At 72.7% G+C, this 56,797-nt stretch carries 44 protein-coding genes, 2 tRNA genes, 1 pseudogene and 1 riboswitch; of the genes and pseudogenes, 24 read left to right on the plus strand and 23 right to left on the minus strand.

Annotated elements, in window-relative coordinates; genetic code table 11:
- Positions 1-154: 154 nt before the first annotated feature.
- Complete coding sequence (locus tag ACIBG6_RS34270) at positions 155-1,363, minus strand: acyl-CoA dehydrogenase family protein (protein WP_384147023.1); 1,209 nt, start codon at positions 1,361-1,363, stop codon at positions 155-157.
- Positions 1,364-1,942: 579 nt separating this feature from the next.
- Here ACIBG6_RS34270 and ACIBG6_RS34275 point away from each other — a divergent pair.
- A tRNA-Pro gene (locus ACIBG6_RS34275) sits at positions 1,943-2,016 on the plus strand.
- A 256-nt stretch (positions 2,017-2,272) separates the two neighbouring features.
- Here ACIBG6_RS34275 and ACIBG6_RS34280 read toward each other — a convergent pair.
- Positions 2,273-3,223 carry a glycoside hydrolase family 16 protein gene (locus ACIBG6_RS34280; protein WP_399226617.1) on the minus strand — a complete coding sequence of 317 codons (951 nt, stop codon included), beginning with the start codon at positions 3,221-3,223 and terminating at the stop codon, positions 2,273-2,275.
- Between the two features lie 365 nt (positions 3,224-3,588).
- Positions 3,589-3,882, minus strand: coding sequence for a hypothetical protein (locus tag ACIBG6_RS34285; RefSeq protein ID WP_399226618.1), 294 nt, complete (start codon positions 3,880-3,882; stop codon positions 3,589-3,591).
- Between the two features lie 150 nt (positions 3,883-4,032).
- Between ACIBG6_RS34285 and ACIBG6_RS34290 the strand changes: the two genes are divergently transcribed.
- A complete protein-coding gene (locus ACIBG6_RS34290) occupies positions 4,033-6,120 on the plus strand; it encodes a bifunctional polysaccharide deacetylase/glycosyltransferase family 2 protein (RefSeq protein WP_399226810.1) in 2,088 nt (695 codons plus the stop codon).
- A gap of 2 nt (positions 6,121-6,122) precedes the next feature.
- Positions 6,123-7,382 carry an acyltransferase gene (locus tag ACIBG6_RS34295; protein ID WP_399226620.1) on the plus strand — a complete coding sequence of 420 codons (1,260 nt, stop codon included), beginning with the start codon at positions 6,123-6,125 and terminating at the stop codon, positions 7,380-7,382.
- Between the two features lie 29 nt (positions 7,383-7,411).
- On the opposite strand, the gene ACIBG6_RS34300 is transcribed toward ACIBG6_RS34295, so the two are convergent.
- Positions 7,412-7,894, minus strand: coding sequence for a MarR family winged helix-turn-helix transcriptional regulator (locus ACIBG6_RS34300; protein WP_399226811.1), 483 nt, complete (start codon positions 7,892-7,894; stop codon positions 7,412-7,414).
- Here ACIBG6_RS34300 and ACIBG6_RS34305 point away from each other — a divergent pair.
- The 3 genes and pseudogenes from ACIBG6_RS34305 to ACIBG6_RS34315 all read left to right on the plus strand — a co-directional run.
- Positions 7,863-8,543 (plus strand): annotated as a pseudogene (locus tag ACIBG6_RS34305) (3-phenylpropionate dioxygenase); the annotation flags it as partial. The gene ACIBG6_RS34300 and the pseudogene ACIBG6_RS34305 sit on opposite strands and share 32 nt — an antisense overlap.
- An 82-nt stretch (positions 8,544-8,625) precedes the next feature.
- Positions 8,626-8,850, plus strand: a complete 225-nt coding sequence (locus ACIBG6_RS34310; RefSeq protein WP_399226622.1) for a DUF6458 family protein — start codon at positions 8,626-8,628, stop codon at positions 8,848-8,850.
- 62 nt (positions 8,851-8,912) lie between these two features.
- Complete coding sequence (locus tag ACIBG6_RS34315; protein WP_399226623.1) at positions 8,913-9,287, plus strand: PRC-barrel domain containing protein; 375 nt, start codon at positions 8,913-8,915, stop codon at positions 9,285-9,287.
- An 82-nt stretch (positions 9,288-9,369) separates the two neighbouring features.
- On the opposite strand, the gene ACIBG6_RS34320 is transcribed toward ACIBG6_RS34315, so the two are convergent.
- Entirely contained in the window at positions 9,370-11,085 is a 1,716-nt protein-coding gene (locus tag ACIBG6_RS34320; RefSeq protein WP_399226624.1) for an ABC transporter ATP-binding protein, read from the minus strand.
- The gene (locus ACIBG6_RS34325) at positions 11,082-12,908 is read right to left on the minus strand and encodes an ABC transporter ATP-binding protein (protein ID WP_399226813.1); all 1,827 of its coding nucleotides are present in this window, start codon (positions 12,906-12,908) and stop codon (positions 11,082-11,084) included. The genes ACIBG6_RS34320 and ACIBG6_RS34325 overlap by 4 nt, the downstream gene beginning before the upstream one ends.
- 144 nt (positions 12,909-13,052) lie before the next feature.
- Between ACIBG6_RS34325 and ACIBG6_RS34330 the strand changes: the two genes are divergently transcribed.
- Positions 13,053-13,736, plus strand: a complete 684-nt coding sequence (locus ACIBG6_RS34330; protein ID WP_399226625.1) for a TetR/AcrR family transcriptional regulator — start codon at positions 13,053-13,055, stop codon at positions 13,734-13,736.
- A gap of 31 nt (positions 13,737-13,767) precedes the next feature.
- Here the strand turns inward: ACIBG6_RS34330 and ACIBG6_RS34335 are convergent, their stop codons facing one another.
- The 3 genes from ACIBG6_RS34335 to ACIBG6_RS34345 all read right to left on the minus strand — a co-directional run bounded on the left by ACIBG6_RS34335 (position 13,768) and on the right by ACIBG6_RS34345 (position 16,617).
- Positions 13,768-14,463: a type 1 glutamine amidotransferase domain-containing protein gene (locus ACIBG6_RS34335; protein WP_399226626.1), complete on the minus strand. Its 696-nt coding sequence runs from the start codon at positions 14,461-14,463 to the stop codon at positions 13,768-13,770.
- Positions 14,464-14,543: 80 nt separating this feature from the next.
- Positions 14,544-15,200 carry a hypothetical protein gene (locus tag ACIBG6_RS34340; RefSeq protein ID WP_399226627.1) on the minus strand — a complete coding sequence of 219 codons (657 nt, stop codon included), beginning with the start codon at positions 15,198-15,200 and terminating at the stop codon, positions 14,544-14,546.
- A gap of 103 nt (positions 15,201-15,303) precedes the next feature.
- Complete coding sequence (locus ACIBG6_RS34345; RefSeq protein ID WP_399226628.1) at positions 15,304-16,617, minus strand: MFS transporter; 1,314 nt, start codon at positions 16,615-16,617, stop codon at positions 15,304-15,306.
- Positions 16,618-16,788: 171 nt separating this feature from the next.
- Between ACIBG6_RS34345 and ACIBG6_RS34350 the strand changes: the two genes are divergently transcribed.
- The 9 genes from ACIBG6_RS34350 to ACIBG6_RS34390 all read left to right on the plus strand — a co-directional run bounded on the left by ACIBG6_RS34350 (position 16,789) and on the right by ACIBG6_RS34390 (position 25,294).
- On the plus strand, positions 16,789-17,826 hold the full coding sequence (locus tag ACIBG6_RS34350; protein ID WP_399226629.1) for an ABC transporter substrate-binding protein: 1,038 nt from the start codon (positions 16,789-16,791) through the stop codon (positions 17,824-17,826).
- Complete coding sequence (locus ACIBG6_RS34355) at positions 17,816-18,976, plus strand: FecCD family ABC transporter permease (RefSeq protein WP_399226630.1); 1,161 nt, start codon at positions 17,816-17,818, stop codon at positions 18,974-18,976. Before ACIBG6_RS34350 ends, ACIBG6_RS34355 begins: the two co-directional genes overlap by 11 nt.
- On the plus strand, positions 18,973-19,776 hold the full coding sequence (locus ACIBG6_RS34360; RefSeq protein ID WP_399226631.1) for an ABC transporter ATP-binding protein: 804 nt from the start codon (positions 18,973-18,975) through the stop codon (positions 19,774-19,776). Before ACIBG6_RS34355 ends, ACIBG6_RS34360 begins: the two co-directional genes overlap by 4 nt.
- 11 nt (positions 19,777-19,787) lie before the next feature.
- Complete coding sequence (locus ACIBG6_RS34365) at positions 19,788-20,669, plus strand: Rossmann-like domain-containing protein (protein WP_399226632.1); 882 nt, start codon at positions 19,788-19,790, stop codon at positions 20,667-20,669.
- Positions 20,666-21,685, plus strand: a complete 1,020-nt coding sequence (locus ACIBG6_RS34370) for a GHMP kinase (RefSeq protein WP_399226633.1) — start codon at positions 20,666-20,668, stop codon at positions 21,683-21,685. The genes ACIBG6_RS34365 and ACIBG6_RS34370 overlap by 4 nt, the downstream gene beginning before the upstream one ends.
- Entirely contained in the window at positions 21,606-22,619 is a 1,014-nt protein-coding gene (locus ACIBG6_RS34375; protein ID WP_399226634.1) for a pyridoxal-phosphate dependent enzyme, read from the plus strand. Before ACIBG6_RS34370 ends, ACIBG6_RS34375 begins: the two co-directional genes overlap by 80 nt.
- A gap of 144 nt (positions 22,620-22,763) precedes the next feature.
- Positions 22,764-23,042, plus strand: coding sequence for a polyprenyl synthetase (locus tag ACIBG6_RS34380; RefSeq protein ID WP_399226635.1), 279 nt, complete (start codon positions 22,764-22,766; stop codon positions 23,040-23,042).
- A complete protein-coding gene (locus ACIBG6_RS34385; RefSeq protein WP_399226637.1) occupies positions 23,032-24,084 on the plus strand; it encodes a polyprenyl synthetase family protein in 1,053 nt (350 codons plus the stop codon). Before ACIBG6_RS34380 ends, ACIBG6_RS34385 begins: the two co-directional genes overlap by 11 nt.
- Positions 24,085-24,130: 46 nt before the next feature.
- Entirely contained in the window at positions 24,131-25,294 is a 1,164-nt protein-coding gene (locus ACIBG6_RS34390; RefSeq protein ID WP_399226638.1) for an oxygenase MpaB family protein, read from the plus strand.
- 94 nt (positions 25,295-25,388) lie between these two features.
- Here the strand turns inward: ACIBG6_RS34390 and metE are convergent, their stop codons facing one another.
- The 3 genes from metE to ACIBG6_RS34405 all read right to left on the minus strand — a co-directional run bounded on the left by metE (position 25,389) and on the right by ACIBG6_RS34405 (position 29,738).
- Positions 25,389-27,707, minus strand: coding sequence for a 5-methyltetrahydropteroyltriglutamate--homocysteine S-methyltransferase (gene metE / locus ACIBG6_RS34395; protein ID WP_399226639.1), 2,319 nt, complete (start codon positions 27,705-27,707; stop codon positions 25,389-25,391).
- Between the two features lie 187 nt (positions 27,708-27,894).
- Positions 27,895-28,044, minus strand: a riboswitch (cobalamin riboswitch).
- Between the two features lie 131 nt (positions 28,045-28,175).
- A complete protein-coding gene (locus ACIBG6_RS34400) occupies positions 28,176-29,081 on the minus strand; it encodes a hypothetical protein (RefSeq protein WP_399226640.1) in 906 nt (301 codons plus the stop codon).
- A gap of 186 nt (positions 29,082-29,267) precedes the next feature.
- On the minus strand, positions 29,268-29,738 hold the full coding sequence (locus ACIBG6_RS34405) for an Lrp/AsnC family transcriptional regulator (RefSeq protein WP_399226641.1): 471 nt from the start codon (positions 29,736-29,738) through the stop codon (positions 29,268-29,270).
- A gap of 94 nt (positions 29,739-29,832) precedes the next feature.
- On the opposite strand from ACIBG6_RS34405, the gene ACIBG6_RS34410 reads away from it, so the two are divergent.
- The 3 genes from ACIBG6_RS34410 (at position 29,833) to ACIBG6_RS34420 (ending at position 31,958) form a co-directional block, all read left to right on the plus strand.
- Positions 29,833-30,681: an LLM class flavin-dependent oxidoreductase gene (locus ACIBG6_RS34410; protein ID WP_399226642.1), complete on the plus strand. Its 849-nt coding sequence runs from the start codon at positions 29,833-29,835 to the stop codon at positions 30,679-30,681.
- Between the two features lie 13 nt (positions 30,682-30,694).
- The gene (locus ACIBG6_RS34415; RefSeq protein WP_317601043.1) at positions 30,695-31,123 is read left to right on the plus strand and encodes a nucleoside deaminase; all 429 of its coding nucleotides are present in this window, start codon (positions 30,695-30,697) and stop codon (positions 31,121-31,123) included.
- Positions 31,124-31,271: 148 nt separating this feature from the next.
- Positions 31,272-31,958, plus strand: coding sequence for a 1,4-alpha-glucan branching protein (locus ACIBG6_RS34420; protein WP_399226643.1), 687 nt, complete (start codon positions 31,272-31,274; stop codon positions 31,956-31,958).
- Here the strand turns inward: ACIBG6_RS34420 and ACIBG6_RS34425 are convergent.
- The 3 genes from ACIBG6_RS34425 to ACIBG6_RS34435 form a co-directional block, all read right to left on the minus strand.
- Entirely contained in the window at positions 31,955-33,052 is a 1,098-nt protein-coding gene (locus ACIBG6_RS34425; protein WP_399226644.1) for a trypsin-like serine peptidase, read from the minus strand. The genes ACIBG6_RS34420 and ACIBG6_RS34425 overlap by 4 nt on opposite strands.
- 15 nt (positions 33,053-33,067) lie before the next feature.
- Positions 33,068-38,758 carry a trypsin-like peptidase domain-containing protein gene (locus ACIBG6_RS34430; protein ID WP_399226645.1) on the minus strand — a complete coding sequence of 1,897 codons (5,691 nt, stop codon included), beginning with the start codon at positions 38,756-38,758 and terminating at the stop codon, positions 33,068-33,070.
- A 160-nt stretch (positions 38,759-38,918) separates the two neighbouring features.
- Positions 38,919-39,800 carry a DNA/RNA non-specific endonuclease gene (locus ACIBG6_RS34435; protein ID WP_399226646.1) on the minus strand — a complete coding sequence of 294 codons (882 nt, stop codon included), beginning with the start codon at positions 39,798-39,800 and terminating at the stop codon, positions 38,919-38,921.
- A 116-nt stretch (positions 39,801-39,916) separates the two neighbouring features.
- On the opposite strand from ACIBG6_RS34435, the gene ACIBG6_RS34440 reads away from it, so the two are divergent.
- Positions 39,917-40,723, plus strand: coding sequence for a caspase domain-containing protein (locus ACIBG6_RS34440; protein ID WP_399226647.1), 807 nt, complete (start codon positions 39,917-39,919; stop codon positions 40,721-40,723).
- Positions 40,724-40,797: 74 nt separating this feature from the next.
- Here ACIBG6_RS34440 and ACIBG6_RS34445 read toward each other — a convergent pair whose 3' ends face one another.
- The 7 genes from ACIBG6_RS34445 to ACIBG6_RS34475 all read right to left on the minus strand — a co-directional run bounded on the left by ACIBG6_RS34445 (position 40,798) and on the right by ACIBG6_RS34475 (position 51,742).
- Positions 40,798-43,914 carry an AAA family ATPase gene (locus ACIBG6_RS34445; protein ID WP_399226648.1) on the minus strand — a complete coding sequence of 1,039 codons (3,117 nt, stop codon included), beginning with the start codon at positions 43,912-43,914 and terminating at the stop codon, positions 40,798-40,800.
- Between the two features lie 225 nt (positions 43,915-44,139).
- Positions 44,140-45,840, minus strand: a complete 1,701-nt coding sequence (locus tag ACIBG6_RS34450; RefSeq protein ID WP_399226814.1) for a S8 family serine peptidase — start codon at positions 45,838-45,840, stop codon at positions 44,140-44,142.
- Between the two features lie 686 nt (positions 45,841-46,526).
- A complete protein-coding gene (locus ACIBG6_RS34455) occupies positions 46,527-47,393 on the minus strand; it encodes a GNAT family N-acetyltransferase (RefSeq protein WP_399226649.1) in 867 nt (288 codons plus the stop codon).
- Between the two features lie 350 nt (positions 47,394-47,743).
- Complete coding sequence (locus ACIBG6_RS34460; protein WP_399226650.1) at positions 47,744-48,649, minus strand: hypothetical protein; 906 nt, start codon at positions 48,647-48,649, stop codon at positions 47,744-47,746.
- On the minus strand, positions 48,646-49,659 hold the full coding sequence (locus tag ACIBG6_RS34465) for an SPFH domain-containing protein (RefSeq protein WP_399226651.1): 1,014 nt from the start codon (positions 49,657-49,659) through the stop codon (positions 48,646-48,648). Before ACIBG6_RS34465 ends, ACIBG6_RS34460 begins: the two co-directional genes overlap by 4 nt.
- 68 nt (positions 49,660-49,727) lie before the next feature.
- The gene (locus tag ACIBG6_RS34470; protein WP_399226652.1) at positions 49,728-50,831 is read right to left on the minus strand and encodes a DMT family transporter; all 1,104 of its coding nucleotides are present in this window, start codon (positions 50,829-50,831) and stop codon (positions 49,728-49,730) included.
- Positions 50,828-51,742 (minus strand): phosphatase PAP2 family protein, encoded by a 915-nt coding sequence (locus ACIBG6_RS34475; protein WP_399226653.1) that lies wholly within the window; start codon positions 51,740-51,742, stop codon positions 50,828-50,830. The genes ACIBG6_RS34470 and ACIBG6_RS34475 overlap by 4 nt, the downstream gene beginning before the upstream one ends.
- Positions 51,743-51,893: 151 nt before the next feature.
- Here ACIBG6_RS34475 and ACIBG6_RS34480 point away from each other — a divergent pair, with 151 nt between their 5' ends.
- Positions 51,894-52,496 carry a TetR/AcrR family transcriptional regulator gene (locus ACIBG6_RS34480; protein WP_399226654.1) on the plus strand — a complete coding sequence of 201 codons (603 nt, stop codon included), beginning with the start codon at positions 51,894-51,896 and terminating at the stop codon, positions 52,494-52,496.
- Positions 52,497-52,525: 29 nt separating this feature from the next.
- Complete coding sequence (locus ACIBG6_RS34485) at positions 52,526-52,915, plus strand: DUF488 domain-containing protein (RefSeq protein WP_399226655.1); 390 nt, start codon at positions 52,526-52,528, stop codon at positions 52,913-52,915.
- A 6-nt stretch (positions 52,916-52,921) separates the two neighbouring features.
- Here the strand turns inward: ACIBG6_RS34485 and ACIBG6_RS34490 are convergent, their stop codons facing one another.
- A complete protein-coding gene (locus ACIBG6_RS34490; protein ID WP_399226656.1) occupies positions 52,922-53,491 on the minus strand; it encodes a DUF309 domain-containing protein in 570 nt (189 codons plus the stop codon).
- A gap of 213 nt (positions 53,492-53,704) precedes the next feature.
- Here ACIBG6_RS34490 and ACIBG6_RS34495 point away from each other — a divergent pair, with 213 nt between their 5' ends.
- Positions 53,705-56,395, plus strand: coding sequence for an ATP-binding protein (locus ACIBG6_RS34495; protein WP_399226815.1), 2,691 nt, complete (start codon positions 53,705-53,707; stop codon positions 56,393-56,395).
- 53 nt (positions 56,396-56,448) lie between these two features.
- Positions 56,449-56,522 (plus strand) — tRNA-Pro (locus ACIBG6_RS34500).
- Positions 56,523-56,797 lie beyond the last annotated feature (275 nt).

Below are 56,797 nucleotides of genomic sequence, written 5' to 3' on the forward strand. Positions count from 1 at the left end.
CGCCGACCACCCCCGGCCGGCCGCCGGGCTGGTGATGAGCCCCCGGGGGGGCCCGCCCCCGGCCCCGGGGGTCAGCCGGCGGGGGCCCCGGGGCCGGGGGGGGCCCGCGGGGGGGCCCCCCGGCCGTCTTCCGTGGCTGCTCAGCCGTGCCCACTCAGGCGTGCACCGGTTCGAGCTCCGGGGTGCGGACCAGCTCGGAGAGCCGCTCCGACCAACTTCCCTTGTCCTGGCCGAGGGCGACCTCGGCCAGGCGCAGGAGCTGGATGTCGGAGGTGCCGGCCGGGGCGAAGATGTGGTGCGCGTCCCGGAGGTACCGCTCGATCGCCCGGTCCGTGAAGAGGCCGGCGGCGGCGTGGATCTCCATGGCGTTGCGTCCGGAGTCGATCGCCGACTCGACGTTGACGAGCTTCGCGTTCATCAGCTCGGCGTCGCAGGACATGCCCTGGTCGAGCAGGTGCACGGCGTGGTACGCGGCGAGCCGGGCCGTCATCAGCCGGGACTGCATCTGGCCCAGCTTCAGCTTCACCGTGGGCAGGTCGTGGAGCGGCTTGCCGTACCGGATGCGCTCGGAGGCGAACCGGGTGGTCTCCTCCAGGATCGCCTGGTGGATGCCGAGCGAGACGGCGGTGAGGTTGGCCCGCCCGTACAGCACGCTGGAGGAGTACGCGACGGCGAGGCCGTCGCCCTCGTCGCCGAGGCGGTTGGACGCCGGTACGCGGCAGTTCTCGAAGATCAGCTCGCCGAAGCTGAAGCCGTGGAGCCCCATGGCGGGCTGCTGCGGACCGGTCCTGAACCCGGGGCGATCGGATTCGACCAGGAAGGCCGTGAGCCCCTTCGAACCGGGACCGGTCCTGACCACGACGCCGTGCAGATCGCCCACGTGGCTGTTGCCGACGAAGACCTTGCTGCCGTTGAGGATGTAGTCGTCGCCGTCCCGGACCGCGCTGGCGCTCATGCCGAGGACGTGACCGCCGGACTCGGGCTCGGTGACCGCGATGGTCGGCAGGCACTCACCGGCGGCGACGGCCGGGAGCCAGGTCTTGCGCTGCTCGTCGCTGCCGAAGTGGACGATCTTGGCGGTGCCCAGCTGCGAGGCCTGGACCATGGCGCCCATCGCGCCGCTGACCCGGGAGAGCTCCTCGATGATGATCGTCTTGGCAAGATGGCCGGCGCCCATACCGCCGTATTCCTGGCTGATTGTCGCGCCTAGCCAGCCCTGCTCGGCGATGAGCCGGGAGAGCTCGTGATGGACTGTCCGAGATGCTTCCATCTCGGCTATCCGTGGCCGAACCTCACGCTCTGCGAAGTCCCGGACCGTCTCCCTGAGCTGATGATGCAGTCGACTGCTGAAGTAGCCGTCCATTCGAGTCCTCCCCTGCGAAACGCCTGCTCGCCGAGTCGATCGAGCAGGTGGTGCATCGGCAGTGGTCCCGTCCCGAACAGGCCGACCTCTTCATGGTGTTGATCTTTCCGGGACGGAGCAATATCGCCACGACTTTTGTCCGAAACAGGAGCTGTTGACGATTGAATCTGACTGTGTTTCGTGTGGTCTTGGCCCCCTTCCGTCGATCCGGAGTCCATTCCCCGTGGGCATCTTTCTGCCACATGCCAACGGCAACGGATCCAGGGGCATATGGCCATGAGGCTCCCGAGGTGTCCACATGAGCCCCTTCTTCACCATAGGAGCGGCATTCCGGAACCCTCCCCACCCCGTCCCTGCCCCGAGAACACGGGCCTCGCCCCCGCCCTCCCCACTCCGGGAGCCCTCGCCACGGGCGTGCGGGCGCACTGAGGGGCGCGCGGAAGCGTTACGGAGAGTGAGCGCCGCACCCCCAGCGCGTATCCCCGCCCGGGCGCCGGAAAGGGTTCGTGACCACCGTCGAAAGTGCGGTATCGTTCTCATGCGCGTTCGGCCCGGGGAAACCCCAGGTCAGACGGGCATCGGGACGTGGCGCAGCTTGGTAGCGCACTTGACTGGGGGTCAAGGGGTCGCAGGTTCAAATCCTGTCGTCCCGACTCGAAAGAGTCGCAGGTCAGGGGCCGTTTCAGAGAAATCTGAAGCGGCCCCTTGATCGTTTTTGGGGACCATGTGGGGACCAGCGCACTTGACCGACCGGAGCGCACTTCGACTGGATCACGTTGCGCTCCGGGGGACCCGTACCTCCACGCCCCACTCGGCGGGCACGTCACGGGTGAAGTCCGCCGGCGGTCCCCCAGGTGGTAGGTGATCTCCCCGTTCTGTGAGCAGCACGTTGAGGGGCGGCGGGTGGGGTCAGGGCTTCGGGACGGTGTTGACGTAGTCGGTGTCGGCGCTGTGGAAGCCGTCCACCGTCTTCTGGACGTCCGCCTGGGAGACGGCCTCGTCGGCCTTGTAGTAGACCCAGTCGACCTTCATGTCCCAGATGCGCGGGCCACCGGTGAAGGGGAGGTCGATGAACCAGTTGCTGAAGTGGATGTCCATCCGCTCGCGCGGGACGTACTTGCCGGAACTGGTGAAGAGCTCCTTGCCGTCCAGCGAGTAGGTGACCTTTCCGTCCAGGGCGGTGATCATCATGGTGTGCCAGCCCTCGAGGCGCCGCTTGAGGGTGTTGTGGACCCGGTCCGGCGGGTCGGCCCTGTACCAGCTGACGTTGTCGAGCTGCGGACCCACCGAACCCCAGCCGCCGTTCGGCAGGTACTCGAAGTCGAGTTCGCTGTAGTTCTCCGAGGAGTCCGAGGGGGAGATCGGGAAGAAGGTCTGGACGACGTGGTCGCCGTCGCGTCCGTTCGTGGGCTTGTCGCTGAGGTGGACCCGGGCGGCGAAGGTTCCCTCGAAGAAGTTCCGGCTCGTGGTGTGCACCTCGACCTGCGTGGTGCCCTGCTCGGTGCCGTCGGTGGAGGAGCGCAGTCGTAGGACCTTGCCCCCCTCGGCCGTCGGGTCGGAGGGGAAGGCGGCGCCGTCGGCGCTCCAGGTGCTCTTGATCCCCGGGCCGCCCCCGCCGGTACGGATCTCCCAGCCGTGCGCGGCGAGGGAAGGGTCGTCGGCGCCGGTGTAGTTGAAGTTGTCGAACAGGGTTCCCGGCGGTCCGGTGGGCGTCGGCGAGGCGTCCCGCGCGGGCCCGGCGTCGTCGGCGCCCCCGCCGGTCGCGGGGGAGGCGGAACACGCGGCGAGTACGCACAGGAGGGCGGGCAGCGTGAGCGCGGTCCACGTTCGGCGACGAGAGGTGCGGCGGGGCTGGCTCACACAGGCTCCTTGGGGCGTAGAGGCGGTGACTGGACACGCCCGTTGCATGCGGAACGATCGCTGATCGCATGAATCGAGCGGTCATCCTAGCGAAGGATTCAAGCCATCCCGCCTCGTGTTCGCGACCCGGTCACCCGAGGGGCGGGAAGCGCCCGTTGATGTACCGATCCGGTTACGACACCCGATCGGACTGCGTCAAATACGCACATCGCACACCAATCGATTCAGGCCATGCGCTACGGTCCGCTCTACGCTCCAGCGGTCTCCACACCCTGCACAAAAAGGCCACGAACAATGCGCCAAGTCGCCACATCCTCCGGGCGCGGATCGGTCCACTCGGCACAGCCCGGCGTGGCCGAATCGCGTCACGGGGAGCCTGCTCCGGCACCGGTGTTCGTCGACCAGTCGGGTCTGCGCAGCCGTCTGCTGCGGCGCTTCGGCTGGCCGGTCTCCGTGGTCGGCGCGATCCTGGCGGCCGCCATGGGCGGCAGCCTGATCGGTATGCAGTCGGACGCCCCGGTGATGGGGATACCGCCGAAGCCCTCGTACTTGCCCGCCGGGGGCCCCTTGTCACCCTCCTGGCCGTAGAGGGCGCGGTCTGCGACACCCCACCCGAAAAGTTCGGCCATCGCGCCGAACATCGCGACATTCCATGACATACCGCGACCATCATGCCGCCCGGAGCAACGCCCGCGGGCCGGCCGAGCGCGCCTGATCGTCCGCACCACCCGTCTCCAGGAGCGCCCTTGTCCCGCCACCAGCGTCGTCGGCAGTCCCTGCTGAGGCCGCGCCGACTGGCTGCGCCGCCGCTGCGCTTCTTCATGCCGCTGTCCCTGCTGGCCTGCTTGCTCGCGCTCCTCGTCCTGCGCGGCCTCGCCACCAACGAGGCGTTCCACGACACCCGGATCGCGACCTCGGTCGACAAGACGACCGTGCCGGAGAACCTGCTCAAGGGCGGCCCGATCATCGACGCGCGCGGCACCAAGAACGAGCACCCGGTGAGCTATCGGATCCCCAACCACACCGTGGTCCTGAGCTTCGACGACGGCCCCTCGCCGGAGTGGACGCCGAAGATCCTGGACGTGCTCGCGGCCCACGACGTCCGCGCAGTCTTCTTCGTGACCGGCGCGATGACCACGCGCCACCCGGAGCTGATCCGGCAGATCGTCGCGGGCGGCCACGAGATCGGCGTGCACAGCTTCACCCATCCCGATCTGGCGTACCAGTCCCACGCCCGGATCAGCTGGGAGCTGGCGCAGACGCAGCTGGCGCTGGCCGGCGTCGCGGGCGTCCACAGCGCGCTGTTCCGCCCGCCGTACTCCTCCGACGCCTCGGCGCTCGACGACTGGAACTACCCGGTGATCAAGTACGTGGGTTCCCACGGCTACCTCACCGCGTTCATCGACCGCGACACCCACGACTGGAAGCGTCCCGGCGTCGACGCGATCGTCAAGGCGGCGATGCCGCGCAAGCCCGGCGCGGGCGAGCTGATCCTGCTGCACGACGCGGGTGGCGACCGCACCGAGACCATCGCCGCGCTCGAGCAGATCATCGTGAAGCTGCGGGGCGAGGGGTACCGCTTCACCACCGTCTCCGAGGCGCTCGGCGCCACCAACGCCACCGTGCCGGTGCACGGCTACCAGCTGTGGGCGGGCAAGTGCTTCATCTGGGCCAGCGAGGCCGCCGTGCTCACCCTGCCGGTGCTGGTCGCGCTGCTGGCCGTCGTCGGCTTCCTCAACTTCGGCCGGTTCGCGCTGATGCTCGTCCTCGCGCCGCTCCACGCTCGGCGCTCCCGGCGGCGGGACGCGTGGGGACCACCCGTCACCGAGCCGGTCACCGTCCTCGTCCCGGCCTACAACGAGCGCGAGTGCATCGCGAACACCCTCAACTCCCTGATCGCCAGTGACCATCCGATCGAAGTGATCGTCATCGACGACGGCTCCACGGACGGCACCGCGGACATCGTCGAGGAGATGAATCTGCCGTTCGTCCGGCTGATCCGCAAGGTCAACGGCGGCAAGTCCAGCGCGCTCAACACCGGCATAGCGGCCGCGTCGCACGACATCATCGTGATGATGGACGGCGACACCGTCTTCGAGCCGTCCACCGTGCGCGAGCTGGTCCAGCCCTTCGGCGACCGGGGGATCGGCGCGGTCGCGGGCAACGCCAAGGTCGGCAACCGCGACAGCCTGATCGGCGCCTGGCAGCACATCGAGTACGTCCTCGGCCACAACCTGGACCGCCGGATGTACGACATGCTCAACGTCATCCCGACCATCCCCGGCGCGGTCGGCGCCTTCCGCAAGGAGGCCCTGCGGCGGGTCGGCGGGATGAGCGACGACACCCTCGCCGAGGACACCGACATCACCATGGCGGTGCTCTGCGACGGCTGGCGGATCGTCTACGCCGAGCGCGCCCGCGCCTGGACCGAGGCCCCCGCCAGCATCCAGCAGCTCTGGTCCCAGCGGTACCGCTGGAGCTACGGCAGCATGCAGGCGATGTGGAAGCACCGGCGCGCCGTGACCTCCCGGGGTCCGGCCGGGCGCTTCGGCCGGATCGGGCTGCCCCTCGTCGTGCTGTTCGGCGTGGTCGCCCCGCTGCTCGCGCCGCTGGTCGACATGTTCCTGCTGTACGGCGTGCTGTTCGCGGACGCCCCGATCACGCTCGCCAGCTGGGGCGGCTTCATCCTGCTCCAGGCCGTGCTGTCCTGGTACGCCTTCCGGCTCGACGGCGAGAAGCCCCTGCATCTGATCAGCCTGCCGATCCAGCAACTGGTCTACCGGCAGCTGATGTACATCGTCCTGTTGCAGTCCACGATCACGGCGCTGACCGGTGGCCGACTGCGCTGGCAGAAGCTCCGGCGCACCGGCGAGGTCGCCGCACCGGTGGAGGCCTGACCATGACCGCATCCTTCGAGTTCGGGGGAACCCAGGACACCGTCCGGCTGAGGATCCCCGCCGCTCTGCGACGGGAGTCCCAGCCGGAGCCGGAGCCGTCGACACCGTCCCCGCGCAAGGGCGGCCGAGACCGCTATCTCGACCTGCTGCGCGCGCTGGCGCTGGTCCGTGTGGTGATCTACCACAACTTCGGCTGGTTCTGGCTGCCCGTCGTCTTCCCCTCGATGGGCGTGATGTTCGCGCTGGCCGGGTCGCTGATGGCACGCTCGCTCAGCCGTCCCGCCCTGGGCGTCATCCGGGGCCGTCTGCGTCGGCTGCTGCCGCCGATGTGGCTGTTCGGCGCGGTCGTGCTCACCCTCGAGATCGTCGACGGCTGGGGGCCCGAGGCCGAGGGGCATCCCCACTGGTGGTGGGGCAAGCTGCTGTTCTGGCTCGTGCCGCTGAGCACTCCGCCGTACGCCGAATCACTGAACGGTTTCGACCATCTTGTGGGGCAGGGCTGGGCGGTGCAGGTCACAGTCCCGCTCTGGTACCTCCGCGCGTACCTCTGGTACGTCCTGCTCTCACCGTTGATGCTGTGGGCGCTGCGGCGGATGCCGGTGGTGACGCTGTCCGTCCCCCTCGCGGTGACGGTCGTGATGAACACGTTCTTCATCGACCAGGAGTTCCTCTACGGCCGGGTCTGGGAGAACCTCAGCGACTTCGCCATGTTCGGCTCCTGCTGGATCCTCGGCATGGCTCACCAGGAGGGCCTGCTCAAGAAGATCCCGCAGTACGTCGTGCCGTCCGTCGCGCCGCTGATCATGGTGGCCGGCTGGTGGTACCTGCAGACCCGACCGGTCGATCCGACCGTGCCCACCGACATCGAGAGCTGGCCGATAGCGCAGGCCCTGTGGTCCTTCGGCTTCGTCGCCATGCTGCTCCACGTCAGTCCCTCCTGGGAACAGTGGCCCCGACCGCTGGAACGCTGGAACGGCCTGATCAGCCTGCTCAACACACGTGCTGTCAGCGTCTACCTCTGGCACCAGGCCGCGTTGGTGGCCGCCATCCCGCTGATCGACCCCCTCTGGTCCGTCGGCTTCTTCTACGAGCACTTCCAGTGGCTGCTGACCAGCCAGTGGTTTCCGCTGATGGTGGCGATCCCACTGACCGGCCTCCTGGTGCTGACCTTCGGCTGGGTCGAGGACGTGGCCGCGAAGCGCTCTCCGCGGCTCTTCCCGTACCCGCGTCGCGTGCGGGGCAGGCGCCGGGCCGGCGCCTGACGCGTTTTCGGGCGCCCGTCCGTGAGCCTCTACTCGGTGGGGGAGGCGGGCTTGTCGTCGGAGTCGAGGATGGACTCCTCCAGCTTGCGCAGCAGTCGTGCGAGCTGTCGGCGTTCCGAGGGAGACATGCCGTCGAGCATCCGGCGCTCGTTGTCGAGGTGCTCGGCGAACACGGTGTCCACCGTGGCGAGGCCCTTGTCGGTGAGGCGCGAGTAGACGACCCGGCGGTCGTCGGCGTCCCGTTCGCGGACGATGAGGCCGTCCTTCTCCAGGCGGTCGATGCGCAGGGTCACGCCGGCCGAGGACACCAGACCGGAGTCGGCGAGCTGCCCCGCGGTCAGCCGGTGAGGGTGCCCCGCCCGCCGCAGCGCGGTGAGCACGTCGAAGCCGGCCACGGACAGGCCGTGCCGCTCGATCGACGCCGTGAGCCGGGTGCTGTAGCGCAGGAAGGAGCGGTGGAGGCGGGCGAGGACCTCCAGGTCGCCGCCCGTACGCGAGGTCGGCGGCGCGATCCTCGCCTGGTTCGGCGACGAGGAACACTCCGAGCCGGCCGAGCTCACGCTCCCGGATCCGCTGACGGACCCGGCGGTGGACGCGTTCCTCTGCTACGCCGAGTGGAACGTGCCGTGGCGGTACGCCGTGGAGAACCTGCTCGACCCCATGCACGGTGCCTTCCTCCACCACGAGTCGCACACCATGTTCGCCGGCGACACGACCGCCAAGTTCCGCATCCGGGAGACCGACCGCGGCTACTTCTTCGAGAAGACCGACCAGCGGGGCGTCAACTTCGACTGGGTTGAGCTGTGCCGTACGGGCGTCGACTGGGTCGACCTGTCCATCCCGTACCCGCCGTCGGCCGGCCCGGGCGGACCGTTCGGGATCGTGGGCATGGTCTGCCCCGTCGACGAGCAGCGTTCCGGCGTCTTCTTCTGGCGCTACCGCCGTGTCGAGGACTGGCAGCGCGCGTCGTGGCGCTTCCTGTACAAGACGCTGATCGAGAAGCGGCACTGGGAGGTCCTGGAGCAGGACCGCGTGATGCTGGAGGCCATGCCGGCCGACGCCGACCAGCGGGAGAACCTCTACCAGCACGACCTCGGCGTGGTCCGCCTGCGCCGGCTGTACCGGTCGGAGGCCGAGGCGCAGTCCTCGGCCGGTGCTTGAGCGCGCGTCACTGACGAGCCGACATGATCCCTGGAGACCCGGGTAGCCGGACACTGTCCAACCCGTACGGGAGGGAGCAACCATGGGTCTGGGACTGTTCATCATCATGATCGCCGTCGGCGCCGTCCTCACCTTCGCGACGGACTGGGAGCTCGAATCGGTGGACCTCGATCTGGTCGGTCTGATCCTGATGGCGGTCGGCCTCCTCGGAACCGCCGTCTACACGAGTGTTCTTCGCCGCCGCCGGATGGTGGTCCCGCCCGTGGCACCCACGGTCACCGACGGCGACCGGCGTGACCTGCTCTGAGGTGGCACGCACGGTTCGGTGCCGCGACGTACACGACGCACAGCGACAGAGGAGTGACAGCGATGACCGATCACCTTTGGTCCTACAGCACGGAGTCCGGCCACCTGGCGGGCACCGACCTCACCGGATGGCGGGTCGAGGCGTCCGACGGTCACATCGGCAAGGTGGACAAGCACTCCGACGAGGTCGACGACGCCTATCTGGTCGTGGACACGGGCGTCTGGATCTTCGGCAAGGAGGTGCTGATACCGGCGAGCGCGGTGACCCGCGTCGATCTGGAGGAGCACACGGTCCACCTGGCCCTGTCCAAGGAACAGGTGAAGGACGCACCCGAGTTCGTCTCCGACAAGCACCTCGCCGACCGGCAGTACCGCGAGGAGATCAGCCAGTACTACCGAGCCGGCGGACCCTTCTCGGGCGGCATGCGCATCATCTGAGAAGTCATGCCCGCCCGGCCCACGCGCGTGGCCGGGGGTCAGTACGGACCCCCGGCCGGCGAGGCAACGGAAGCGACGCGACTCATTCAGTCGCTACCGGTGTCAGGGAGATGTTCCAGAAATCGGCGTAGCGGCCGCCGTGGCGCAGCAGCTCGTCGTGGGTGCCTTCCTCCACGATCCGGCCGCCGTCCAGGAAGACGACGCGATCGGCGCGTCGGACGGTGCGCATCCGATGCGCGACCATCACCACCGTCCGGCCCGCCATCAGGCGTTCGACGCCCTCATGGACGGCTACCTCGTTCACCGGGTCCAGTGCGGAGGTCACCTCGTCCAGGAGCACGATGGGCGCGTTCTTCAGCAGTGCTCGCGCGATCGAGACGCGCTGGCGTTCACCACCCGACAGCCTCGCGCCGCCCTCGCCGACAGGCGTCGACCATCCGTCGGGCAGCCGCTCGATCACCTCGTCCAGCCGCGCCGCCGTCGCTGCCGCCCGCACGTCCGCCTCGTCGGCGTCGGGGCGGCCGAGGCGTACGTTCTCCTCGATCGTGCCGTCGAAGAGGTAGACGTCCTGGAAGACGATGGCGAACTGCGCCATCAGCACCTCGGAGTCGATCGCGCGTACGTCGACACCTCCCACACGCACCGCGCCCGCGTCGACGTCGTAGAACCGCGCGAGCAACTGCAGCAACGTGCTCTTGCCGGAACCCGAGGGTCCGACCACGGCGAGTCGTTGTCCTTGCGGCAGGGACAACGACAGGTCGTCGATCACCGTGCGGTCGCCGTGGCGGAACGCGACGGATGCGAAGTCCAGGTCATGGCGGACCGGCTGGATCGGTTCGTCGGCTTCCGGCAGCGGCTCGGTGCGCAGTACCGTGTCGAGCCTCGCCAGTTCGTACCGTGCGCCCCGGATCTGGCCGGCGATGTCCGCCAGTGACAGCAGCGGGTCCGCGCAGCGGGCGGCCAGCACCAGGATCGCCAAGACCTCGGCCGCACCGATGTCCCCGCCGAGCACGAGGTAGGCGCCGAGGGCCAGCACGACGGTGTACGCCATCTGTACCGCGAGCGTCGACCCCACGACGCCGGGCAGCGCCGACAGCGTGGAACGACGGGACGCGCGCTGGACCTCCCGCAGCGAGTCGTCGAGTACCCGGAAGCGTTCGACGGTCCGGCCACCGGCGCGCAGCACCGGCTGGGCCTGGAGGTATTCGATGACCCGCCCGGTGGCCTCGTGGTCGCGTTCGTGTCGCTCCGCGTCGGTGGCGGCCATCGAGCGTCCCGTCCGGATCTGGACGGCCGCCACGATCGGTACGGCGGCCAACGCGGCCAGACCCATCCGCCAGTCGAAGGCCAGCATCACGACGACGATCGTCAGGGGGGTCACGCAGGCGGAGATGAACGGGGCCAACAGATGCGCGATCACGCCCATCGCCTGGAGGACGCCGCGGCCCGCCAGGACGGACACCTCTCCGAGGCGGCCCGCGTCGTACCAGCCGATGGGCAGTCGGGCCAGATGGTCGCCGAGACGGTGGTAGGTACCGCGCAGCAGCGTGGTCCCGGCATGGAATCCGGACCGGTCGCTGACATAGCGCAGGGCCGCGTAGACGGCGACCGCGGCCCCGAACGCGATCAGCCAGGGCCAGGCGTCTTCGGGCGTACTCCCGAACAGCGCACGCAGTACGGGAACCAGCAGTGCGCAGGACAACCCCTCGACGACCGCGGTCGTCGTCATCAGGACCACGGTGCGACGCACCGGCGGGGCGTACTCGTGGCCCAGCACGCGCAGCAGCATGCGAATCATCGGGGCTCGCCTCCTTGCGGTACGTCACCATGGGTTTCGGTCCGGTCATCGGCGAGAGCCGACTGTTGGGATCGCCAGAACGCGGCGAACTTTCCCTGCCGCGCCAGCAGTTCGGACGGCGTGCCGCGTTCGATGATCGACCCGTCGTCCAGCATCACGACGGTGTCGGCGTCGGCGATCGTCTCCAGGCGATGGGCGATGACCAGGACCGTCCGGTCACCCTCCAGCGTCGCCAATGCCCGGCGAACCGCCTGTTCGGTCTGCGGGTCCGCGAAGGCGGTCGCCTCGTCGAGCACGAGTACGGGCGCGTCGCCGATCAGTGCGCGGGCGAGCGCGACGCGCTGCGCCTCGCCACCCGACAGGCCGGCGTCCTCGCCGATCACCGACTCGTATCCGCGGGGCAGTTCGAGAATGCGCTCGTGGATGTTCGCCAGCCGGGCGGCGCGCACCACGGCGTCGAGGTCGGCGTGTGGCACTGCCAGCGCGATGTTGTCCGCGATCGACGCGCGCAGCAGGCGAACGTCCTGGAAGACGAAGGAGACCGTCCGGTAGAGCTGTCGGCTGCCGAGCTCACGCAGGTCGACACCGCCGAGGACGACGGAACCGTGGGTCGGGTCGAAGAACCGCGGCAACAGCTGGACCAGCGTGGACTTTCCGCTTCCGGACGGACCGACGATCGCGGTGGTGGTCCCCGGTTCGAGGACCAGATCGATCCCGCGCAGGACCTCGTGATCGGCTTCGTAGCCGAACCGGACATCACGCAGTTCCACCCGGTGACCCCGTGGTGCGACCGGGTGCGCGGGCTCCGGCAACGACTGCACCGCGAGTACGTCCCGGATCCGGCCGACCGCGCGCCGGGCGGCCTGGATGTCGTCGAAGCCGTGGCCGAGGGCCGCCACGGGTGCGGTCAGGCCCAGTCCGAGCAGCAGGAAGGGCAGCAGGTCGGCCGGAGCCATGCCACCGGTGGTGATCAGAGCCGTACCGCCGATCAGCACGACGAACAGGACGAACGGCGGCGACAGCGCCACCTGCATCCCGGCGGCGATCCCGGCGAGACCGCGCACCATCCGGAAGAAACTGCTGACGAAACCGTCCACCTCCGTGAGGAACCGACGGTGGGCGCGCCCGGACGCGCCGAACGCCTTGACCACGGAGATGCCCTGGACGAACTCGACGACGGAACTCGAGATCCGTCCCATGGCGGCGTCAAACTCCTCCTGCTCGCGCAGCCGGGTCGGGGTCATCATCAGGGGAACCAGCGCCACTGCCAGTACGACCGGGATCAGCGTGATCAGTGTGAGCCGCCACTCGATGGTGAACAGGTAGATCAGCGACGTCAGCGGAACCACGAAGGCGGAGACGAGCTCGCCGGGGGTGTGGGCGATGAACGGGTGGACGGCGCTGACGTCCTCACCCACCACCTTTGCCAGCTCGCCGGTCCGGCGCCGGAGGAACCAGCCGATCGGTACGCGCCCCAGCCGCGCGGCCAGTTGCCGGCGGAGCGTCAGTTGCACCTGGCCGTCGACGATGTGCCCGATGCCTGACGACGCGGCCGTGAACAGCAGCCGAAGGAACAGGCCGACGGCACCCGTGATCACGAGGAACCGGACATGACCGTGATCGATCGGGCCGGACGCCAGGAGCGTGCGCCCCAGTTCGACGACCGCCAGCAACGGCATCAGCCCCGCGAGGGCGCCGATGACCTGCAGGATCACCACGGCGGCGAAACTCCAGTAATAGGGGCGAAGCAGCCCGGCCGTGCTCTGCCCGGCCGCGGAATCCGCATCGGGTGGTGCTGTGGACTGCTCCCGGCTCTTCATCATCACGAACTCCGGTTTCCTCACTGCCCTTTGGGTTTTCGAACGTGTTCCGAAAGTAGCACGGGGCAGGGCGGCGTGAACATGAAGACCTCATCCGCATGCGCACCCGTTTCGAGGCGGAGGGCGGCGGGGCGGCATGATGGGACGATGTCCCGAGCGCCCGCACCGCACGGCCGCACCGGCCGGCCGCCCCTGACCTCCCGTGAGCAGATCCTGGTGGCCGCCCGCCGGCTCATCGATCAGCACGGCTGGGAGAGGCTGACGATCCGCGGCCTGGCCGCCGAGATCGGCGTCGGGGCGACCACCCTGTACCACCACATCCGGAACAAGGACGACCTGCTGCTCCTCCTGCTCCATCACCACATCGAGCAGGTGGGACGCCCCGAACTGCCCGGTGACCCGCGGGAGCGCATCGTCATGGCCGCCACCGCGCTGCACGACGCCCTCGCGGCCTGGCCGTGGGCGGCGGAAGTCCTCTCGGCCGACGGTTTCGTCGGTCTCCTCGACGAATCGGCGATGTGGATGGTCGAAGCCATCGTGGCCGGAGCCGACGACCACGGATGCACGCCCGAGCAGAGCGTCGACGTCTTCCGCAGCATCTGGTACTTCACCGTCGGCGAGGTCCTGGTCCGCGCCCACTCCGCGCGTCGGCAGGCCGAGGGCGCGCCCTTCGCCTACCGCGACGACCTGGACCCGTCCCAGGTGCCCCGCCTGGCCGCCATCGGCGTCCGATGGGCCGCGCTGGCCGCACGGGACATCTACCCTCAGGGACTTCGCACGTTCGTCGACGGGCTGCTCGCGCATGCCAGGCCAGAGGCCGTATCGGAGTGATCCGATACGGCCTCTGACCGTCCTTCGCGGGTCAGGTCAGCTTCTTGAGGACCTCGGCCGCGAGCGGGGCGGAGGAGGACGGGTTCTGGCCGGTGACGAGGTTGCGGTCGACGACGATGTTCGGCACCCACGGCTCGCCGACCTGCACGTCCACGCCGGCCTCGACGAGGCGGGTCTCCAGGAGCCACTTGGCCTTGTCCGCCAAGCCGGCCTGGGTCTCCTCGGCGTTGGTGAAGGCGGCGACCTTGTAGCCGGCGAAGGCGTTGGTGCCGTCCGCCCGTGTGGCGGCGAGCAGCGCGGCGGGGCCGTGGCAGACGACCGCGAGCGGCATGCCCGAGTCGAGCGCGTCGACCAGGATCCGGCCCGAGGTCGGGTCGACGGCGAGGTCCTCCATGGGGCCGTGGCCGCCGGGATAGAACACGGCCGCGTAGTCGTCGACGTCCACGTCCTCCAGCGTGATCGGGTTCTTGATCTCGGCGAGGGAGTCGAGGGTGGCGGCGATCTTGTCGGCGCCCTCCTGGCCACCGTTGACCTCGGGGGCGAGGCTGCCCCGGTCGACCGTGGGGACGACGCCGCCGGGGGTGGCCACGACGATCTCGTGGCCGGCGGCCTTGAACGCCTCGTACGGCGCGACGGCCTCCTCGGCCCAGAAGCCGGTGGGGTGCTTGGTGCCGTCGGCGAGCGTCCAGTGGTCGGCACCGGTCATCACGAGAAGGATCTTGGACATGTGGGGGCCTCCGAGGGTTCAGATCGTCGGTGAGGTCATGTCCTCACGCTATGCCCGCGGGGTTCCGCCTGCGACGTGGTTCACCGGGGCGCGGTGAGGCCCGCGAGGGCGAGTGCTCTGGCCACGGCCGGCCGGTCCCGCGGTTCGCCGTCCGGGTCGGTGGGGCGCAGCCGCTCCAGCAGGAGACCCGGCTCCAGCCGGTGTGCCTCGGCTTCGGCCAGAAGGGTGTCCGCGCTCGGCCCGTCGGTGGTGCCGTCGATGTGGTCGGACAGTTCGCTCAGCGTGCGGTCCCGGTCGACGAAGTCGCTCATGCCGCACTCCAGGCCGTCGTCGCCGAGGTCGTCGGGGTAGGGCGCGCGGGCCCAGGACCCGTTCTCGTACCAGTAGACGCAGCCCAGCTCGTAGCCCTTGAGCCGGTCGTGCAGTTCGTCGTACGGGAGCCAGTCCGGGCCGCCCGCCAGCATGTCGATCGGCGGCTCGTGCCACTTGACGCCGCTCGCCTCGTCCTCGCCGTAGAGCACGAACCGGCCCTCGCCCATCCGGGACATGGTCCACCAGGTGCAGCCGGCGTCGTCGTGGTGGAGCCCCTCGTCGTCGATCCAGCGGCCGGTGCGGTGGCCGCTCGCGCGCCCCTCCTCCCTCGTGGTCGCGCTCAGCGAGGCGAGCAGCGCCCACCGGGCCCACAGGGCCTCGCCCGCCGGAAGGTCCTCCGGCAGTCCCGGACGGTGAATGGTCATCCTTGCCCCCGTGTGTCGTCGTCCCGACTCGAGAGAGTCGTCGAACGGAGACCGTAGCGGAGGGGTCCGACACGATCTCCGTTCGATGCCTTCCGTCAGTCCGTCAGTCCGTCTTCGCCGGGGCCGGGGCCGGGGCCGTGCGTGCGAAGTGGCGGGCCGACGGTGTCAGCGCCGCCGCGGCCGGTACGAGGAAGCAGGCGGCGGCGCAGGCGCCGAGTACGGGCGTGACCCCGAAGGCGTCGATCGCCGGGGCGATCAGGGCCAGGCCGACCGGCGCGAGGCCGTAGGACACGAGGAAGTCCAGCGAGGAGACGCGGGCCAGCTTGTCCGGGGCGACCTCTCGCTGGGTGGCCGTGAACCAGGGCACGTTGAACAGCTCGATCCCGATCCCGGCGACGGCGTACGCGGCGACGACCACGAGCGGGTGCACCGGCAGCATCAGGCTCAGCGGCGCGACGCCGTACGCGGCAAGCCCGGCGAAGGCGGCCCAGCCCTGGGAGCGCGGGCGCCAGCGGGCGATGACGAGGGCGCCCGCGAGCGCGCCCACGGTGTACGCGGTCATGGCCGCGGCCAGCACCCACTGGGTGCCGTAGCGGTCCCTGCTGATCAGGGGCAGCGCGACGCTCGTGGCGGAGTAGCCGAGGGCGATGACCGCGACGAGCGCGGCGAGTCCGGCGAGGAACCACGGGTGGCGCCGCGCCTCGCGTATGCCCTCCAGGAACTCGGCGCGGAAACCGGCGCGCGGCGCGGGCTCGGCGTCCGGGTCCGGCGTCGCGGTCGGGTCCGGCGCGGCGTCCGGGTCCGCCGCGATGGCGGCGCCCTTGCCCGGGACGAGCGCGGCGACCAGCCAGAGCAGGCCGATGCCGAGCAGCAGCGTCCGGACGTCGAGGAAGGCGGCGAGCAGCGCGGTCAGGGCGGGGCCGGCGAGGGTGGAACCGCGTACGGCCATGGTCATGGCGGCGTTGGCCTGTTGGCGGCGCTCCGGGTCGACGGTCTCGGCGGTGAGCGCCTGGAACGCCGGGCGGCAGGCGCCCTGTCCGGCGCCCGCGAGGGCGGCGGCCGCCGTCATCAGCGCGAGCGAGCCGCCGAGCCCGGCGGCGAGGAGGGGCGCGGCCGTCGCCGCCGCGAGGGCCGACCAGAGGACGACCGCGCGGCGGGAGTGCCGGTCGGCGAGCACGCCGCCGACGGCGACGGCGGCGAGGAAGCCGGCGGTGCGCGCGGCGAGGACCAGGCCGAGGCCGGCGGCGCCGAGGTCGCGGTGCAGCACGGCGAGTCCGAGGACGAAGGGCAGGGCCCAGGTCGCGAGGCCGGAGGCCGTGGTGCCCGCCCACAGGCGCAGGAACGCGGTGTCGCGGAGGATCGAACGCGGGGGTGGGGTATCGGACTTGGCCGCTGTGGTCGCGGGTGTGGTCGCCACGGTGTGGGTGCTCCTTGGAGGCATGGGAGGAGGGCGGGGCGGTTCGGTGGACGCCCCCCGGGGTCATTAATGAAAATGAATACCATTACAGTACCCTTCGAACGCGGCACTCCTGCCCGGTGCACGACAACACCCATGCCTTATCCAGGCCCCCCGCAGACCGGAGATCCCATGCGCCACCCCACCCGCCGCCTCGGCATCGCCCTGACCGTCCTCCTTGCCACCGTGGGCTGCTCCACGGCGGGCGGCGACACCTCCACGCCGGACGCCAAGTCCACCGACCGGCCGTCCGCCGCTGCGGCCGCCGTCACCAGCTGCGGCCGCCAGGTGTCCTTCGCCGATGCCCCCAAGCGGGCCGTCGCCCTGGACCAGACCTCGACCGAGACCCTGCTCGCCCTCGGGCTCCAGGACCGGATGGCGGGAACGGCCAACCTCAAGACGAAGATCCCGGCCCGGTACGCGGCCGCGTACGCCACGATCCCCGTCATCGCCCCGAAGATCGCCACGGGCGAGCAACTGCGCGCCGCCACACCCGACTTCGTCGTCGCCGGCTCCGCGGACCTGTTCACCAAGGACCGGGCCGGCACCCGCGAGGAGCTGGACGCCCTCAAGGTCCCCACCTTCGTCAGCGCCGTGGACTGCCCGCAGCAGAACCCGTCCGGCACGACCCCCTTCGAGCTGCTCTTCTCCGACTACGAGAACCTCGGCAAGGTCTTCGGGGCCGAGGAGCGGGCCGGCAGACTCGCCGCCGACCAGCGGGCCACCGTCGCCAAGGCAGGGGCGAACGCCTCCAAGGCCCCGCAGGGCGCGGACCGGCCGACCGTCGTCTACCTCTACTCCGTCTTCAACGGCATGCCGTACGTGGCGGGCGGGACCGGCCTGCCCAGCGAGATGAGCCGGATCGTCGGCGCGAAGAACGCCTTCGACGACGTCGACGAGGACTGGCCGGAGGTCTCCTGGGAGGAAGTCGCCCGGCGCGACCCGGACTTCATCGTGATCGGCGACCTGTCCGAGCGCGGCCGGCCGGGCGACAGCGCCGCCGAGAAGCGCGCCTCGATGACCGGGCACCCGGTGATCTCCCGGCTGGCGGCGGTCCGCGACGACAAGATCCTCGAGGTGCCGGGCATCGAGCTGGACCCCTCCGTGCGCTCGGTGCACACCCTGGGACTGCTGGCGGACGGGATGAAGGACCTCGGGTATGCCCGCTGACCCGGTCGGCCGGAGCGGGAGGGGAGCGGCGGATCTCCTGCTGCCCGCGGCCCGCGGCCCGCGGACGGGTGATGACGGGGGCGGCTCGGTCGCCGCCCACCCGCCCGTCGCCGCCGGTCGGCCCGTCGCCGGCCGCCGGCCCGTGGCGGCCCGGGTGGTGCTCCTCCTTCTCGCCCTGGGCGTTCTCGTGGGCTCGGTGGCCGCCGCCGTACGCATCGGCACCGCCGACGTCAGCTGGACCGGCCTCGGCCGTGTCCTCGGCACCCATCTCGGCCTGGACGTCGAGCCGTTGCCCCCGCTCGTGGACTCCCTCGTCTGGGACCTGCGTCTGCCGCGCGTGTTGATGGCCGCCCTCGTCGGCGCCTCGCTCGCCGTCTGCGGCGCCGTGCTCCAGGCGGTCACCCGTAACGCGCTCGCCGACCCCTACCTGCTCGGCGTCTCCTCCGGCGCGTCGACAGGAGCCGTCACCGTAGTCGTCCTCGGAGTGGGCGCGAGCGCGCTCGGCGTCACCGGAGGCGCGCTCGTCGGCGCCCTGCTGTCCTTCGCGCTGCTCCTCCTGCTGCTCCGGCGCAGCGGGCTCGACTCCGTCCGCATCGTCCTCACCGGCGTGGTCGTCGGCCATCTCTTCACGGCCCTGACCTCCCTCGTCCTCATGGCCTCGGCGGACGCGGACACCACACGGGCCGTCACCCACTGGCTGCTGGGCTCGATGGCACCGGCCCGCTGGGACACCGTCGTGGTCTGCGCGATCGTTACGCCGCTGGGCCTCGCGGTGGCGTGGTTCTGCTCCACCGCCCTCGACGGGCTCTCCTTCGGAACCGACACCGCGGCCTCCCTGGGGATCGGCGTACGGCACACACGGATGCTGCTCCTCGTCGTCACGGCCGTGCTGACCGCGGTGGCGGTGGCCACTGTCGGAGCCATCGGCTTCGTCGGACTGATCGTCCCGCACGGGGTGCGGTTCCTGGTCGGGCCGCTGCACCGGGTCCTGCTGCCCTACGCGGCGCTCGCCGGAGCGGTGTTCCTGGTCTGGACGGACGCGCTGGCACGGATCGCCTTCGCGCCCCGCGAGGTTCCGGTGGGTGTCATCACCGCACTCCTCGGCGTACCGCTCTTCCTGCTCGTCCTGCGCAGGAGGGGGGAACTGTGAGGATCACCGCCGAAGCGCTCAGCTGGTCGGTGGGCGGCACGCGGGTCGTCCACGACGTCAGCGTGGACATCGCCCCCGGCGAGACCGTGGGGCTGCTCGGTCCGAACGGCTCCGGCAAGTCGTCGCTGCTGCGCTGCCTGGCCGGCCTCCGGGCCCCCGACGCGGGCGAGGTCCGCTACGACGGGGAGTCCGTACGGCACTGGAGTGCGCGTCGCGTCGCCCGCCATGTCGCCTTCGTCGAACAGGACTCGGGCGCGGACAGCGACCTGCGGGTCGGCGACGTCGTGGGCCTGGGGCGGACGCCGTTCCGGGACCGCTGGCGCGGTCCGGACGCCACCGACCGGGCCGTGGTGGCCGCCGCCCTCGAACGGCTCGGCCTGACCGCGCTCGCCGACCGCTCCTGGAAGGCGCTGTCCGGCGGCGAGCGGCAGCGCGCCCACATCGCCCGCGCGCTCGCCCAGCAGCCGTACGCGCTGCTGCTCGACGAACCCACCAACCACCTCGACGTCAAACACCAGTTGGAACTGATGGAGCTGCTGTCCGGCACCGGCCGGACGGTCCTGGTCGCGCTGCACGACCTGTCGCTCGCCGCCCGGTACTGCGACCGGCTGCTGCTCCTGCACCACGGCCGGCTGATCGCCTCCGGCCCGCCCGCCGCCGTGCTGACCGCCGACCGGCTCGCCGAGGTCTTCGAGGTGGACGCCGAACTCACCGCCGACGCCCTGGGACATCCCCACGTGACGTACCGAGGGCCGCTCGGCGGCGCGGCGCCGGCACCGACACCCCAACCCGCCCTGTGAAAAGGAAAGCCATGACCCGGACGATTCCCGCTTCCTCCACCACCTCCACCTCCACCTCCTCCACCCCTCCCGCCCCGACGTCCGTCGACGGCCTCGTCGAGGCCGTCCTGGCCGGTGCGCACGGACCGCTTCCCTCCGAGCTCGTCGCGACCAGCGTGTTCTGGATCCACCACGGCACCCGCCTGGCCGGCGGCGACACCACCTACCTCAACCAGTACGTCCTCGTCCGCCTCGGCGGCTCGTTCGGCGGCTGCGCCTTCGAGGTCGGCGAGATCGACCCGTCGATCTGCCGTGACTCCTCCGGCACCCCGCTCGACGTGCTCCTGCGAGAGGCTCCGCGTCCGCTGCGGATCGCCGCCCTCGACGCCTACCTCTCCGAGGTCCGACCGCACAGGACGGCCGGCGCGGCGGGCGACGCCGAGCCGGTCACCCTCCCCGCCGGCACCCCGGAAGTCCGCGCGAAGGCCCGCGACGCGGCCATCGCGGGCCTGCTGGACATCGAGGAGGGTGCAGAGGTGGGTCTCATCGGCGTCGTCAATCCGCTCGTCGCGGCGATCCGCGCGCGCGGCGGCCGACCGCTGCCCTGCGACCTCAACCTCAGGACCACGCAGTGGGGCGACCCCGTCACGGCCGACATGCACGAGGTGCTGGACCGGGCCCAGGCCGTCGTCGCCACCGGAATGACCCTGAGCAACGGCTCGTTCGACACGATCCTCGACCGCTGCCGCTCCCGCGGCATCCCGCTGGTCGTCTACGCGCAGACCGGCAGCGCCGTCGCCCGGGCGTTCCTCGGCTCCGGCGTCACCGCGCTCTCCGCGGAACCCTTCCCCTTCTCCCAGTTCAGTGCCGAGGAGACGGTCCTGTACCGCTACCGGACGGTGGACGGCGCATGATCCCCGCCGCCCGCTCCGGCATCGGCACCGGGTACGCGCCCTGTCACCACGGAGAGATCCTCCAAGGGGTCTTCCTCGACGGCGACGGGCGCCGGTGCGCCGGACTGGTCACCCTCCCCATGGCCGGCCCGGGCAGCGGAGCCGAGTTCGTCCGCACCCCCGGCACGCCGGCCGAGGAGCTCACCGTCGTCCCCGCCGGCCGGAGGAAGGCCGTGCGGGCCGCGGCGCTCGCCGTGGCCGCCTGCGCCGAGCGGGCCGGACAGCCACCCTGCGGAGGGGAGTTGCGCCTCACCGGCGACATACCGGTGGGGTTGGGCATGGGCAGCTCCACCAGCGACGTGATCGCCGCCGTACGCGCGGTCGCGGACTCGTACGGGCTTCGCCTGACGCCCGAGACCGTCGCCCGGCTGGCGGTCCGCGCGGAGCTGGCCTGCGATCCACTGATGCTGGACGGCGGTCCGGTGCTCTTCGCCCAGCGGGAGGGGCGCGTCCTGGAAGTCCTCGGTCCGTCCCTGCCGCCACTGGTCGTGGTCGGCTGCGTGCTGGGCGGCGGAGCGCCCGTGGACACGCTGGCCCTCCCCGCGTACGAGCCCGACGCCGGCGACGTACGGGCCTACGAGCTGCTGCGCGCGCGGCTGCGCCGGGCCCTGGCCACCGGCGACGTCGGACTGCTCGGCCAGGTCGCCACCGCCAGCGCGCGGCGGGGCCAACACGTGCTCGGACACCCGGAGTTCGACGCCCTGACCGCCATCGCCCGCCGTGTCGGGGCGGCGGGCGTGCAGATCGCGCACAGCGGCGCGGTGGCGGGCGTGCTCTTCGACCCGGCCGCGCCCGGCGTGCGGCACCGCGTCCGCGGCTGCCTGCGCGCCCTGGACGCCCACGGCATCCCCGCCACCCGGACCTTCACGACCGTCACCACCACCAAGGAGCCCTGGAATGGACCAGCACATCGCGGAGTCGATCGGCCGGCCGGACCTGATACGTCTCGACGAGCGGCTCGTCTGCCTGCGCTTTGAGACGATGAAGGTGGTCTCCGCCCTCGCGGCGGTACGCCACCTCCTGGCCACCGGAGTCGTACGGCGCGGGGACACCCTCCTGGACAGCTCCAGCGGCATCTACGCCTACGCGCTCGCGCTGGCCTGTCATCGGTACGGCATGCGCTGTCACATCGTCGGCTCGTCCACGGTGGACCACACACTGCGCACACAACTCGCCGTCCTCGGGGCGACACTGGAGCAGATGGAGCCGTCCAGCGATCTCAAGCTCGACCAGAAGCGGCGCGTCGAGCGGATCCACGAGATCCTCGCCGAGCATCCCGATTACCACTGGATGCGGCAGTACCACGATGACATCCACTACCTCGGCTACCGCGCGATCGCCGACCGGATCCGGGAGGCGACCGGAGCGGACGCGCTCACCGTCGTCGGCGGAGTCGGCTCGGGTGCCTCGACCGGCGCCCTGGCCCGCTACCTGCGCGCGCCGGCCGACGACCCGCGCGATGGCGAGGCCGACGTCGAGCTCGTCGGCGTCCAGCCGTACGGCAGCGTCACCTTCGGCGCCGAGCACGTCTCCGATCCCGAGATCATCATCGCCGGGATCGGCAGCTCCATCCCCTTCGGGAACGTCTCCCACGAGCTGTACGACACCCTGCACTGGATCTCCTTCGACGCGGCACTGGCGGGCAGCGTCGACCTGCTGCGCCGGCACGCGGTCTTCGCGGGCCTTTCGACCGGCGCCGGCTATCTCGCCGCCCGCCACGAACGCGAGCGCACCCCCTCGCGGACGGTCCTCTTCATCGCCGCCGACACCGGCCACCGCTACGTCGACACGGTCTATGCACGGCACCGCGAGGCGGCGCCCGTCGCGGGCCTCGCCCCGCGCGACGTGACCGACCGGAGCGAGCTGGTCCTGCCGTGGTCCCGGATGCACTGGAACCGCGCCCGCGCGTGAGGACTCGTACGCTCCAGCGAAGTGATCACTCGTTGGTGAGTTCACCTGCGCCGTTCCCCGGGCGGGCGTGACGCTGGGGGAGACGTGGCGGTGAGAGCGCGGCCGGGGCACGGAGCTCTGGACGTGCCGCGGGCGGGGGACGGTATGACGCGGGAGTCGGGATCCGAGGCGGGCCTGGACGAGCGGGCGGTGCTGCTGGCGGCGGGGCTCGCCGACCTGGCGGTGAGCACCGTGAGTGCGGGACTCGGGGCCGTCCGGGGCCTGTTGAGGCGATCGGACGCCGCCGAGGTCGCGGTGGAGGCCGAGCGGGACCTGGAGGCGCGCGGTCGCCTCGTCCTCGACAGGTACGCGTCGCCGCCACCGGCCCACCTGGAGGTTCTCGCCCGGCACGTGCTGGCCCGGCGGGCCGACGATGACGTCTGAGCGCTGGGATGCCGCCGCGTTCAAGGCACGCGTCGACGACGTACTCCGGCGGTACGTCGCCCAGGAGGCCGACCTGTTGTCCGAGGTCGATCCCGCGCTGGGCCCGGTGGCCGAGCAGGTGGAGGCGGCGGTCGCGGACGGCAAGCGGCTGCGGGCGGCGTTCTGTTACTGGGGCTGGCGTGCGGTGGGGCAGCCCGACAGCGAAGCGCTGCTGCGGGCGGCGGCCTCGATGGAGATCGTGCACGCGGCCGCGGTCGTGCACGACGACCTGATCGACGACAGTCCCCTGCGGCACGGCCGGCCCACCGCGCACCTGGCCCTGCGCGACGCGGTGGAGCACCACCCGCGGCCCGCCGCGGGTGCCCGGTCGCTGGCCATGCTCGTCGGGGACCTGCTCATGTCGCTCGCCGGCCAGCTCTTCGTCACCAGCGGACTGCCGGCCGCCTACCTCGGCCGGGCCCGTCCGCTCTGGGCGGCGCTCGCCCGGGACCTGATCGCGGGCGAGTGCCTGGAGATCCTGCACACCGGCGCCGCCCCGGACACGGCGGCGTCCCTGAAGGTGATCCGCTACAAGACCGCCAAGTACACCGTCGAACAGCCCCTGTCGATCGGCGGCGCCCTGGCCGGGGCCGGGCGGCGGCTGCGCGAGGGCTACTCGGCGTACGGACTGCCGCTCGGCGAGGCGTTCCAGCTGCGGGACGACCTGCTCGGCCTGTTCGGAGACCCGGAGGTCACCGGAAAGGCCGGCGCCGACGACGTACACGGCCATCGGCCCACCGCCCTCCTCGCGGAGACCTGGCGGCTCGCCGGGGACGAGGACCGCGGGCGGCTGCGCGACCTGCTCGGCCGGCCGGACGACCCCGACGCCCTGGAGGCCGTACGCGCGGTCATGCGGCGGCTGAGGGCACCCGAACGGGTCGAGGCCATGATCACCTCGCGCGTCGAGGAGGCGCTCCGCGCCCTCGACGCGCTGAACCTGCCCGCGCCGGCCGCCGCCGCGCTCACCGCCCTGGCGTACTCGGCGGCGGCCCGCCGATCCTGACGGACCGGCGGACCGACGGACGACCAGGAGAACAAGGAGCCCTGCCATGACCCGGACCGAGGCGTCGACGGACGCCCTGCGGAAGACCGGCGACGAACTCGCCGACGCCACGGTCGCCGCGCTCTTCGAACGCGGCGAGGTCGGTACGTTCAACACCCTGATGCGGTACGTCTCCACCGTCGGCGCTCCACTGCCGGACGGGCTGCCCGACGTCGCCCGGGAGTACCTCCGGGCCACGAGCGCCCCGCCGGCCTGGGTGGACTGGGGGGAGATGGAGAAGGCCCGGCTGTTCTTCATCGACAACAACGTGCACATCTCCACCGCGCTGTCCTTCGCCGCCATGCCCGCCTGCTACCTCGTGCCGCACGTGGCGAGGCTGCTGTCGACGACACACGGTCTGAGCTACCCGTCCAACCGCATGGCGGAGACGGGCCAGTTCACCGTCTACCTGATGCGGCCCGACGCCTTCGAGGCGGGCAGTCGCTTCATCCCCGCCGCGCAGAAGGTCCGCCTGCTCCACGCCTCCATCCGCCACCACCTCACCCGCGAGGACCGCTGGGACACCGGGGCCTTGGGGGTGCCGATCTGTCAGGAGGACATGATCGGCGGGCAGATGTTCTTCTCGATGCTCGTCCTTGACAGTCTCCACCGCCTGGGCATCCACATGACCTCCGAAGGCGCGGACGCCTACTACTACGCCTGGCGCGTGGTCGGCGCCATGCTGGGCGTCGACCAGGACGCCGTACCGAAGACCCTCGACGACGCCCGCCGCTTCCTCGACCAGTACATGATCCGCCACATGGGCCCCTCCCCGGAGGGATCCCATCTGACCCGGCAGCTGATCGACCTCTACGAGGAGGTCGTGCCCGGCACCCTCTTCGACCCGGTCGTCTCCGCGCTCATCCGCTACCTCGTCGGCGACACCTGCGCCGACTGGCTGGACGTCCCCCGCACCCGCTGGGACACGCTCGTCAAGTCCGTCCCCCACCTCCTCGGCGTCCTGGAGACCATCGAGGACCGCTCCCCGCTCGGCGCGTGGGCCCTGGACCGCCTCGGCCACCTCACCACCGTCCTCGAACTGTCCTCCCTCACCCGCGGACGCGTCATGCACTACGCCATCCCCGAGCACCTCAGGAAGGAGTACGGCCTCTCGTCCGCCTCGGCCCGTACTCGCCGCTGGACGCCACCGGCCGCCACGGTCTCCCCGTGATCCCCGTGCTGTGTGTGCTGCCTGTGCTGCTCGTGATCCCCGCGCCCCCGCCGCTCGGGCGGGGGCGCGGGGATTCCCTGGCCCTACGGCACGGTCAGGGGGTGGCGAGTTCCGCGCGGACGGTGCGGGCCGCCGCGACCAGGTTCTCCAGGGAGGCGCGGGTCTCGGGCCAACCTCGGGTCTTCAGACCGCAGTCGGGGTTGACCCAGAGCCGCTCGGCGGGGATGGCTTCGAGGCCGGTGCGGAGCAGTTCGGCGGCCTCGTGGGCGCTCGGGACGCGCGGGGAGTGGATGTCGTAGACGCCGGGTCCCGCCTCGCGCGGGTAGCCGTGCGCGGCGAGTTCGCGGGCGACCTGCATGTGGGAGCGGGCGGCCTCCAGGCTGATGACGTCGGCGTCGAGGTCGTCGATGGCCTGCACGATGTCGCCGAACTCGGCGTAGCACATGTGGGTGTGGATCTGGGTCTCCGGGCGCACTCCGGCGGTCGTGAGGCGGAACGCCTCCGTCGCCCACGCCAGGTACGTCCTGTGGTCGGCGGTGCGCAGCGGCAGGGTCTCGCGGAGAGCCGGCTCGTCCACCTGGATGACCGAAGTGCCCGCTGCCTCCAGGTCGTTCACCTCGTCGCGCAGGGCGAGGGCTACCTGCCGGGCCGTGTCGGCGAGGGGCTGGTCGTCCCGGACGAAGGACCAGGCCAGCATGGTGACCGGTCCGGTGAGCATGCCCTTGACGGGCTTGGCGGTGAGGGACCGGGCGTACGCCGTCCAGCGGACGGTCATCGGTGCGGGCCGGGAGATGTCGCCGGCGAGGACGGGCGGCCGGACGTAGCGGGTGCCGTAGGACTGGACCCAGCCGTGGCGCGTGGCCAGGTAGCCCGTGAGCTGTTCGGCGAAGTACTGGACCATGTCGTTGCGTTCGGGTTCGCCGTGGACCAGGACGTCGAGGCCGGTCTTCTCCTGGAAGGCGATCACTTCCCGGATCTCGGACCTGATGCGCTCCTCGTAGCCGGCGGTGTCGATCCGCCCGGCCCGCAGGTCGGCCCGCGCGGTCCGCAGCTCCGCGGTCTGCGGGAACGAGCCGATGGTCGTGGAGGGGAGCAACGGAAGCCGGAGGGCGGCGTGTTGGGAGTTCGCCCGCTTGGCGTACGGCTGGGAGCGGCGGGTGTCGGCGGTGGTGACGGCGTCGGCGCGGGAGCGAACGGCCGGGTCGTGGGTGATGGGGGAGCGGGCGCGCGAGGCGAGGTCGGCGCGGTTGGCGGCGAGTTCGCCGGTGATGGCGCCGGTGCCCTGCGAGAGTCCCTTCGCGAGGGTGACGATCTCGTCGGTCTTCTGGCGGGCGAAGGCGAGCCAGCGCAGGATCTGCGGATCGATGTCGCGTTCCGCGGCGGCGTCGAGCGGGACGTGCAGCAGGGAGCAGGAGGCCGCCACGTCGACGCGGTCGGCGAGACCGAGGAGGGTGCCGAGCGTGGTGAGCGACGCGGTCAGGTCGTTGACCCAGATGTTGCGGCCGTTGACCACTCCCGCGACGAGTCGCTTGCCGGGCAGGCCGCCGACGGCGGCGAGCGCGTCCAGGTTGGCGGCCGCCCGCTCGGTGAAGTCGAGGGCCAGCCCCTCGACCGGCGCCTTGGCCAGCACCGGGAGGGCGTCGCCGAGCCGGTCGAAGTAGGAGGCGACCAGGAGCTTCGGCCGGTCCGTGAGGCCGCCGAGGTCGCGGTAGGCGCGTGCGGCGGTGTTCAGTTCCGCCGGGGTGCGGTCCTGGACGAGGGCGGGCTCGTCGAGCTGCACCCAGTCGGCGCCCGCCGCGCGGAGGTCGGCGAGGACCTCGGCGTACACCGGAAGCAGCCGGTCGAGGAGGGTGAGCGGATCGAAGTCGGCCGCCACGCCGGGCGCCGGCTTGGCGAGAAGCAGGTAGGTGACGGGTCCGACCAGGACGGGCCGGGCGCCGAGGCCCAGGTCGAGGGCTTCCCTGAGGCCCGTGACCTGCTGGGAGGAGTCGGCCGCGAAGACCGTGTCAGGACCCAACTCCGGGACAAGATAGTGGTAGTTGGTGTCGAACCACTTGGTCATCTCCAGCGGTGCGACGTCCTGGGTGCCACGTGCCATGGCGAAGTACCCGTCGAGCGGATCCGCCGCGACGGCGGCCCGGTGGCGGGCGGGGATCGCGCCGACCATGACGGTGGTGTCGAGGACGTGGTCGTAGTACGAGAAGTCGCCGGTGGGGACCTCGTCGATACCGGCGGCGGCGAGCTGCCGCCAGGTGGTGCGGCGCAGGTCGGCGGCGGTGGTCCGGAGGGCGTCGGCGGTGACGCGGCCCTGCCAGTAGCCCTCGACGGCCTTCTTCAGTTCCCGGTCGGCGCCCTGGCGGGGGTAGCCGTACAGGGTGGCCTGCGCTGCCGCGGCTGCGGACTTGGTGGTCACGGAGATCTCCTTCGCGAGATGAATCCCTGAGATCCCGGTGACGGGACGAGGGCACGAAGGGGTGACGGAACGGACGGCGCGACCCGGCGCGGTGCGACGCGGTCGTCCTTCTCGCTCTGTACGCCGACCCGCCCACGAGGTCACCGGAACATCCGCGCGCGGAATCGTCCGCGTGCGGGCAACGGGCAGGTCTTCGGACTCGCGGGCACGTCCTCACGGGGGAGGACACCTAATGGCCGTCGCTTCCCAGACCCTTCCCGGGCCCAGTGCTGATGACGGCGGTCGTTCCCGCTCACCGCTGCGGGGCAGTCCCGGATTCCCACCGGGTTCCCTCTTACGACGCGTCCCGTCCGGCTGACGGGGGCGAACCAGCTGCACCCGCAGCGTAGCCCGGTCCTCGCGGTCTGTGCACGCAAAGGGGACTCCGGGGCCCCATCAGGCCCCGGAGTCCGTCAGGTCACGTCGTGCTCAGGCGCCGCAGAGGGACACCGTCCGTACGTAGCCGCCGAGGTTCTCGTCGTCCGTGCCCAGCAGGGTGTCCGTGGAGTCGGGCAGGCACTCCACCGCCTCGATCTTGTACTGGGGGTACGTCCCGAGCACGGTCGGGGAGGCCGCGAGCGAGACCCGTACCCGGCCCGTCGCCGAGATCGTCACCCGGCCGGCGTCGCTCACCGCGGAGTCGAACGGGCCGTCGTCGCCGGCGTCCGCCGCCGAACCCACGACGAGCCGGCCGGCGGCGGTCACCGCGATGTCGGAGATGTGCCGCGTGCCTGCGTCGTCCGGGTGCGTCGACCGGTAGGTCCGGTTCGTCACCGCGCCGAACAGCGGCTGCCCCCACGCGGCGAACGTCAGCGGCGCCGCGTACAGGGTGGCGGGACGGTCCGGGCCGGTACCCCGGTCCGCCCACAGGGCGGCGAGCTTCCCGTTCTGCGCGACGAGCGCGAAGCTCTCGAAGTCGTCGCCCTCGCCGATCGCCGGCAGCGGCGTGTAGTCGACGACCGTCGCCGTGGACCCGGCGACCTTCACACGGAAGAGGACGCCGCGGCTGGTCAGCGCCAGGTACTCGCCCGGCATCCCGGGGATGGCCTCGATGGCCTCGAGGTCGACCGGCTCCGGCCCGTCCCAGGTCAGTGGGGAGACGGTGTCGGAGCCTTCCCGGTGGGTGATCCGGGAAAGCCGCTGCTGGCCCGAGCGCTTGTTGTCGTGCACGGCCAGGACGCGCACGCCGGTTCCGTCCTCGGTAGTGCCCTCGTACGCGAGACCGCTGACACCGCTGCGGGCGTCGGCACCGACCTTCTGCCATTCCCCGGCGGCGCCTGCCGGGGCGGAGCCGAGCGTCGTCAGCAGCGCGGTCGCCGCGGTGAGCCAGGCCATGCGCTGCAACATCGGGAGTTTCACGGGAGTCGCTTGCCTTCTCTGTCCGACAGACGCGAGGTCACGCGCCGGACGTCAGGCTATTGATCTTGGTCGGGAAGTCCCCAGTGCCCTGTGCCCCGTTCGCCGGAGCGTGCGGTCGGACGTGGACGGCGCGCGGTCGGTATCGCGCGCCCCTTCCGGATCTCAGCGAGCCGCGCGCACGTCCGCTCGCGGCTCGGCCGGTCCGCGCAACGGCAGCGTCCGGCTGAGGACGAGGTTCGTGGTCGTACTCCCGAACTGCGCCAGCGCGTCGACCAGCTCCTCCAGATGGGACATCGACGTGGCCGCCACCTTCAGGACGTAGCAGTCGTCCCCGGTGGTACGCAGACACTCCAGGAACTCCGGGCGCTCACCGAGCAGCCGGCGCAACGGCTCGTGCCGTGTCCCCGGGTACTTCAGCCGGACCACCGCGAGCACCGGGTAGCCGGTCCGCTCCAGGTCCACCTCCGCCCGGAACCCCGTGATCACCTCGGCGTCCTCCAACCGCCGCACCCGCTCCTTGGTCGCCGACGCGCTCAGGTTCACCCGCCGCGCCAACTCCGTGTACGCGATCCGGCCGTCCTTCTGGAGTTCCCTCAGGATCGCCCAGTCCGTCGCGTCGAGGGTCTCGGTCATCCGGCCAGATTACCGGCGGATCCACGGCCGAAGGGCCCCGGAACAGGCGGGAAGCCCTTCTGCGGGCCCCGGCCGCCTGGCTAGCCTCGTTCTCGTGAAGATCGGAGTCAACATCCTCAACTTTGGACCCGGCACCGACCCCGGAGTCCTGCGGAACTGGGCCCGGACCGTGGAAGGCCTGGGTTACGACCTCCTGATGGTCTCGGACCACATCGCCGTCACACCCGACGTCGCCGAGCGCTATCCGGCACCCTTCTACGAGCCGTTCACCACCCTCTCCTGGCTGGCCGGCCTCACCACCCGCGTCCGGCTCGGCACGACCGTGCTCATCGCGCCCTACCGGCACCCGCTGCTCACCGCCCGGATGGCGGCCAACCTCGATCAGCTGAGCGGTGGACGGCTCGTCCTCGGCGTGGGCGTGGGCTGGGCGCGACAGGAGTTCGCCGCCCTCGGGATCCCCTTCGAGCGCCGTGGCCGGCTGACCGACGAGCACCTGCGGGGCGTCCGGGAGGCGTGGGCGAACACCGCGGACTACGGGGAGAGGAGGATTCCGGTGTGGGTCGGCGGCAACAGCGACGCGGGGGTGCGGCGAGCCGTACGGCTCGGGGACGCCTGGCATCCGCTGCGCCCCACCCTGCCGTGGCTGCGCGAGGGCGCCGACCGGCTGAAGGCCACCGCGGAGGAGCTGCGGCTCCCCGTGCCGGCGCTGGCCCCGCGGATCGCCCTCCAGGTCACCGCGGCACCGGTCACCGGCGCGGACCGGCTCGCGGGGCACGGCACGCTCGACCAGATCCTCGACGACCTCGACCGACTGCGGCTGCTTGGCGCCGAGTCCGTCGTCCTCGACCCGTACGCAGGGAATCCGAGTGAGACACACCACCCGGAAAAGGCCTGGCAGGTACTCACCGCCGTGGCAGGGTCCCTTTCCCTGTCCCACGACTGAACGGAGCCATCGCATGATCACTCACGACGACCACACCCTCCTCCGCCGGGCCATCGCGCTCGCGGCCAAGGCGAAGGACGGCGGCGACCCGCCCTTCGGCTCGCTGCTCGCGGCACCGGACGGGACGGTGCTGGCGGAGGAGTACAACACCACCCTCACCGACCGCGACATCACCGCGCACCCCGAACTGAAGCTGGCGCGCTGGGCCGCGCGGGAGCTGGACGCGGCCACGGCGGCGGAGACCACGATGTACACCAGCTGCGAGCCCTGCGGGATGTGCGAGCCCGTCATCCGGCTGGCGGGGCTGCGGCGGGTGGTGTTCGCCCTCTCCGGCGAACAACTCCTGGACATCAGGCCGGCCGGCGGCAAGCCGCCCGTACCGCAGGACGGCCCCGCGCTGCTCGACGAGGTCCGGGCCGTCGTCGAGGGGTACTACCGCTGACCGACGGGCCGTCGGCCGTCAGCAGCCGGGGACGCCACCCGACCTCCCGGGCCAGGTCCGGCCGGGCGGCCCCGCGCGGTGACCCGGGAACCGTCTGTTAGGTTCCGTTGGCCCGTGAGTTCGCCCGGTCGAGAGGAAGAGTCGCACGATGGCCGTCATCCACCACACCACGATGCAGCCCACCAAGATGGAGCTGCTCGCCTCGTGGCTGCCCACCCGTGACTGGTACGCCGGTCGGGAGGGCGGGCCGAGCCCGGCGAGGGCCGGAGGGTTCCGGCTCGACGACCCGGCCGGCGAGGTGGGGATCGAGTTCATGGTGGTGACCGACGGGGCGGAGGAGGGGGCTGCCGCCTACCTGGTGCCCATGACCTACCGCGGGGCTCCGCTGGAGGGCGCCGACCACGCACTCATCGGCACGTCCGAGCACGGCGTCCTGGGCACCCGCTGGATCTACGACGGAGCCCACGACCCCGTCCTCGTCGGGCAGTTGTACGCCCTGCTGCGGGGGCGCGCGGTGGCGCAGGCCCAGTCCGTGAACGACACGCCCGACCTCACGGTCTCCGCCTCCCTCGCCCTGGGCGGTACCGAGGGCGCGGGAGACGGCGCGGAGCTCGTACGGGTCACGGAGGGCGCCGATCACACCGAGGTGGTGGTACGGACGTCCGGCGACGAGACCGCCCGACTGGCCCTGCGCGTACGGCGCGTGCTGCGCGCCACGGGTGGCTCGGACGGCTCGGACGGTGTCTCCGAGCTCGGAGGCGTCACCGCCGAGTGGACCCGGCCGGACGGGACGACCGCCCGGGGCACGTTCACCGTGGTGGAGGGCGCGCTCTAGACCCAGTTGACCTCCGCGCGGGCGAGCAGGGGGTCGTCGACCAGCTCCCACAGCGGGACCGCGAGGTTTCCGCTGCGGTAGCGGCCACCGAAGTGCAGGCCGAGGACGCGGTGGTCGGCGAGGTCGAGGACGGGGGAGCCGCTGTTGCCGCCCAGCGTCGAGCAGTCGTGCTTCATCACCAGGCTGCCGGGGGTGAACTCGGTGGCCGCGCCCGGCTGGAGCCGTTTCACGTTGTACACGTCCATGAAGATCCGGCGCATCGACTCGGGCTCGTTGCGCCGGCCGTCCCAGGCCGGGTAGCCGACCACGTACACCGGGCGGCCCGGCACGCTCGCGGGGGCGTCAGCGGCGACCGCGAGCGGGGTCGGAAGCCCGTCGGAGGCCGAGGGCTCGATCCGCAGCAGGGCCATGTCGACGTCCGGGTGGATGCCGATGATCTCCGTGATCTCGTACGGGGCGGAGGACGGAGCGGCGACAGCGTCGCCTTCCAGGGGAAGCTCCTCGGCCGGGTCCACCCGCGCCGACATGCCGAACGCGAAGGTCCAGCTGTCGCGGCCCGCTTCGAAGCTGCTGAACTCCGCCGCGACATGACGGTTCGTCATCACCGTACGCGGGCCGACGAGAAAGGCCGTGCCGATCCAGTCCAGGCTGGGATGGCCGGTGACCTCGACCCGCCCGACCCGGGCCAAGGTCTCCTTGATGGCGGCCCGTTGGCCGTCGAGGACCGCCCACTCGTCCCGCTGCGATGCGAAGTCCTGGCGCTGGACCAGGATCGCCGGGCGGCCCTGGAGGAGGACGATCGCCTCCACACCGAAGGACTCGTCCTCGTCGATCTCGTCCTCGCGGTGCGCCGCCAGCTTCTCGAGGCCGGTGACCCCGGCTTCCAGGACCCGCGCCCGCTCCTCGCGGGCGAAGCGGGAGATCTCGGTCGCGGGTGCCACGTCCGCGGGCAGTTCGAGCGACGACTCGGAGATCTCCGCCTCCAGATCCGCCCGGACGCGGGCGGCGACCTCCCGCAGGTCCCCGAAGATCTGCTCGGCGCCGGTCGCGACGGGCGATCCGATCCCTGCCCCGCTGCGTGATCTGTTCGGCATGGTCACTCACCTCGGCTACCCGTGCGTCCGTCCCCCAGGGGCGGGCCGGCCCGACTGGCCGGCCACGATCTCGTCGTACAACTCCGGTCGGGATTCCCGCAGATGGGTCATGATGCTGCTCATCTGCGTGCCGACGTTCACGAACTTCGTCTTCCCGCCCTGGAATTCGACCTCGTCCACCTTCTGTGTGCCGCGGTGCAGTCCCACCACCGTCCAGTCGTCGAGGCACACGGGCGAGCCGGAGGAGCCGCCGCGCGTGTCGGTGAAGTACAGGATGTCCCGCTCGTCCGCCCGGTAGACCAGGTTGTTGCGCAGGGCGACCCGCTTCGGCAGACCGCCCGGGTGCTGGATGATGTTGACCGGTACCCGCTGGCGCTCCCGGACGAGCAGCGGCCGGGTGGCGACCTTGAGCGTCGGCCGCGGCGCCTGCTCGGCGGTGAGCCGCACGATGGCGTAGTCCAGCGCCTCGTCCCAGGCGGCGAGTTCGCCGGCGGTCACCTCGGGCGAGGCCGACGCGTTCTCGACGAAGTCGAAGCGGGACCGGGACATCAGCGCCTGGAGTCGCAGGTCCTCGTCGCTCACGAACGGCCGGACGCCCGACTCCCACGAACGCGCCATCACCACATGGTGGTTGGTGATCAGCAGCCCGGGCGCGACCATCCACCCCGTGCCGCCGTGCGGGTACGACGGGAGGAGCGGGGTCCCCGACTCGTACGGCGGGATCCTCAGCAGGGCGACGGAGGCGCCGGCCCGGATGCCGCCGTGGAGGAACTCGTACGGCACGGTGTCGTCCTGGAGGACGATCTCCTCCTTGAACTCGCCGGGCATCATGTCCGCCGGCAGGGCCGCCTCGCCGGTGATCTCTCGCGCCACGGTGTCGAGCGCGCCCTGCAGGACGGCGCGCGGACCCTGCTCGGGGGTCTGCTCGATCGCGTTGTGCAGCCAGATCTCCAGGGGCACCAGGCCGTCGATGAGGCGCTCCACCTGGTTCATCGCGTTCAGGTCGGTGTGGACCTGTTGCAGGGGCCCGATCGGCCGTTGCAGGGTGGCCGTGAAGTGCGCCGGGATGCCCTTGAGGAGGGCGGGGCGCAGTACGGGGTCGGCGAGTCCCGCCTCCAGGGCGGCGTTGCGGACCCGGACGAGCTCCTCCTGGGGCAGGAAGGGCTCCTTGCGGAGCGCGGCGCCGGCGGCGTCGGGCGGCGGCTGCGTCCACAGACCGACGCTCCCGCGCCGGGGGCGCGCGGCCATGCGGGGCGTCGCCCACGAGCCCGTCGCGGAGTCGGGGAGGGTGTGGCCGGTGGGAGGAGGAGGCGGGGGCGGGTGAGGGGAGGGCGGGTCGGGAGGCGGCGGGACGGGAGCCGTGAGGGTGGCGTGCCGGGCCGGGCCGTGCGGGGCAGGGTCGTACGCGCCGGGGTTGTCCGCACCGGGTTCGTACGCACCGGGGTTGTCCGCACCGGGTTCGTACGCACCGGGTTCGTACCCGCCAGGGTCGTACGCGCCGGGGTCGTGCGGGACTGGTGCGTACGGGGTGGAGCCGTGCGCGGCCGGGCCCGCGTCCATGGCGGAGGCGACGCCGAGGAGCAGGTCCCCGCTGCCGTCGCGGAGCATGAGCGCCTGGCGCGCGACGCTGTCCAGCGTGCCGCGCCGCCGTGCCTCGCGCAGCGCCCCCTCGATCCGCTCGCGGCCCATGCGGAGCGCGGTCGTCCCCGCCGCCCCGGCCCGCGGTTCCGCTCGCGGGGGTTCGCCGGCCGCCGTGTCCAGGATGCGGGCCAGCGGCTCGCAAAGCCGGGGCTCGTCGGTCATCGTCGTGTCGATCCAGTGGGCGAGCTCGCTCACGACCGCGTCCTCGTCCGCCGGGAGCCCCACGAGCCGCAGCGTGTGCTCCAGGAGCTGGGGGTCCGCCCGGCAGGCCGTGGCGGCCGCCGTACGGGCGAGGGACGGTTGGCGGGCCAGCTCCGCGTCGGGCATCCCGCGCAGGGTCCGGGCGAGCCGTGCCTCCGCCGGAGCGGCGTCGCCGTCCGCCAGGGCCGCGAGCCGGGACCGTGCGACGAGGACGCCCAGGGACTCGTACCGCAGGCCGAGGCCGTCGGCGATCTCCTCGGCCTCCTGGAGGTCCCGGTCCGCGTCGGCGAAGTCGCCCGCGTCCTGCGCGAGCCGCGCGGACAGCTGGAGCAGTTCGAGCTGGGTCTCCGCGCAGCCCGCCTCCGCCGCCCGGCCCACGGCCGCCTCGGCGCCTTCGCGGGCGTCCGCGCTCCGCCCCGAGCGGGCGAGGGTCTCCGCGAGCAGCGCGTGGAGCCTGCTGCACGGCGTCCACGGCCGACGCTCGGACAGCCGCTGCGCCGCGGCCTCCACGTACCCCTGGGTGAGCAGGTCCTCGACCTCGCGCGCGGCGATCCGCTCCCAGTCCTCCTGCTCGGCCCCGGTCATGATCTGGTCGGGGACGTGGCCCCCGATCAGGCCCAGGAGGAAGGCGGCCGACCGGTCCGGCATCTCGCGGTGGGTCGCGCCTCCCAGGTACGTGGCGACGCCCGTCTCCCAACGCGCCTCCACCGTACGGGGGTTCTCGCCGAGCCGGAGCCGGTGGTAGATCTCCTCGGCACGGTGCCTGGGCCCTTCGCGGGCCGCGTAGTACGCGACGGCGCTCCGGTCGACGGCCCGCATCAGATCGGTCCGCGCGCGGTCCGACAGGCGGAGCATGATCGCCCGCAGATCGGTCCGGTGTCTGATCGCCTCCGGGCCGGCCGACTCCATCAGGTCGACCCTGGAGGTGAGCAGCCCGTAGAGACGGCGGGCCTCCGCCGGGGTGTCGACCCGGAGCCCGGCCGGTCCGGCCAGGACGTGCCGTACCAGGTCGGGGGTGATGAAGCGGAGCGCGAGGCCCGCCTGGACCAGGGCCCGGACGTCGTCTTCCGCGATGTGCTTGAGGATGCGGTCGTACAGCGTGCCCTGGATGAGCATCTGGTCGACCTGGCTGTCGAAGTAGCGGCGCCGGTACGGGAGTCCGCGCAGCAGCTCGCCGAGTGAGGCGGAGTCGGCGCCGAGGGCGACCGCCGTTCGGGCGGCCAGCTTGAGGCTCAGCGGATGGCCGCCGATCCGGTCCACGAGCCGCTCGGCGACCGTCTCGTCGTCCACCCCGGACGACATCAGCAGGTCGACGGAGGCCTGCTGGTCCAGCTCGGTGAGCTCCATCGTCCGCGGGGTGAGGACGCGTGCCGGGTGGTCGACGGGTGCGCGTCCGGCGACGACGAAGCGCAGGCGCGAGTACGCGGCGCGCAGCGCGGTCCAGATCGCCCACATGCGGGCGATCACCGGCGAACCCCGGTACTGGGCCTCCTCGAAGGAGTCCATGACGATCAGGAGGGGCGGGGCGGAACCGCCTGAGGCCGAGCCGCCCGCCGGAGCCGAGCCGCCCGCTGGGACCGAACCCCCCGCCGGGACCGAACCCCCGGCCGGAGGCCGGACGGCCTCGGCGACCAGGGCCGCCATCCTGCGGGCGAGCTCCTGCTCGCGGGCGCTGGCCCGGGCGTGGAAGTCCGCCGAGTAGTCACGGCCGATCGTCGCCCGCGTGGTGGAGAGCTGGTAGAGCTCGTCGAGTTCGTTGCGTTCGCCGCGCTGTACCGCCGCCGTCTGCTCGCACTCGTCCGCGAGGGCGTCGAAGGCGGCGCGGTGTCCTGGGTGCTGGATGCCGAGCTGGCGTGCCATCTCCGCGATCACGGTGGCGGGTTCGTGGATGGAGAGCGTCGGCCGCTCGAAGTCGAGGTAGGCGAAGGGGAATCGGGCGGGGGCGGCGGCCAGCGCGTCGACGACGAACCGGGCGAGCAGCATGCTCTTGCCGATGCCGCCCACGCCGTGGATGAGGACGGGGGGCTCCGCCGGCTCCTCGGGGAGTGCGAGATAGGCGTGCAGGGAGTCGAGTTCGGCGGCGCGGCCGTGGAAGGTCCCCTGGAGGAGGCGGTGCATCGGCTGGAGCAGCCGCGCCTCCTCCAGCCGGTGCTGGACGTCGTCGACGGGCGGCAGTCCGGTGACGCCGGGGACCCGGCCGAGCCAGAGGACGGCCTGGAGGGTGTCGCAGAGCGCGTCGGCGTCCGCTCCGCCGGTGCGGAGGCCGATGCCGTCGACGGCGCCCGTTCCCGCGCCCGTGAGCAGCGTGAGGGCGGTGCGTTCGGGGCCGGGGCCCTCGGGGCGCAGGCCGATGTTCGTCAGCAGGGCGCGCAGTGCGGCGTCGGGTCCCGCGAGGCTCGCGAGGGCCGTCTCGCGGATCTCGGGCTTCAGTGTCCAGACCGCGGCCCCGGGGGAGGGCAGGGCCGTGCAGTCGTCGACGAGCTCCAGGACCGCCCGGCCGGTGGAGCGTTCCTCGCCGGGGAGCCGCAGCAGCGCCGGGTCGAACTCCTGGAGGAGGCAGGCGGCTTCGCGGTAGGACTTGCGCAGGTCGGGCAGGTCGGGCGCGGGTGCGGCGAGGCTCGTGCGCAGGGCGTCACGCAGGAGCCGGCCGGCGTCCCCGGGTGCGGGAGGCAGCGGGGGGAACACCCGGTGGAGCCGTACGACGTCCTCCACGGCGTTGCACACCCGCCGCATGTAACTGTCCTCCGCCCCGGGCCTGTCGGCGGCGCACAGGACCTCGGAGACGGCCGTCTCGGTGAGGTCGCGGACGACGCCCTCGTCCTCCGGGTCCCGTGTCACGGCGACGAACTCGCCGAAGAACTCCCGGAAGAACGCGCGGAGATCGTCCTCGTCCAGCAGGCGTGTGGTGTCGCGGCACTCGTTCTTGCGGATCTCGTACGGGAGTTGGCGCATCGACGTCGAATAGCCGAGGAGGACGAGCCGGGGTGCGGTCTCCTGCCGTACCGGGGTGTGTTCGTAGACCGCCCGGGCGAGGACGCCGATGCAGTCCCACACGTCCGAGTTGGGGTCGAGCCGGTCGCAGTCGTCGAGGACGATCCAGAAGCTCTCCTCGGCGGCGGTCGCCCGGCCGACGATCCGGTGCGCGGCGTCCTCGTACGAGGGCAGTGGATCGTTCAACCGTGTCGGATTCAACGAGCCTTCGTCGGCGCGGGAGCCGGCGCCGGCTCCCGCGCCGACGAAGGCGCCTCCGCCTACGCCGGGCTCCGCGACGAAGGCGCCGAGGCGCTCCATGAGCCGCGCCGCCGTCGACGTGCGGGACAGGGTGACCCGTACCGGCCGGAAGCCGCAGTGCTGGCCGAGGTGGCGGATGAGCTCGTACGTATAGGAGCGACCGCTGTCCGGAGGGCCGTCGACGACCAGGACCGTCTGCTCCGGGTCGGCCAGGAAGCCCCGGAGCTTCTCGCGCAGCTCGGACCGGTCGAGGAACGCGACCGTGCCGTGCTTCAGGAGCAGGCTCTGGAACGGGTCCTGCGGGGAGCGGTCGAGCCGCTCGTCGTCCCGGAGCCGGGTGAGGAGGTTCCGGGCCTCCGCACCCTGCTCGAAGGAGTGCGGATCGTCGATCGCGGCCAGTGCGTCGAGCCCGGCGAGGACCGCGAGCAGCCGGCGCTGGTGGGCGATGTCCTTGCGGGCCGCCCCGACCACGACCAGGGCGTTCCGGTCGGGGTCGGGGGTGAGCGGCAGGTCCTGGACGAAGTCGGCGGGCAGCCCCGCGCGCAGCAGGCTCTCCCGTGGCTCTGGCGTGTCCAGGAGATGGGCCCGTACCCAACTGGCGACGAGCCCCCACTCCGTCTCGGTGAGCGGCATACCGCACCTGTCCGGCGAACTGGCTGGTCCTTCTCATCGTTTCACCGGGCCGTACCCGTCGCAATCGCTGGTCCGGTGGTGGGCGGTCGGGCGGCCCAGAGGCCCGGCGGCCGAGAGCCCGGCGGCCCGGCGCCCCGGCGGCGCCAGGGGGGGGCGGGCGTCAGGCGTGCAGCACGATGTCCCCGTACGACTCGAGCCGCCGCCAGCGATCCTCCGGCCCGCGCGCCGCCGGCAGGACGTCCACGTCCGGCAGCGGCCCGAACTCCAGCTCCGTGAGCTCCGCGATGTCCGAGACCGGCACCTGGTAGGTGCGGAACGGACCCAGGGGCGGCGGCGCCCCCGCCGTCGCCCCCGCGAGCGCCCGCTCGGCGTCCCGGCTCAGGTCGGGGCTCTGGTCGAGGACGTACGCGGCGGCGGCGAGCACCCCGTCCTGGAGGAACGCGGCGACCTTCCAGAACCGCAGCGGCACCTGGATCCCCCGGTACGGCGGGTCGGAGTCGTGGAGCACCGGGCCCGTGAGGACGGTCAGCTTCCGGTCGAAGTCGGCGGCGTGGTCCAGGAGGTGGTTCTCCAGTCCCTGCCAGAGCTGCTTGCCCTGGTTGAAGACGTCCGCCTGCGGCGCGGCGTTGGTGAAGAAGAAGGTGTCGGTATTCGCTCGTGCCGCCACGGCCGCCGGCCCCCACACCGGGTCGAGGCGGCGCACCAGATGGCCCCGGTCGAGGCTGTTGTTCCGGTAGACCGCGTCGCCGGCCTGCTGCTCCTCGGGCAGCCGCGGGTCGAACTCCCAGACGTCGTCCCGGGGTACGTCCTCCTGGAGCTCCCGCCCCTCGATGCACACGGCCGTCGAGGCGGCGAGCCGCCGGTCCGGCCGGAAGACGACCGAGAAGTGCGTGTACGGCAGGACCACCGTCCCGATCGTGTCGCGGACCGGGAGCGGGAGCGGTACGACGGGGCCGAGGAAGGCCTCGTCGTAGCCGGCGCGGTCGGCGAGCGCGTCGCCGCGAGGGCCGCCCGCGGAGCGCGGGGCATCGGATGGGTTCATACGATGTAAGTACCGCGTGGAGAGGGTCGCGCTCGGCGCCGGACCGCAGGCCACTCGATCAGCCGCCCCCGGCAGCCGCCCCGGCATCCCCTCCCCTCCGTACGAGGAGGCACCCCATGGCCACCGGACTCTCCCTGCACGTCGGACTCAACGAGGTCGACCCCGCCCGTTACGAGGGCTGGGCGGGGACCCTGATCGCCTGCGAGAACGACGCCCACGACATGGCACGGATCGCCCGCACCGCGGGATTCGAGACCACCGTCCTGCTCACCCCGGACGGCACCGTCGCCAACGTCACCTCCGTCCTCGGCGAGGCCGCCGCCCGGCTCGCCCCCGGCGACATCCTGCTCTTCACCTATTCGGGCCACGGCGGACAGGTCCCCGACGAGTCCGGTACGGACGACGAGCCGGACGCCCTCGACGAGACCCTCGTCCTCTACGACCGCCAGTTCCTCGACGACGAGGTGCAGCGGACCTTCCGCGCCTTCGCCGACGACGTACGGATCGTCGCCCTCTTCGACTGCTGCCACAGCGGCAGCAGCATCGAGCTCCCCGGCGTCACGGACGGCGACCGGGGCCGCTACCTGCCCGAACCGCAGCAGCGGCAGCTGTACGAGCGCGACCGGAGCTTCCTGGACGAGCTGCGGCAGTCGCTCGCGGAGGAGGCGTCCGCGGACGGGGCGGACCCCGACGCCCTGCTCGTCTCGGCCTGCCAGGACAACCAGACCGCGGCCGACGGCGACGTCAACGGAGCCTTCACCGCAGCCCTCCTCGAGGCGTGGGACGGGGGCGCCTTCCGGGGCGGCTACCGGGACTTCCACCGGGCGATCCAGCGCAGACTGCCCCCGACCCAGAGCCCGAACCTCCATCTGACCGGCGCGCCCGCCCCGGACTTCCTCGACCAGCGGCCTTTCACGGTCTGAACGTCACGGCGCGATCTTCACGGGCCTGAGCTTCACGGCCTGAGCTTCACGGCCTGAGGTTCACGGCCTGTGGTTCACGGCCTGAGCGCCGTCGCCAGTTGGGCGCGCGAGCGGACGTCGAGCTTCTGGTAGATCCGGGTCAGCCGGGCCTCGACCGTCTTCACGCTCAGGTACAGCTTCGCCGCCGCCTCCTGGTTGCTGGCGCCCTGGCCCACCAGCCGGGCGAGCCGCAGCTCCGCCTCCGTGAGCGCCGACAGCGCGGGCAGCGTCTCCTCGCCGCCCGAGCCGCCGCCGGAGCTCTCGCCCACCGCTCCCGCCGGGGTCTCGCCCGCCAGGGCCAGCCACGGCGCCGCTCCGGCCCGCTCGAACACCGAGGCGGCCTCGTGCAAGGCGGCCTGCGCCGCCGACCTGCGCCGCCTGCGGCGCTCCACCCGGGCCAGCGCGATCAGCGCCCGGCCCCGCTCCAGCGGCAGCCCGGCCCGACCGAAGCGCTCGGCCGTCCCCGTGAGCAGCTCGGCCGCCGCGTCCGTCCGCCCCTCCGCCGCGAGACACAGGGCGTGCACCCGGTCGCAGCCGAGGAGCACGGTGGTACGGCCGAGCCGCTCCGCCACCGGCCGTACCTCCGCGAGGAGCGCGAGGGCCTCGTCGCCTGCGTCGTTGGCGAGCAGGGCCTCGGCCAGCTCCTCGTGCCAGCGCAGCATCGACGGATCCACGGTCGACTGGGCCCGTTCGTCGGCCTGGACGCGCCGCAGCGTCTCCAGGGCTGCGGCCACGTCACCGTTGACGAGCTGGACGCGGCCGAGCGCGTACCGGCTGCGGGAGAGGAAGACCCGGTCGCCCTCCTCCTCCGAGGCCTGGACGCTGCGGCGGGCATAGCTCGCGGCCCGCGCGAAGCTGCCGCCCGCGGTCTCCGCGAGCGCCAGCGCGTACCAGGCAGGGCCGGGGGAGAGGCCCGCCTCCAGGGTGAGGGCGAGCGACTGCCCGGCGTGCGCGATGGCCGCCGGGCACGGACCGATCCGGGACTCGATCTCGGCGAGTGTGCTGAGGAGCTCGATGGCGTCCTCCACCGAGCCGCGCCGCTGCACCAGCGGGAGGAGGGCGCCCAGTTCGTCACGGGCGTCCGTCAGGCGACCGTCGAAGAGGGCATGGCGGATCGTCAGGATCTGTGCGGCGTTACGGATTCCGAGCGGGCGCTCGGCCAGCTCCAGGGCGCGGGCCTGGGCGAGCACGACCTCCGCGTCCGGTGAACCGAGGGCGCGGTCCATCCGCGCCTGGACGGTCAGCGCCTGCGCCGCCGTGCGCGGATCGCCCGTCGAGGCGGCCAGTGCGGCCGATTCGGCGGCGGCCGCCCGCGACCGCTCCGGATCGCCGTCCGCGAGCACGTACTTGACGGCGAGCCGGAGCTGGACCGCGGCCCGCAGCGCGGTGTCCCCCTCCGAGTCCTCCATGGCGTGCACGTACATCTCGTCGAGCCCGGTCAGCCCCTGGCCGGCCGTGTCGAGGACGGCGAGGCGCGCCCTGACCCGGTCGGCCGGTGCGGCGTCCCGGGCGAGGAGGTCGGTGGCTGCCCGGATCGCGAGGTCGGCGCGGGCCGCACGCGCGGCCTCCTCGGCGGCGTCGACGAGCCGGGCGATCCGCCGCGTTCCGTGCCTGCCCGGCGTCGACTCGGCCGCGAGCAGGGCCAGTTCGGCGGCGAGCGCGCTGTTTCCGCGCCCCCGGGCCAGATCGGCGGCGGCCGCGACCTCGGCGGCGAGCTCCTCGTCGGGGCTGTCGGTCGCGAGCGCCCGGTGGCGTACCGCCTCCACCGGGTCGTCGACGACCTCCGCGAGGGCCGCGTGCCCGGCGCTCCGCTCCGCCCAGCAGGCGTCGTGCACCAGGGTCGAGGGCAGCAGCCCGGCGGTGAACGTCACCGAGCCGTCCTCGGCGAGCGACACCAGATCGGCCCGCTCCGCCGCCGCCAGGTCCGCCTCCGCGGTCGGCCGCCCGGCCCGGCGCACCAGGGTCGCCGAGGGGCGCAGCGCCAGCGCCGCGAGCAGCAGCGTCTCGCGTACGGGGAGGGGCGCGGCGCCCAGCAGCTGGCGGGCCAGGTCGCGGGCGCGCCCGGAGAGCGTGAGCGCCTCCGCGTGGTGGACGGGGGTGCGGGCGTCGGCGAGCGAACGGCCGACGGCGAGCGCGAGCCGCGGATTGCCGCCGCTGGCCCGGTGGATGCGGCCGGCCATCCGGGAGGGCAGGCGGTGGTGGATGAGGAGCTCGGCGATCTCGTCGGCGTGCAGCGGGGGGACGAGCAGCACGTCCGCTTCCGACGGCACCCAGAGGTGCGTGGCGTGCGGGTCCTCGGGGCGGAAGGCCGCCCGGTGGCTCTCGCCGTGCGGCTCGTGGATCTCGCCGTACGGTTCCGGTGTCTCGACGGCGACGACCCGCAGCGCGGGCGGCGCCAGATGGAGCGCGAAGCGCAGCAGGTCCGCGCTGTCCGCGTCGATGTGCTGCACGCCGTCGACGACGAGCAGGACGGGGCCGCGGCAGGCGAGGGCGCGCAGGATCCGGGCGATGCCGAGGCGCAGGGCGATCGGGTCCCAGCCGCCCGCGTCGATCGGGGCCTCGCGGCAGAGCATGGCGACGGCGGTGCGCTGGGGGCCGGGCAGTTCGTCGAAGACCCCGGAGGCGAGCACGCCGGGGGCGAGCTGTCCGGCGGGAGCGAACGGTCCAGCAGGCGCGAACTGCCCGGCGGAGCCGAACTGCCCGGCGGGTGACGACCCTGCGGGACTCGACGCCCTTGCGGCGGGAATCGACGGCCCTGCGAGCGAGGACGGCCCTGCGAGGGACGCGGGTCCGGAGGCGGAGGGCGCGGGGCGCGGGTCCGGGGCGGACGGGTCGGGTACGGGTGCGCCGAGGCCCGGCCAGTTCACCGTCGCCGCCACGGAGGCGACGAGCGCGGCCGCCGCGGCGCCGGGTATGTCGCGGTCGGACGGCAGGGTCGCGAGCCACAGGACGGTCTCGCCGCGCGCCTCGGCGCGGGCGGCCTCGGCGAGCGCGAGCTCGGTCTTGCCGACACCGGCGGGTCCGGTGAGCAGCGCGCGGCCCCGCGCGTGGAGGACGCGCTCCAGTCGGGCGAGGAGTTCCTCCCGGCCGACGGGTGCCGGCGGTCCGCCCACACCGGCGGGGCGCAGGGGGCGGTGCGGTGCTGTCGTCACTGTCCACCACCTCCGGCGCTCGGGCCCTGGCCCATGAGCCCCGTGGGCAGAGAATACGGAGCCCACCCGTGGAGTCCAGGCCCCTTGTCCGGCATACGGACGGGACGCCCCCGGCCGCTTCCCTCCCGGCACGCCAGAACGCGCCCGTGGTGTAGACCACGAGCGCGTCGCTGACCAGCAAGGATGCTGATGTGGGGGGTGGTTCAGAAGGGATTCAGCGGTGGATCAGAAGGTGAGGTTCCACGAGTCGATGTAGCCGGTGTCACCCGAAGCCACATCGCGGACCTGGAGCTTCCAGGTACCGTTCGCGACCTCGCTGGACGCGTCGACCGTGTACGTCGCGAGGACGTTGTCGGCGCTGTCCGAGGAGGAGGACGCCTTCAGGTTGCGCACGGTGCCGTCGGGGGCGACCAGGTCGATGACCAGGTCCCCGCGCCAGGTGTGCTTGATGTCCACGCCGACCTTGAGGGCGGCGGGGGCGTTGCCGGTGCGGCCGGTGACGGCGATCGAGGACGACACGGTGGTGTTGTCGGAGATCGTCACGTTCGTCGCGTTGGTGAAGACGGTGCCGGTCGGCGGGGTGGTGGTGCCGGTGACGGCGTCCACGGTCTTCGCGGAGTCGGCGATGCCGGTGCCGCAGCCGCCGGTGCAGGTGCCGGGCAGCGGGCGGGCGTTGGTCTTGATCGCGGACTCGATCTCGGCCGGGGTGAGGGTGCTCTTGGCCGACTTGAGCAGAGCGGCGAGGCCGGCGATGTGCGGCGCGGCCATCGAGGTGCCCTGGTAGGGCTTGTAGTTCTCGGCCGACTGGGTCGTCGTGCCCGAGTTCAGCGTGGAGTAGATGCCGTTCTCGGGGGTCGTGACGGTGCCGGGCGTGTCGGTGGCGCGGCGGGTCTCGCCACCGGGCGCGGCCACGTCGACGATCGTGCCGAAGTTGGAGTAGTACGACCGGTTGCCCTCGCGGCTGGTCGACGCCACGTTGATGACGTTGGCGCAGTTCGCGGGAGTGAACCCGGAGGCGTTGGCGTTGCTGTTGCCCGCGGCGACGACGACGGTGGTACCGCGCGAGACGGCGCCGTTGATGGCGGTCTGGTAGACGCTCGGGCAGGTGGAGCTGGCGCCGCCCAGGCTCAGGTTGATGACCTTGGACGGGTTCGCGTTGGCGGGGACGCCCGGCACGGTGCCGCCGGAGGCCCACGTGATGGCGTCGGCGATGTCGGCGGACGAGCCGCCGCACTTGCCGAGCACCCGCACGGGCTGGATCTTCGCGTTGTACGCGATGCCCGCGATGCCCTTGGTGTTGTTCGTGACGGCGCCGATGGTGCCCGCCACGTGGGTGCCGTGCCAGGAGGAGTTGGAGGCCCGGGAGCCGGTGCCGCACTCGCCGTCGGTGGCGTTCCAGTCGCCCTCGTCCTTCGGGTCCGCGTCACGGCCGTTGCCGTCGCGGGCGTCGGCGGACGTGGAGATGAAGTCGTAACCGGAGACGACGTTGGTCGCCAGGTCCGAGTGGGCCGCGTAGCCGGTGTCGATGACGGCGACGGTGACGCCGGAGCCCGTCGTCTTGTCCCAGGCCGCAGGAACGTTCATGCCGCCGGTGGCCTCGAAGAGGTCCCACTGCTTGGCGTAGTCGGTGTCGTTCGGCGCGGCCGCCATCGCGTAGGCACGGATGTCGGGCTCGACCGAGGCGACGGACGGGTCGGCGCGGAACGCGTCCATGACCTCCGTCACGTCCTGCTTGGTGGCGCTGTCGCCCAGGTCGACCAGGGCGCCACCGCCGGCGAGGCGGCGCTCGAAGGAGAGCGTCTCGCCCGTCTTCGCGGCCTTCTCGGCCGTGTCGCTCTTCGCGGCGGTGTTGGAACCGGCCTCGGCGGCCTGGTTCTTGTAGGTGACGATGACCTTCTCGACCGGGGCGCTCGGCAGCGCCCCCATCGTCTGCGAAGCCGGAGCCGGCTTCGGGGTGGCAGCGCCCGGGGCGGCGGCGAACGCCCCGGTGGTGGCAGCGGCGCCGAGGATCGCGGCGCTCGCGACCACGGATATGACTCTCCGCCTGGAACCGTTCAAGGTGTGGCCCTTTCGAGTACGACGTAACTGCGGAGCAGTGGCGGCGGCGCGGGACTCACGGGGCGAAGTGGGGTCGCTGTCCGTCGGTCCCTGGGCTTGGGGAAGCCCGTGCGCCGCCACCGGCGCGACGGCCCGGGTCAAGGCCGTCCCCGGCGAACACCACCCTCCGCATGCACCTGTCAGGTACAGCTCGGGGGATGATATCTGCCGGTGCGGAGGACAGTAGGGAACGGGGGAGTGAACCCGATACGGGGAAAACCCTTGTCACCCCTCACCGGGTGGCGGGGGTCCGGGAGAGGTGTGACGGGGGACGGCGGGGGAACGGCGCGGGACCGGCGGGCGTTCGGCGCGGGTCCGGCGGGCGTTCGGCGCGGGGATCGGTCCGGGTCCGGCGGGCGTTCGGCGCGGGGATCGGTCCGGTGCTCTGCGCGGGCTCAGCCCAGGGACCGGTCCGGTGACCAGCCCGGAAACCGGCCGATCGGGAGGCGCGGCGGGGCGGTGTTTCAGCAGGTGGGGCGGTGGTGCGGAGGCGCGCGGCGTGAATCCGGGGGCGGTCAGCCGAGTTCGAGCGTCGTGACGCCGAAGACCCGCTCCCGCGCCACGGGCCGGACCGGACCCGTGTACATACGGGCTGTCTCGAAGGTCGGCTCAAGACCCCGCTCCAGCGCCAGACGTGCCGCCGCCGGGTTGGCCTCGGGCATGTCGACGGCGATCCGCGTGGCGCCGAAGTCCCGTGCCTCGGCGGCGAGGGCGTCGAGCAGGGCCGCCGCGTCCGCAGGGGTGTCGGCGAACAGCGGCCCGACGCGCGCCTCGTCCTGTGCGGGGCGGACGACCCCGTACCCGGTCGGCCGGCCGTCGACGACCCGGACCAGGACGCGATGGCCGGGCGTGGCGAGCCACCTGGCGAGGAAACGCGGCCGGTCGGCATGGTGACAGGCGCTGTCGTACGCGGCGATGGCGGCCGGGTCGAGCAGCTCGCCCGGCACGACTCCGGCCACGGGGCGGTCGGGCGCCGGGACCTCGCCCACGAAGCGCGCGGTGCTGTACGCCGTGCTGAAGCCGGAGCGACGGTAGTTGTCCTGCTGGGCCGGCACCCCGTCGAGCCCGACGGACCGGTCACCGGCATGGGCGAGCGCGGCCCGCCAGGTGGCCAGACCGTGGCCGAGCCCCCGGAACGCGGGGCGGACGAGATAGAAGCCGAGGAAGGCGTACGTGTCGCTGTAGTTGACGACCGAGACGGCGGACACCGGCTCCCCGTCGACGCGGCCGAGGAAGAAACCGCCCGGATCCTGCGCGAAGAAGGCGGGCACGTCGGAGCGCCCGGGATTCCACCCCTCCTCGGCGGCCCAGGAACACACGAGCGCCCAGTCCTCGGGCGTGGCGGGGGCGACGGACAGCGAACCGGAGGAGGCGGTGGCCATGGGGTTCCTTCAACAGCCGGAGCCGGGCGGGCATCGGAGGACGGGGCGGAGGGCGCCGAGCATAGTGCCGCCGTACGGCTCCTCCGGCACACGCCGATCGATTCCGGCCGCGCGTCCCTACGGGGTGCTCGGCGGCGGGGGAGGGGCCTCCGGAGGCCCGGCGACCGGCGAACGCCGGCCGCGCCGGTCCGCGCGCTCCGGCGCAGACCACCGGGCTTGCACCGACGCCGGGAACGGCACGGAAGAGGCAGCCCCTTCCGGCCCGGGCCCGGGCCTCGGCCTCGGCCCCGGCCCCGGTCCCGGGCCCTGAGACCGATACGGCCCCAGCTCCGGACCCCCCCACCCGCCCGTCAACCCACCAACCTGAGGCGGGTTTCCGCTGTCGTGAGGCGGATCGTCTGGCCCCAGGTCAGGTGTAGCGCGTCCGATTCGACGCCGTCGCCGAAGGCCACCAGGCGGTCCGATTCGACCGTGAGGCGCAGGCCCTGGCCCGCGTCGAGGAGGCCCTCGACGCGGCTCGTGCCGGTCGTCGGCGACGGCCAGGCCTCGCGGACGAACCAGGCGAGCCGGGCGTCCGCCGGGGCGGGCATGGCGAGCGCGCTGGAGCGCTGTTCCCACAGGGAGCGCAGCCAGCCCGTGGCCCCGGTGCCGGTGCCGACGAGGACGCCCGACGAGGCCTGCGCCTCGGGCTCCGGTGGGAGGCGTGCGCCGTCGAGCCCCAGCGTGTAGCGCGCGGTCTGGTGGCCGGGCGGACCGACGTAGATCTCGTTCAGCGCGAGGAGCCGCTGCGCGTCGTCGGTGACCGCCTCCACCATCGTCAGCTCGTCGACCGTCGCTCCGTCCCCCGCCGCGTACGGAAGCAGCCGCCGCGCGTGGGCCGCGCGGTGTCGGACCAGGACGCCCGCGTTGCGCCCGGGGTCCGCGTCGATGCCGATCACCGGCTGTCCCGTCAGGTACTTCGCCGCGTTGGCGACCAGTCCGTCCTGTCCGACCACCACGATGACGTCCTCGGGGCCGAACAGGAACCGGTCCAGATCGGCGCGTTCCACCCGGGTCTGCCGCCACGACAGCGGGACCGCGCCCGCCACGTCGGCGAGCGCCCGGTGGGCGCGCTCGTGCCGCTCCCGTACGGCCTCGACCGAGCGGCCGCGTGCGGAGAGGAAGAACGCGGCCTGGCCGTGCGTACCGTGCCGGGCGAGCAGCTCCTCGTACTCCGTGGTCCGGTGCACGAGGACCGCGCGCGGCGCGAGGCTCACGACCTGGCCCCGCCCTCGCCGCCGCCCAGCTTCGCGAGGAGCCCGGTCAGCACGTCGGGGGAGAGCGTGAGGTGCTCGATGCGGGGCAGGTTCTCCGCGGCCCGGTTCACCGCCAGGGCGTGCAGCGTCGCCGGCTCCGCCTCCGCGTGCGCCCGCAGCCAGGCCGACTGCGCGCCGGCCCGCGCCTCGCCGACCAGGTGCGCCGCCTCGGCCTCGGCCCGGGCGAGCCGGACCTTCCGTACGGCCTCGGCCTCGGCCCGTACCGCGTCGGCGGCCGCGCTCTCCTCGGCCTCGCGGCGCGCGTTGGTGCCGCGCTGCTCGACGAGCCGCTCTTCCTGGCGGGCCAGCTCGATCTTGCTGGCGAGTTCGTTCTCGGCGATGGCGCGCTCGCGCTCGACCGCCACGGCCCGGCGCTCGTACGTGGCGCGGTCCGCCTCCTGCTGGATCTGCTCACGGGCGGGGGTGCGCAGGGCGCGCTCGACCTCCGGCTCGGGGCGGATCGCCACCACCCGGACCGCGACCAGTTCGATGCCTGTGTCCGGCAGGCGCGGTTCGTCCGCGAGGCCGGCCGAGATCCGGTCGCGTACGGCCGCCACCCCGTCGACGAGCGCCGCCGCCAGCGTCGTACGGGCGAGGACGTCGAGGGCGTGCTGCTGGGCGGTCTCGGTGAGGAGGGTCGCGATCTGCTCCAGCGGCGTACCGCGCCAGGCGCCGGTGTCCGGGTCGATCGAGAAGTCGAGCCGGGTGGCCGCCGCGCCCGGGTCGCCGATCCGGTACGTGACGGTGGACTGCACGCTGACGTCCTGGAAGTCGGCCGTGCGGGCGTGGAAGGCCATCGCCAGCTCCCGGTCGTTCACCGGTACTTCGGACAGTGCGGCGGTACGCGGCCGGAACCAGAAGCTCAGCCCTTCGCCGTCGTGGACGAGCTGTCCGCGGCGCTGGTGGCGGATGTGGGCGGTGGGCGCGGAGCGCAGATGGCGCCAGCCGGACCGCCGGGTGATGTCTGCCATGGAAACCCCCTTGTCGTCATGTTGACGATAGGGGGTTCCTTCGGTTTTCGTCAATATGACGAAAGTGATCACCCGGAGAGCGACGCGGAAGCCGGCTCCACCTCCGGAACGGAGTGGGGAAGGGGGAGGGGAAGGGTGAGCGGCGCGGGGTGGTCGGTGGCCCGGGGCGGTGGCACCGGCCGGGAACCCGCCACGACGGTGGAGGTGGAGGTGGGGGTGGAGGTGGCGGAGGGGACGGAAGTGGCGGAGGTCGAGGGCGACTCGGGGGCCTGCGGGCCGCCCTTCGTCAGGAGCACCACGCCCCGCGCCGCGACCAGCGACGCCGCGGCCGCGATCGGCCAGCCCCATGCGCCCGCCCGGAAGGTCTCGCCGAGCAGGGCCACGCCGATGATCGCGGCGGCCGCCGGATTGGAGAGGTTGACGACGGCCAGCGGCGCCGCGAGCCCGCCCCGGTAGGCCGTCTGCGAGAGCAGGAGCCCGCCCACGGCGAAGCCCGAGATGAGGACGGCGAGCAGGGCGGTCTGCCACCAGACGGGTTCCCTGCCGGGCAGTTCGAGCGCGAGCGCCGCCGTCAGGGTCTGCGTCAGGGCGGAACCGACGCCCGACGCGATGCCGGAGGCGGTCGCGTGCCCGAGCCCGCGGGTCCCGGTGCCGCCGTCCGCGCCGTCGCCCTTGCCTCCCGTGTCGTCGCGCCTCCGCGACACGCGGCCCGAGGCGAGTGCGGCGATGAGGAGAGCCGTCGCCGCGGCCACGATCAGGGCCTCGCGCAGGCTGAGCGCCTCGCCCGGCTCCGCCGGTCCGGTCATCGCGACCAGGCCGACGAGCCCGCCCAGGGTCAGCAGCGCTCCGCGCCACTCGGTCCGGGTCACGCGCCGGCGCGCGCAGTACGCGCCCAGGGGCAGCGCCGCCACGAGCGTCAGGGCGCCGAGCGGCTGAACCAGCGTCAGCGGCCCGTAGTGCAGGGCGGCCACATGGGCGAGCGCCCCGGCGGCGTTCAGGCCGACCGCCCACCACCACTGCCCGCGGGCGAGGAGCGCGCGGAGCGCCCCGCGCCCGGCGGGGGCGGCCGAGGAGGCGGCGAGTCGTGACTGCGCGACGGCGGCGAGCGCGTACCCGGCGGCGGAGACGAGCGAGAGGAGCACCGCGAGGACGGTGCCGGCGACGGGGCTCATCGCAGGGCCCCGGCCGGGAGGGCACTCGTACGGCGCTGACCCGGCACGGTCGGCGGCGGCGGCGCACCGCGGCGGTCCGGGGCCCGGAAGGCGAGCAGCGCGAGGCCGAGGAGTGCGGCGGCGGCCAGGGCGTCGAACCAGTAGTGGTTGGCGGTGCCGACGATGACGAGCAGGGTGAGCAGCGGGTGCAGCAGCCACAGGACGCGCCAGCGGGAGCGGGTGGCGACGATCAGGCCGATCGCGACCATCAGGGCCCAGCCGAAGTGCAGCGACGGCATGGCGGCGAACTGGTTCGCCATCGAGTCCGCCTCGGGGGTGGCCCCGTACACGGAGGGGCCGTAGACCCGCGCCGTGTCGACGAGGCCGGTGGCGGCGAGCATGCGCGGCGGGGCGAGCGGCATCAGCAGGTGCAGGGCGAGCGCGGCGCCGGTGAGGAGCGCGAGGACGCGGCGCGACCACACGTAGTGGGCGGGGCGTCGCCAGTACAGCCAGCCGAGGAAGGCGATGGTGGCGGGGAAGTGCACGGCCGCGTAGTAGGTGTTGGCGGCCCGGATCAGCGGTTCGGCGTGCATCAGCAGCTGCTGGATCGTTCCCTCGCCGGGGAGGTGGAGCGCGCGCTCGGCGTCCCAGACGAGGTCGGCGTTGTGGAAGGCGCGGGTCTCGTGGCCGTTGGCGACGAGCCGGCCGAGCTTGTAGACGAGGAAGAGCGCGGTGACGAGCACGAACTCGCGCAGGAGTGGCGGTCGCGCGGCCGCCTCGCGGGCTTCGGGGGTGCCGCGATCGCCGGAATCCGATCGGCCCGCGTCACCCTCGTGACCCTCGCGGCCTTCGGGCTCGCCGGGGCCGGGGGTAGCCGTCGTCCCCGGTCCTGGAGGACGTCGTCCTCGTGTCCCGCGTATCCCGGCAGCCATCGCGCGGCCCCTCTAATCCGTCAAACCGGTAGCAAACGGAGTGAGCCTAGATCCGATTTCATCGAGACGCAAGCGTCTCGATACGTTTGCGTCTCGATTGTGCACCCCCTACTCTCGTATGTGCAGAGGCAGAGGTGTCCGGGAGGATTCGATGTCCACACAGGCCGCGACCGCCGCAGCCCGTCGCAGCAAGATCACGCCGGAGCGCGAGACGGAGCTGTACGACGCGGTGATCTGCCTCCTCAGGGAAGGCGGCTACGACTCGGTGACCATGGAGGGCGTCGCGGCCCGCACCAAGTGCGGCAAGGCCACCCTCTACCGCCAGTGGGGCACGAAGCCGCAGCTCGTCACCGCCGCGCTCGCCCGGCGCCGCTGCACCGTCTTCACCGGCATCGACACCGGATCCCTCGCCGGCGACCTGCGCGAGGCCGCCCGGATCGCCGCCTCCCACCGCGAACGCGACGCCGAGCTCATGGAGGCCGTGGCCCAGGCCTTCATCCAGCACCCCGACCTGCGCGCCGCGCTCCGCGAGACCGTCATCGCCCCCGAGGTCGCCGCCATCGACGCCGTGGTGGCGCGCGCGGTCGAGCGGGGCGAGATCGCCGCCGACAATCCCGCGATCGCCTTCGTCGCCCCGTGCTTCATGGGCATGCTCCGCATCGAGCGGATCTTCGAGGAGCGGTTCGCCGAGACCTCGACCATGCGCGGCTTCGTGGACGCCGTCCTCCTTCCGGCGCTGCGCGCCGAGAGGTGACGACCCGGCCCGTCCGGCACCCTGGATACATGCCGCCGAGCACCCCCCATGCCCACGCCCACGTCCGCGTCCGCCGGATCTACGAGACCCCGTCGTCCGACGACGGCATCCGTGTCCTCGTCGACCGGCTCTGGCCCCGCGGGCTCGCCAAGACGGACGCCCGCATCGACGAGTGGCCCAAGGCCCTGACGCCCTCCACCGAGCTGCGCCGCTGGTACCACGGCCCCGAGGGGGAGTACGCGGAGTTCTGCCGGCGGTACGAGGCCGAGCTCGCCGCCCCCGAGGCCGCGGCGGCCCTCGACCGGCTCCGGGAGCTGGCCGCGCGGGACACCGTCACGCTGCTCACCGCCGCCAAGGACCCCTCGGCCAGCCACACGTCCGTACTGGAACGCGAACTCGCCCCGCAGGCAGGGGAGTAGCGCGAGTCACGCGCCCGGACCGCGCAACCGCGGCGCCTCCGCGGTCGCGTCGACCTCCGTGCGGGACGTTTCGGAACGGTCGGCCAACTCCCTCGCCCACGCCACGAGTCCGCCGACATCGATCCCGTACGGACTGTCGTCCGAGCTTTCATGCCTACCGTCATGCGAACCGTCATGCGAGCCGCCATACGAGCTGTCATGCGAGCCGTCGTGCGAACTCCCCAGTGCAGCAAGCCGATCGGCGCCCCTGCGCAGGAGCCGCGCCCCGCCCTCCCGGTTGCCGCGCGCCGCGTGCGTGAGACCGACCGCGAGCTGCGCGAGCCCCTGCCACAGGTCGCGTTCCGCCTCGGGGCCCGACTTCCACGCGTCCTCGAAGACCTCGTGGGCGTGGAACGGCATCCCGGCGTCAAGGAGCCGCTGCGCCTCGCGCAGGGTCTCGGCGGAGGTGCGCACGACGCCCTCGGGCTGCCGTGGCACTCCCTCGGCCCCGTAGGGCAAGGGGCGGCCGAGCCCGTCACGGGGGCGTGCGCTCCGCGCCCGCCCCTCCTCGTCGCGATCCCTCGTCGTCCGGTTCACCCGTCCATTGTCGCCCCCGGAACGATCAGGGGCGGTAGGCTCGTCGGTCCGACGTTTCCCGGGTCCGTGTGGGTCGCACGGGCAAGGCGGGTCGCGTCGTGCCCGTAGCTCTTGTGGGGGAGTGAGTCACCGGTGCTGTCGGAACCCGAACAGCCACTGCCCGTAGGGGCGTTCACGGCCCTGGCCGCGGCTGCCCGACCGGAGCGGGGCGTCCTGCTCGAACGCGCCCCGGAGCTCGCCGCGGCCTTCCACGCCGTCGACGCGCTCGTCGCCGGGGCCGCGGCCGGCGGACCCGCCCGGGGCGGGGTCCTCGTCCTCCGGGGCGACCCGGGCGTCGGCAAGACGACCCTCCTCGCCGAGATCCACCGCGTGGCCCGGGACCGGTGCACGGTCCTGACCGCCCGCGGCGGCGAGACCCTCACCCCGGTCCCCTTCCACCTCACGCGCCAGCTTCTCCAGCCCGCCCTGGACGGCTACGGCTCCGACGGCGTCCACCACCTCTTCGGCGACCACTTCGACCTCGTCGCACCCGCCCTCGGTCTCGCCCCGCCGCCCCCGCCGTCGGCCGCGCCCGCCGACCCGCAGGGCGTACGGGACGGCTTGGTCCGGCTCCTCGACCGCCTCGCGGACGGCCTGCGCGACCGGCCCCTCGTGCTGCTCGTGGACGACGCCCACTGGGCGGACACGGAGACCCTGACCTGGCTCGACGCCTTCACGCGCACGCGACAGGACCGCCGACTGCCGGTCCTCGTCGTCCTCGCCCACCGCCCGCTGCCGAGCGACGGGGGCGACGCGGGCGACGGGGACGGCGACACGCACCCGCTCGCCGCACTGGCGGACCGCGCCCTCCTGACGCTCGGGCTGCACGCCCTCACCCGCGAGGCCACCGACGAGCTCGCCCGCGAGGCGCTCGGCGCCCACGCGGACGAGCCGTTCTGCCGGGAGCTCTGGACGGTGACCGCCGGCAACCCGTACGAGACGGTCGAACTCCTCGCCAAGGTCAGGGACCGGACGCTCGAACCCGTCGCGGGCACGGCGGGCCTGCTCCGGGGCCTCGCCGCGGGCGCCCGCGGCGGCGGCCTCGTCACCCGCCTCGAAGCGCTCGGCAGCGGCCCGACCCGCCTCGCCTGGGCGGTCGCCGTCCTCGGCGCGGACAGCACCCCGGACCTCCTCGCGCAACTCACGGGCATGGACACGCAGGAACTCGCCGACCACACGGAACGGCTCCGCCGGGCCAGGATCGTCACGACGCCGCCGCCACGGACCCCGCTCGCCGCCCCGCCGCTGGAGTTCGCGCACCCGCTCATCGGAACCGCCGTGTACGGCTCGGTGCCGCCGGCCGTCCGTACCGCCCTGCACGGGCGCGCCGCCTGGGCGCTCACCGAAGCGGGCCACGGACCGGCGGCCGCCTCCCGCCACCTCCTCGAAGTCCACCCGGACGACGACGAGGACGTCGTCCGCCGGCTACGGGCCGCCGCCGTCGAGCACCTGGCCGTCGGAGCCCCCGACGCGGCCCGCCGCTGCCTGGAACGGGCCCTCGCGGAGCCGCCCGGCCCCGACACGTACGCCAGGGTCCTGTACGAACTCGGCTGCGCGTCCCTGCTCACGGCGCCCGCCGCCACCGTCCTCCACCTGCGCTCCGCGCTCGACCTGCCCGGCCTCGACGACGCCCTGCGCACCGACGCGACCTACCGGCTCGCGCAGGCCCTCGCCCACAACAACCAGCTTCACGAGGCCGCGCGGGCCGTCGCCGCCGAGGCGGCCCGCACCCCGCCAGGCACCGGCCGACGCCGCCTCCAGGCGGCCCACTTCATGTACGAGGGATTCCAGGCGACCGAGGAGGACGGCCCCGGCCGCTCCCGCCGCCTGGCCGACCTCACCACCGCCCTCACCGGAGCCGACAACTCCGAACGCGCCCTCCTCGCCGTCCGGGGCTTCGACGCGATGCTCCGCGGCGAACCAGCCACCGAGGTCGTACGCCTCTGTGACAGTGCCCTCGTCGACGGGCTGCCCGCCCGCGGCCTCGGCTGGACGAACTCCACCTGGGGCTTCGAGATCCCGGCCCTCACCGGCATCGCGTACGTGTTCGCCGACCGGCCCGACCGGGCGGAGACGCTGTTCACCGAGGCGGTCCGGGCCTTCGAGATCTCCGGCTGGAGCGGCGCCCACCTCGCCTTCGCCCGCACCCTCCTCGGCCTGGTGCACCGGCGCCGAGGCGACCTGCCGCGCGCCCAGCACCACCTGGAGGAGGGCCTGCGCCTGGCCGACCGGGTCGGCCAAGGCCTCCCCGTCCACTGGGACACCGCCTGCCTCCTCGTCGACACCCTCCTCGCCCGCGGCCGTACCGTCGAGGCGCGGAGCATCGCCGACCGCTACGCCTTCGGCCCGCCCTGGCCGGGCGCGATCGTGCTGCCCGACGGCCCCAGCGTCCTCGGCCGGCTGCTGCTCGCCGAAGGCCGCACCGAGGACGCCGTACGCACCCTCGAAGAGGCGGCCGAGACGCTGACCGCCCGCGGCCGGCACCACGTCGTCTGGGCCCCCTGGCCCTTCGACCTCGCCAGGGCCCTCGCCTCCGAGGACCCGGACCGCGCGGCGCGCATCGCCGCCGACGCCCTGACCCACGCCGAACGCCTCGGCACCCCCACGGCCTTGGGCGAGGCCCTGCGCTGCGCCGCGCTCTTCGCGGACCCGCCGGAGGCCCGCGACCTCCTCACCCGGGCCGTCACCCACCTCGCGGCCTCCCCGTCCCGCTACGAGGAGGCCCGCGCCCACCTCGACCTCGGCCACGTCACCGGCTCCCCGGCGGCCTTCGCCCGAGCGGCCACCCTGGCCGCGACCTGCGGCGCAGACGCCCTCGCCGCGACAGCGGTGACAGCCCGTGCGTCAGCCCACCCCCCGGAGTGAGGTAGTGTTTCTCCTGCACGCCGACGCGGGGAAAACCCGCGGGGGACGCGCATCGGGACGTGGCGCAGCTTGGTAGCGCACTTGACTGGGGGTCAAGGGGTCGCAGGTTCAAATCCTGTCGTCCCGACTTTTCGAAGTCGCAGGTCAGGGGCCGTTTCAGAGCAATCTGAAGCGGCCCCTTGATCGTTTCTGGGGACCACTTGGGGACCAACCCGCCTAGCGGGCGACCACGATCGGGCTCGGCAGGGAGCGCGGCGCGCGGAGCGCGCTGAGGTGCGCCGAGAGGGCAGCGCCAGCGGCGGTGATCTTGTGGACGTCGGGGTGCAGGTACCGCTGCGTGGTGGTCAGCGAGCCGTGCCCGGCGATCTTGCGCGGGACGTGGACCTGACCCCGGCGTCGGCG

It is taken from the genome of Streptomyces sp. NPDC050842 (assembly GCF_044456565.1).
Classification (GTDB): domain Bacteria; phylum Actinomycetota; class Actinomycetes; order Streptomycetales; family Streptomycetaceae; genus Streptomyces.

Excerpts from the sequence above, each read along its gene's own strand:
- ACIBG6_RS34485 (WP_399226655.1), top strand. The coding sequence starts at position 52,526 with ATGCCGCCGAGCACCCCCCATGCCCACGCCCACGTCCGCGTCCGCCGG.
- ACIBG6_RS34350 (WP_399226629.1), top strand. The coding sequence starts at position 16,789 with ATGCGCCACCCCACCCGCCGCCTCGGCATCGCCCTGACCGTCCTCCTT.
- ACIBG6_RS34400 (WP_399226640.1), bottom strand. The coding sequence starts at position 29,081 with ATGGCCTGGCTCACCGCGGCGACCGCGCTGCTGACGACGCTCGGCTCC.
- ACIBG6_RS34390 (WP_399226638.1), top strand. The coding sequence starts at position 24,131 with ATGACCCGGACCGAGGCGTCGACGGACGCCCTGCGGAAGACCGGCGAC.
- ACIBG6_RS34420 (WP_399226643.1), top strand. The coding sequence starts at position 31,272 with ATGGCCGTCATCCACCACACCACGATGCAGCCCACCAAGATGGAGCTG.
- ACIBG6_RS34475 (WP_399226653.1), bottom strand. The coding sequence starts at position 51,742 with ATGGCTGCCGGGATACGCGGGACACGAGGACGACGTCCTCCAGGACCG.
- ACIBG6_RS34295 (WP_399226620.1), top strand. The coding sequence starts at position 6,123 with ATGACCGCATCCTTCGAGTTCGGGGGAACCCAGGACACCGTCCGGCTG.
- ACIBG6_RS34380 (WP_399226635.1), top strand. The coding sequence starts at position 22,764 with ATGACGCGGGAGTCGGGATCCGAGGCGGGCCTGGACGAGCGGGCGGTG.
- ACIBG6_RS34455 (WP_399226649.1), bottom strand. The coding sequence starts at position 47,393 with ATGGCCACCGCCTCCTCCGGTTCGCTGTCCGTCGCCCCCGCCACGCCC.
- ACIBG6_RS34470 (WP_399226652.1), bottom strand. The coding sequence starts at position 50,831 with ATGAGCCCCGTCGCCGGCACCGTCCTCGCGGTGCTCCTCTCGCTCGTC.
- ACIBG6_RS34375 (WP_399226634.1), top strand. The coding sequence starts at position 21,606 with ATGGACCAGCACATCGCGGAGTCGATCGGCCGGCCGGACCTGATACGT.
- ACIBG6_RS34340 (WP_399226627.1), bottom strand. The coding sequence starts at position 15,200 with ATGACCATTCACCGTCCGGGACTGCCGGAGGACCTTCCGGCGGGCGAG.
- ACIBG6_RS34415 (WP_317601043.1), top strand. The coding sequence starts at position 30,695 with ATGATCACTCACGACGACCACACCCTCCTCCGCCGGGCCATCGCGCTC.
- ACIBG6_RS34330 (WP_399226625.1), top strand. The coding sequence starts at position 13,053 with ATGTCCCGAGCGCCCGCACCGCACGGCCGCACCGGCCGGCCGCCCCTG.
- ACIBG6_RS34430 (WP_399226645.1), bottom strand. The coding sequence starts at position 38,758 with ATGCCGCTCACCGAGACGGAGTGGGGGCTCGTCGCCAGTTGGGTACGG.
- ACIBG6_RS34385 (WP_399226637.1), top strand. The coding sequence starts at position 23,032 with ATGACGTCTGAGCGCTGGGATGCCGCCGCGTTCAAGGCACGCGTCGAC.
- ACIBG6_RS34270 (WP_384147023.1), bottom strand. The coding sequence starts at position 1,363 with ATGGACGGCTACTTCAGCAGTCGACTGCATCATCAGCTCAGGGAGACG.
- ACIBG6_RS34325 (WP_399226813.1), bottom strand. The coding sequence starts at position 12,908 with ATGATGAAGAGCCGGGAGCAGTCCACAGCACCACCCGATGCGGATTCC.
- ACIBG6_RS34425 (WP_399226644.1), bottom strand. The coding sequence starts at position 33,052 with ATGCCGAACAGATCACGCAGCGGGGCAGGGATCGGATCGCCCGTCGCG.
- ACIBG6_RS34310 (WP_399226622.1), top strand. The coding sequence starts at position 8,626 with ATGGGTCTGGGACTGTTCATCATCATGATCGCCGTCGGCGCCGTCCTC.
- ACIBG6_RS34370 (WP_399226633.1), top strand. The coding sequence starts at position 20,666 with ATGATCCCCGCCGCCCGCTCCGGCATCGGCACCGGGTACGCGCCCTGT.
- ACIBG6_RS34365 (WP_399226632.1), top strand. The coding sequence starts at position 19,788 with ATGACCCGGACGATTCCCGCTTCCTCCACCACCTCCACCTCCACCTCC.
- ACIBG6_RS34435 (WP_399226646.1), bottom strand. The coding sequence starts at position 39,800 with ATGAACCCATCCGATGCCCCGCGCTCCGCGGGCGGCCCTCGCGGCGAC.
- ACIBG6_RS34285 (WP_399226618.1), bottom strand. The coding sequence starts at position 3,882 with ATGTCATGGAATGTCGCGATGTTCGGCGCGATGGCCGAACTTTTCGGG.
- ACIBG6_RS34440 (WP_399226647.1), top strand. The coding sequence starts at position 39,917 with ATGGCCACCGGACTCTCCCTGCACGTCGGACTCAACGAGGTCGACCCC.
- ACIBG6_RS34335 (WP_399226626.1), bottom strand. The coding sequence starts at position 14,463 with ATGTCCAAGATCCTTCTCGTGATGACCGGTGCCGACCACTGGACGCTC.
- ACIBG6_RS34450 (WP_399226814.1), bottom strand. The coding sequence starts at position 45,840 with ATGGGGGCGCTGCCGAGCGCCCCGGTCGAGAAGGTCATCGTCACCTAC.
- ACIBG6_RS34355 (WP_399226630.1), top strand. The coding sequence starts at position 17,816 with ATGCCCGCTGACCCGGTCGGCCGGAGCGGGAGGGGAGCGGCGGATCTC.
- ACIBG6_RS34480 (WP_399226654.1), top strand. The coding sequence starts at position 51,894 with ATGTCCACACAGGCCGCGACCGCCGCAGCCCGTCGCAGCAAGATCACG.
- ACIBG6_RS34465 (WP_399226651.1), bottom strand. The coding sequence starts at position 49,659 with ATGGCAGACATCACCCGGCGGTCCGGCTGGCGCCATCTGCGCTCCGCG.
- ACIBG6_RS34405 (WP_399226641.1), bottom strand. The coding sequence starts at position 29,738 with ATGACCGAGACCCTCGACGCGACGGACTGGGCGATCCTGAGGGAACTC.
- ACIBG6_RS34315 (WP_399226623.1), top strand. The coding sequence starts at position 8,913 with ATGACCGATCACCTTTGGTCCTACAGCACGGAGTCCGGCCACCTGGCG.
- ACIBG6_RS34320 (WP_399226624.1), bottom strand. The coding sequence starts at position 11,085 with ATGATTCGCATGCTGCTGCGCGTGCTGGGCCACGAGTACGCCCCGCCG.